This is a genomic window from Bacillus sp. ISL-35 (assembly GCF_018613355.1).
In the GTDB taxonomy this organism is placed as follows: Bacteria; Bacillota; Bacilli; order Bacillales; family Cytobacillaceae; genus Mesobacillus.
Genome location: NZ_JAGGQK010000004.1, coordinates 230,687 through 288,357, shown reverse-complemented (window position 1 = coordinate 288,357; position 57,671 = coordinate 230,687). Strand labels below are relative to the sequence as shown.

General features: G+C 37.0%; 40 protein-coding genes and 1 riboswitch (1 of these 41 cut by a window edge). Of the genes, 10 read left to right on the top strand and 30 right to left on the bottom strand.

Going from position 1 to position 57,671, the window contains the following annotated elements; genetic code table 11:
* Positions 1–75: 75 nt before the first annotated feature.
* The 15 genes from galE (J7E38_RS07390) to J7E38_RS07320 form a co-directional block, all read right to left on the bottom strand.
* A complete protein-coding gene (galE, locus tag J7E38_RS07390) occupies positions 76–1,068 on the bottom strand; it encodes a UDP-glucose 4-epimerase GalE (RefSeq protein WP_214706213.1) in 993 nt (330 codons plus the stop codon).
* Positions 1,069–1,197: 129 nt separating this feature from the next.
* On the bottom strand, positions 1,198–2,715 hold the full coding sequence (locus J7E38_RS07385; protein ID WP_214706212.1) for an oligosaccharide flippase family protein: 1,518 nt from the start codon (positions 2,713–2,715) through the stop codon (positions 1,198–1,200).
* A gap of 208 nt (positions 2,716–2,923) precedes the next feature.
* Complete coding sequence (locus tag J7E38_RS07380) at positions 2,924–3,895, bottom strand: glycosyltransferase family 2 protein (RefSeq protein WP_214706211.1); 972 nt, start codon at positions 3,893–3,895, stop codon at positions 2,924–2,926.
* Position 3,896: 1 nt separating this feature from the next.
* Positions 3,897–4,904 carry a glycosyltransferase family 2 protein gene (locus J7E38_RS07375; RefSeq protein ID WP_214706209.1) on the bottom strand — a complete coding sequence of 336 codons (1,008 nt, stop codon included), beginning with the start codon at positions 4,902–4,904 and terminating at the stop codon, positions 3,897–3,899.
* An 11-nt stretch (positions 4,905–4,915) separates the two neighbouring features.
* Positions 4,916–6,049, bottom strand: coding sequence for an EpsG family protein (locus J7E38_RS07370; protein ID WP_214706207.1), 1,134 nt, complete (start codon positions 6,047–6,049; stop codon positions 4,916–4,918).
* A gap of 335 nt (positions 6,050–6,384) precedes the next feature.
* Entirely contained in the window at positions 6,385–7,497 is a 1,113-nt protein-coding gene (locus tag J7E38_RS07365) for a glycosyltransferase family 1 protein (RefSeq protein WP_214706205.1), read from the bottom strand.
* Between the two features lie 85 nt (positions 7,498–7,582).
* The gene (locus J7E38_RS07360; RefSeq protein ID WP_215038288.1) at positions 7,583–8,596 is read right to left on the bottom strand and encodes a glycosyltransferase family 2 protein; all 1,014 of its coding nucleotides are present in this window, start codon (positions 8,594–8,596) and stop codon (positions 7,583–7,585) included.
* Between the two features lie 66 nt (positions 8,597–8,662).
* A complete protein-coding gene (locus J7E38_RS07355; protein WP_214706204.1) occupies positions 8,663–9,787 on the bottom strand; it encodes a glycosyltransferase in 1,125 nt (374 codons plus the stop codon).
* Positions 9,784–10,653, bottom strand: coding sequence for an NAD-dependent epimerase/dehydratase family protein (locus J7E38_RS07350; protein ID WP_214706203.1), 870 nt, complete (start codon positions 10,651–10,653; stop codon positions 9,784–9,786). The genes J7E38_RS07355 and J7E38_RS07350 overlap by 4 nt, the downstream gene beginning before the upstream one ends.
* A complete protein-coding gene (locus tag J7E38_RS07345; RefSeq protein WP_214706202.1) occupies positions 10,650–11,279 on the bottom strand; it encodes a sugar transferase in 630 nt (209 codons plus the stop codon). The genes J7E38_RS07350 and J7E38_RS07345 overlap by 4 nt, the downstream gene beginning before the upstream one ends.
* Before the next feature lie 407 nt (positions 11,280–11,686).
* Positions 11,687–12,565, bottom strand: coding sequence for a UTP--glucose-1-phosphate uridylyltransferase GalU (galU, locus tag J7E38_RS07340; RefSeq protein WP_214706201.1), 879 nt, complete (start codon positions 12,563–12,565; stop codon positions 11,687–11,689).
* A 16-nt stretch (positions 12,566–12,581) separates the two neighbouring features.
* Positions 12,582–14,402 carry a polysaccharide biosynthesis protein gene (locus J7E38_RS07335; RefSeq protein ID WP_214706200.1) on the bottom strand — a complete coding sequence of 607 codons (1,821 nt, stop codon included), beginning with the start codon at positions 14,400–14,402 and terminating at the stop codon, positions 12,582–12,584.
* Between the two features lie 370 nt (positions 14,403–14,772).
* A complete protein-coding gene (locus J7E38_RS07330) occupies positions 14,773–15,537 on the bottom strand; it encodes a tyrosine-protein phosphatase (protein ID WP_214706198.1) in 765 nt (254 codons plus the stop codon).
* Positions 15,538–15,635: 98 nt separating this feature from the next.
* Positions 15,636–16,343, bottom strand: a complete 708-nt coding sequence (locus J7E38_RS07325) for a CpsD/CapB family tyrosine-protein kinase (protein WP_215038286.1) — start codon at positions 16,341–16,343, stop codon at positions 15,636–15,638.
* Position 16,344: 1 nt separating this feature from the next.
* Positions 16,345–17,073 (bottom strand): YveK family protein, encoded by a 729-nt coding sequence (locus tag J7E38_RS07320; protein WP_214706196.1) that lies wholly within the window; start codon positions 17,071–17,073, stop codon positions 16,345–16,347.
* Between the two features lie 222 nt (positions 17,074–17,295).
* Here J7E38_RS07320 and J7E38_RS07315 point away from each other — a divergent pair, with 222 nt between their 5' ends.
* Both J7E38_RS07315 and J7E38_RS07310 read left to right on the top strand, forming a co-directional pair.
* Positions 17,296–18,099: an SGNH/GDSL hydrolase family protein gene (locus tag J7E38_RS07315; protein WP_214706194.1), complete on the top strand. Its 804-nt coding sequence runs from the start codon at positions 17,296–17,298 to the stop codon at positions 18,097–18,099.
* A 165-nt stretch (positions 18,100–18,264) separates the two neighbouring features.
* Positions 18,265–20,613 carry an SH3 domain-containing protein gene (locus J7E38_RS07310; protein ID WP_214706192.1) on the top strand — a complete coding sequence of 783 codons (2,349 nt, stop codon included), beginning with the start codon at positions 18,265–18,267 and terminating at the stop codon, positions 20,611–20,613.
* A gap of 149 nt (positions 20,614–20,762) precedes the next feature.
* Here the strand turns inward: J7E38_RS07310 and J7E38_RS07305 are convergent, their stop codons facing one another.
* A complete protein-coding gene (locus J7E38_RS07305) occupies positions 20,763–22,418 on the bottom strand; it encodes a C39 family peptidase (protein WP_214706190.1) in 1,656 nt (551 codons plus the stop codon).
* A 111-nt stretch (positions 22,419–22,529) separates the two neighbouring features.
* Here J7E38_RS07305 and J7E38_RS07300 point away from each other — a divergent pair, with 111 nt between their 5' ends.
* The gene (locus J7E38_RS07300) at positions 22,530–24,260 is read left to right on the top strand and encodes a M14 family zinc carboxypeptidase (protein WP_214706188.1); all 1,731 of its coding nucleotides are present in this window, start codon (positions 22,530–22,532) and stop codon (positions 24,258–24,260) included.
* A gap of 82 nt (positions 24,261–24,342) precedes the next feature.
* Here J7E38_RS07300 and J7E38_RS07295 read toward each other — a convergent pair whose 3' ends face one another.
* From J7E38_RS07295 to J7E38_RS07265, 7 genes are all read right to left on the bottom strand, one after another.
* Entirely contained in the window at positions 24,343–25,584 is a 1,242-nt protein-coding gene (locus tag J7E38_RS07295; protein ID WP_214706186.1) for an acyltransferase family protein, read from the bottom strand.
* A 239-nt stretch (positions 25,585–25,823) separates the two neighbouring features.
* Positions 25,824–27,140, bottom strand: coding sequence for a glycosyltransferase family 2 protein (locus J7E38_RS07290; RefSeq protein WP_214706182.1), 1,317 nt, complete (start codon positions 27,138–27,140; stop codon positions 25,824–25,826).
* 340 nt (positions 27,141–27,480) lie between these two features.
* Positions 27,481–29,172, bottom strand: a complete 1,692-nt coding sequence (locus J7E38_RS07285) for a serine hydrolase (protein WP_214706181.1) — start codon at positions 29,170–29,172, stop codon at positions 27,481–27,483.
* A gap of 120 nt (positions 29,173–29,292) precedes the next feature.
* Entirely contained in the window at positions 29,293–32,310 is a 3,018-nt protein-coding gene (locus tag J7E38_RS07280; protein ID WP_214706179.1) for a S8 family serine peptidase, read from the bottom strand.
* Between the two features lie 842 nt (positions 32,311–33,152).
* A complete protein-coding gene (locus tag J7E38_RS07275) occupies positions 33,153–34,331 on the bottom strand; it encodes a toxic anion resistance protein (protein WP_214706177.1) in 1,179 nt (392 codons plus the stop codon).
* Complete coding sequence (locus tag J7E38_RS07270; protein ID WP_214706175.1) at positions 34,331–34,981, bottom strand: 5-bromo-4-chloroindolyl phosphate hydrolysis family protein; 651 nt, start codon at positions 34,979–34,981, stop codon at positions 34,331–34,333. The genes J7E38_RS07275 and J7E38_RS07270 overlap by 1 nt, the downstream gene beginning before the upstream one ends.
* 729 nt (positions 34,982–35,710) lie before the next feature.
* Positions 35,711–41,821, bottom strand: coding sequence for a DUF4350 domain-containing protein (locus J7E38_RS07265; protein WP_214706173.1), 6,111 nt, complete (start codon positions 41,819–41,821; stop codon positions 35,711–35,713).
* A 265-nt stretch (positions 41,822–42,086) separates the two neighbouring features.
* Between J7E38_RS07265 and J7E38_RS07260 the strand changes: the two genes are divergently transcribed.
* From J7E38_RS07260 to J7E38_RS24060, 4 genes are all read left to right on the top strand, one after another.
* Positions 42,087–43,262, top strand: coding sequence for a HupE/UreJ family protein (locus J7E38_RS07260; RefSeq protein WP_214706169.1), 1,176 nt, complete (start codon positions 42,087–42,089; stop codon positions 43,260–43,262).
* Between the two features lie 178 nt (positions 43,263–43,440).
* A complete protein-coding gene (locus J7E38_RS07255) occupies positions 43,441–45,243 on the top strand; it encodes an LTA synthase family protein (protein ID WP_214706167.1) in 1,803 nt (600 codons plus the stop codon).
* 253 nt (positions 45,244–45,496) lie between these two features.
* Complete coding sequence (locus J7E38_RS07250; protein WP_214706165.1) at positions 45,497–46,192, top strand: C40 family peptidase; 696 nt, start codon at positions 45,497–45,499, stop codon at positions 46,190–46,192.
* Positions 46,193–46,544: 352 nt separating this feature from the next.
* A riboswitch (cyclic di-GMP riboswitch) is annotated at positions 46,545–46,632 on the top strand.
* 19 nt (positions 46,633–46,651) lie between these two features.
* Positions 46,652–46,786 carry a hypothetical protein gene (locus J7E38_RS24060; protein WP_285291713.1) on the top strand — a complete coding sequence of 45 codons (135 nt, stop codon included), beginning with the start codon at positions 46,652–46,654 and terminating at the stop codon, positions 46,784–46,786.
* A gap of 129 nt (positions 46,787–46,915) precedes the next feature.
* On the opposite strand, the gene galE (J7E38_RS07245) is transcribed toward J7E38_RS24060, so the two are convergent.
* The 5 genes from galE (J7E38_RS07245) to J7E38_RS07225 all read right to left on the bottom strand — a co-directional run bounded on the left by galE (J7E38_RS07245) (position 46,916) and on the right by J7E38_RS07225 (position 52,385).
* Positions 46,916–47,899 (bottom strand): UDP-glucose 4-epimerase GalE, encoded by a 984-nt coding sequence (gene galE, locus J7E38_RS07245; RefSeq protein WP_214706163.1) that lies wholly within the window; start codon positions 47,897–47,899, stop codon positions 46,916–46,918.
* A gap of 357 nt (positions 47,900–48,256) precedes the next feature.
* Complete coding sequence (gene glpK, locus J7E38_RS07240; RefSeq protein WP_214706162.1) at positions 48,257–49,747, bottom strand: glycerol kinase GlpK; 1,491 nt, start codon at positions 49,745–49,747, stop codon at positions 48,257–48,259.
* Positions 49,748–50,392: 645 nt separating this feature from the next.
* Positions 50,393–50,731: a hypothetical protein gene (locus J7E38_RS07235; protein WP_214706161.1), complete on the bottom strand. Its 339-nt coding sequence runs from the start codon at positions 50,729–50,731 to the stop codon at positions 50,393–50,395.
* A 588-nt stretch (positions 50,732–51,319) separates the two neighbouring features.
* Positions 51,320–51,673, bottom strand: coding sequence for a hypothetical protein (locus J7E38_RS07230; RefSeq protein ID WP_214706159.1), 354 nt, complete (start codon positions 51,671–51,673; stop codon positions 51,320–51,322).
* Positions 51,674–51,833: 160 nt separating this feature from the next.
* The gene (locus J7E38_RS07225; protein WP_214706157.1) at positions 51,834–52,385 is read right to left on the bottom strand and encodes a competence protein ComK; all 552 of its coding nucleotides are present in this window, start codon (positions 52,383–52,385) and stop codon (positions 51,834–51,836) included.
* Positions 52,386–53,046: 661 nt separating this feature from the next.
* Here J7E38_RS07225 and J7E38_RS07220 point away from each other — a divergent pair.
* On the top strand, positions 53,047–53,538 hold the full coding sequence (locus J7E38_RS07220; protein ID WP_214706154.1) for a sigma-70 family RNA polymerase sigma factor: 492 nt from the start codon (positions 53,047–53,049) through the stop codon (positions 53,536–53,538).
* 270 nt (positions 53,539–53,808) lie between these two features.
* Here the strand turns inward: J7E38_RS07220 and J7E38_RS07215 are convergent, their stop codons facing one another.
* Positions 53,809–54,075 carry an IDEAL domain-containing protein gene (locus J7E38_RS07215; RefSeq protein ID WP_215038283.1) on the bottom strand — a complete coding sequence of 89 codons (267 nt, stop codon included), beginning with the start codon at positions 54,073–54,075 and terminating at the stop codon, positions 53,809–53,811.
* Positions 54,076–54,239: 164 nt separating this feature from the next.
* On the bottom strand, positions 54,240–54,941 hold the full coding sequence (locus J7E38_RS07210; RefSeq protein WP_214706152.1) for an N-acetylmuramoyl-L-alanine amidase: 702 nt from the start codon (positions 54,939–54,941) through the stop codon (positions 54,240–54,242).
* A 335-nt stretch (positions 54,942–55,276) separates the two neighbouring features.
* On the opposite strand from J7E38_RS07210, the gene J7E38_RS07205 reads away from it, so the two are divergent.
* Together J7E38_RS07205 and pgaC are read left to right on the top strand one after the other, a co-directional pair.
* Positions 55,277–56,911, top strand: coding sequence for a bifunctional metallophosphatase/5'-nucleotidase (locus J7E38_RS07205; protein WP_214706151.1), 1,635 nt, complete (start codon positions 55,277–55,279; stop codon positions 56,909–56,911).
* Between the two features lie 235 nt (positions 56,912–57,146).
* A protein-coding gene (gene pgaC, locus J7E38_RS07200; protein WP_214706150.1) for a poly-beta-1,6-N-acetyl-D-glucosamine synthase crosses the window boundary here: on the top strand, positions 57,147–57,671 show its 5' end (the start). The gene runs 714 nt beyond the window's last position; the window shows 525 of its 1,239 coding nt (coding positions 1–525); it begins with the start codon at positions 57,147–57,149; its stop codon lies off the right edge, out of view.

Here is a 57,671-nt window from a genome sequence, read left to right as displayed (position 1 = left end):
TTATGATTGGCATCACGCTAGCCGAAAAACACTCTCGCTGGATAATTGTACCATAATCCTTGTGCTTTATAGTCATTACTTATAATTTTTCTCGAACTGCCAGGCATCCCGGCACATTGTAATAATGTCTCGTCTAGCTGTCCAGCCTAGTTCCCGCTTTGCTTTTAAAGCATCAGCATAGCACTCAGCAATATCCCCAGGTCTTCGTTCAACAATTTCATAAGGGATTTCAATCTCATTAGCTTCTTCAAACGCTTTCACTAATTCCAATACACTAGTCCCTTTTCCGGTTCCCAAATTATAAATATGAACCCCTGCAGTCAGATTTTCTAATGCCGCAACATGACCCTCAGCTAAATCCACTACATGAATATAATCTCGTACTCCTGTGCCATCTATCGTTCGATAATCGTTTCCAAACACACGCAACTTCTCAAGTTTACCTCTTGCCACTTGAGTTACATATGGCATAAGGTTATTTGGTATTCCATTAGGGGCTTCACCGATTAACCCACTCTCATGAGCTCCAACTGGATTAAAATATCTAAGTAGTGATATGGAGAAGGCAGGGTAAGCATTAGTTATATCAGTTAAAATACGCTCACTCATGGCCTTTGTTTCACCGTATGGATTACTCGTCGGCAGAAGCTCCATCGTCTCTTCAAAAGGCACTTTATTATCTCCATAGACCGTTGCTGATGAACTAAATATAAATTTATAAACATTATATTTAAGACAAGCCCTAGTAAGTACCATGGTACTTACTAGATTGTTGTAATAGTAATCTTGCGGCTTATCCACTGACTCTCCAACAGCTTTATGGCCGGCAAAGTGAATGACACCATCTATTATATGATTTTTAAAAATATCATCGACAGCCTTTAAATCGGTTACATCAATCTTGTAGAAAGTCACTTCTTTTTTGGCAATATGCATAATCCTTTCAATAGTTTCAACTTTACTATTACAAAGATTATCAGCAATTATTACGGAATGCCCTGCCTCTAATAAAGCAACACAGGTATGAGAGCCAATATAACCAGCTCCTCCAGTAACTAATATATTCACTAATTTAAAACTCCTTTCCGGTTATAATACTTTTCCTATTATCTCTGAAATAAGAAAGTATAGGGGGGGTAGTTGGTTATCAGATATATAAATAACAATTTCCTTACCATTAAGTTGCTATTATGAACTTTAAATTTTAATAACAATAGATATAATATTACTTAACGTTCTTTTAAGAGCTCGTTTTTCAGTTGTACTGAAACAAAAAAAGTAGATTACAGCGGTATATAAAACAGTATAAAGAACTATCCAAATAATTAGCTCCATTATTTGCATTCTTTGATTGAATATTATTATATAAATGAAAGTAACCAATAGTAATATAGGAACAGTGATAGAAATAATATTTTTCCAATATAATTTTATATTTAGACCAACTTTATAGTGATAGTAAACATTCAATAAAATTACATTGCCTATTGCCACAAATAGGGATGTCACAATGGCTGTACCTATACTTCCGTACAGATTAATAATTGGAATCGATATTACAATATTTAATATAGAACAAACAATTAACGAAATTGTTCTAAATAAATAGAGTCCTTTTGCCTGTAAAATAACAAGTCCTGTATTTTGGACTAAATCAAAGAAAAAAGGAATCATTAAAATAATCACAATAATATATGCTTGTTCAAAAGTTTGGCCAGCCCACAAAATTATAAAATCTTGACCAAATAGAAAAAAACCACTAAATACTAAGGCTAGGATAAAAAATTGATATTTACTAATTTTTATAAATAGTTCATCTAACCTTGATATGTGATTTTCCTCTGTAACTAATTTAGTTATTTGGGGTAAAAACAAAGTACTTAATGCTCCTGATAATGAAATAAAAATAAAAATAAATTGTATAGCAACTGCATATATTGCAACACTTTCGGGATTTTTTAATATCCCAAGTAAAATTTGATCAGTCTGCCAGTAAATTTTATCAGCAATAGCTGTTAAAAATATTAATAAGGCATATGAGTATATTTCTTTTTTATAATTCAGGTTAATTGGAGAGTATGTAACCTTTATACCAATTACCTTTTTACAATATAGGTACCCGATTATTAAGATAATAATATTCACAGAGGAAGATATTACCGTCATAGCAATTAAACGATAACCAATAGTAAGTGAAATTAATGTCACAATAGGAACTATCACTATTCTAATAATCGAAAATAATTTTAAAAATATAAAACGCTCATATGCTTGTAAAACAGAACTATAAACATTTAACGGAAAAGACAATGCGAAATTAATTGTTAAAATAATAATCATTATCTGCGCTGTCTTTATATCTGGTGTTTCTAAACTATTTTGAAAAAAGAAGGGAGCATTTATACAAATAAGCACCCCAACAACAATAGTAAATAAGCTGATTACTAGAAAGAACTTTAAAAAGTGTCCGATTAAATCTGATTCTTTATTTGAATCACCTAATACTCTATTCCGTGCAATATACCGTACAATTGCATTTCCTACACCCATATCCATTAAACTCAAATAAGAAGCAAATGCTAATATAAGGGAATAAATTCCATAATCAGTCTGTCCTAGTATTCTTATTAAAATTGGGGTATAAATAAAACCCACAATAAATGTCAAAAATATTGAAATATAAGATAGTAATGCACCAATGCGAATCTGATTCATGCTATAAGTTCCTTAGTATTTCTATTTTGTAAAACAACTAATTTCATTATTTATACTTCTTCCTTTGACTAAGTCATATATTATTACTCTACTGAAATTATTAAATGCCCTTTAAACTATTTATATTTTTTCCACAACCACAGCTTTTCTGTTTTAGAATATTACAACTACAAATAACTTTACCTAAAAGAACAAAGACGATTAAATTTTATAAATATCTTCTCAAGTTCTTATATATACATTTAAATAAATTTGCTGAGAAAGCAATAAACAATCCATATATTTTAATTTTAATATTACTTTTATTTCCTGATAATAGTGAATATATATTAACCATTATTATATTTTTATGAGACTTAAGCAAACCCTTATCATCTATATTACTTCGGCAAATTTCACAAACAGTTATTACTGAGTTCCTTGCAACAGCAAATTGTGCTAATTTTCGCAAGTGAAAATAATTATGGAGAATATCTTCATGAATTAATCTAAATACTTTCTCAGAACTTTTGTGATTTTTATAATTAAAATTATTGTTTGCATTAAAGGTTGCACTATCAGTATTCATTACATAAAAATATAGTGGAGTAGGATTTATACTAACACGCTTTGCTCTTTTCAGTACTTGGTAAACAGCCAAATAATCCTCACACATTGTAAGATCATGCTCAAACTTAACATTTGAGAATAATTCTTTTTTAAATAATTTATTACATAAAAAGCCTTTAAACGAGTCTTTTAATAGTTCCTCTATAGCTGATATATTATTTAAGACCTTATAGTCTTTTAACATTGTCTTATCTAGTCTAAGTTCTCCATCAATCTCGTAGTACCAATTACAAATTGACACATCACAATCGTTTTCTTTAATATCATTAAATAATACTTTAAACATTTCCTTATTTATATAGTCATCACTATCAACAAAACCAATAAAATCTCCAGTTGCCATTTTTAATCCAACGTTTCTTGCTGAAGACACTCCGCCATTTTCTTTGTGTATAACCTTAATTCTGGAATCCTTTTGTTTGTACTCATCGCAAATCTTACCACTCTCATCGGATGACCCATCATTAACTAAAATTATTTCAATGTCACTAAAAGATTGATTAATTACACTATCCAAACATTTATCAAGATATCGCTGCGAATTATATATTGGAATAATAATAGTGATCATATTAACTAGTTCTCCAATTAATATTTACGAATCTCTTTATTAATTTTCTATTTAGAAAATAAAATAGAATTAAATTATAAAATTTAAACTTTATTAATAAGCCACATACAAATTTTTTTTCGTAATTTCTATAAAATGACCCAACTGAATAAATTTCCTGTAAGAATTCATTGTTAAAGCAATCTGACAATAATCGTTTCTTTTTATTATAATTTCTCTCTCTTTCGGAAATATATTGTACAGTTGAAAAAAGACTGTCCATAAATTCCATATAAATGGGTTTTATTTCGTATTGCCGCACCGATTTATCACAAAAGTTTTTAATATTTCTATAAAAATCTTCAGTAATATTTATCGGTATATACCTTTTATTATTAGTAGCAGAATTTTGGTTGTTATAATAATTGTATAATGCGTCTTTTATTGAACAGATATACTCTACATTTTCAAGATAACTTAAGTTAAATACCAAATCTTCACCCATATCCATTTCAGTATCAAACTTTACTTTTATCAAACTTTTCCTTATAAGTTTATTCCAAGGAACATTCAATAGACTTTTTTCTAATAACTCACTAAATCTATGCCCCATTTCAATTAAATTACCTTTATATTCGATTCCTAAGTTGTAATCAAATTCGTGGTTGGCATCGACAGACTTATATCCACAAATTACAATATCACAATTAGTTTGTTCTTGATTATGCATTAAGACCTCACACATATTAAGATCTAAATAATCATCGCTATCAACAAACAAAATAAATTCTCCGGTTGCGGCCTCGATACCTGAGTTTCTTGCGGATGATACACCTCCATTCTTTTTATGAATAACCCGTATTCTGGCATCTTGTTTCTCATATTGATTGCAAATTTCAGCACAGTTATCAGGTGAACCATCGTTTACAAGTATTAATTCTAGATCATTATACGTTTGATTTAGAATACTTTCTATGCACCTTGGTAGAAATTTTTCCACATTATATACTGGAACAATAACACTTATCATCTTTTCTCTCCTTAATTCATTCTTAAGAAATCAAATGAAATATAGATATTATGTGAGGAAACTTGTATATATTGATAGGTTATATATCCTACTATAAACAAAGAAAATATTATTATAACCATTAATTTCAATCTTGTCCTTGAATTGTTTACAGATAAATAGATTATTGGGAATGCGAAAAATGCTATAAAGTATAATAGTCTTTCAGTTATACTAGGAATATAAAAACTTCCAATCGCAAATAATATTACTAACTCTATATATTCCATCAATTTATTAATATTTTCTGACCAATCTGCCTTTTTCCCTAAATTAATCCACCTAAATAATATAAACAAGAAAATAAAGAAACACATGTTAACAAAGTATAGTCTATGATCTCCATCAAATTTCAGAAAATAGATTTGTAACTTTTGAGCTGTATAACTTATATATGGTATTGATATAGATTCCAACAGGTCTATTAGTATATAACTAGAAAAACTCCAAAATAAAAGTAAATATTTTAATTTCGAAACGAATAAGTTTCTGTTAAAATATAGTATTCTCAAACCTACCAGAATACCGCTAGCTGGATGAATAAACAATGGAATAACATATAAAATAATTATTGTTAAATTCTTCTTTTTTAGTATTATATCTCTATATAAAGCTAATGCAAAAATTGCAAAGGCCATAGAAGTCCTTACCCCTGAATATGAAACTAAAAATGGCAAAATTGAAATATTAATTAACCACGAAAGAAGGAATAACTTATTACTTGTTTTATATTTATTAATAAAATTACGAGTGATATATATAAAGATACTATAAGTAATTGCTACGGATATAGCAGGTAAAAGTTCATTATATCGGGATAATGAAACTAGATAAAATATAACTTTAATAATTACTAAACTTTCATATCCAGTCTCATATTCATATCCATAATAACGCATATTATTAACTATTTCATAATGTCGTGACAAATCATATTCAATATCAGGTTTTATACTAATTGATATAATTACTATTGATATTACGACTAGTAAAGATAATGAAAAATCAAAAATTTTACTTGATTTAATTTCGTACATAGTTCCTACGATTAGTTTTGTGAAATAAAAACACAAATATGTTACTGAAATAACAAATAAAAAACCCATTTTGTCTCCTCTAATACATATCCTGTATTACATAATTAGATATTATTGAATTAGTGTATGATTTTTTTATCTCCTGGAATCTTGTTATGCCTAGGATAATCCACTTCACTTTTATTAAGAACTCACTAAATTGTTTAGCTATATCTAGATAAACATCTTTTAACTTGCTGTAGTTATAAGTTTATAATGCAGTTAGAACAAGAAATAATAAGCGGTTATAACAATAAATATCGTTTTGATAAGCATTATGATCGGTTAAATAAGTAAATACCAGAGGCAGCATACATTAACTTGAAGAAGATTCTTATAATGCATTTTTTGGGGATTTCCTTCACTCACTTAAGTAACAAATCTTCAATTTCTTTCACAACATTTTTAATATCAAAACCTGCATTTTCTATTTCTTTACTTGTATCACGTCTTTCATAAGACTTTGACTTTAGAATATTCTTTGCCCATGTTTCTGCTGATTGTTCTAATGTGCAATATTCAACCAAGTCGGTTATTTGAGCTTCTAATGGTACCACACTCGAAACAATACTTTTTAAACCCGAAGCTTGTGCTTCAATAGTTACCAAAGGTAATCCTTCACTTAATGATGGTAAAACAAAGATATCAGCAGCTTGTAATAAATTAGCGATGTCATCCCGTGGACCCATAAACATAATCTTGTCTTCCAAATTTAAGGTTTTAACTTTATTTCTTGTATTTTGTTCCAAGTCTCCATCCCCGACAATCATTAATAGACTGTTTGAATTCCTCTTGCTAATTTCATTAAATACTTCAATAAGAAAACTATGATTTTTTACCTTTGTTATTCTACCAACGTGAATAATAACAAATTTGTTTACTAAACCATATTCTTGCCTATATTTATTTCTCATGTCGGCATTATAAATATATTTCTTTGATTCAATGGCGTTTTTAATAATATGGACCTTTTGACCATTTGTTTTTTGTTTGCCAAATAGCCATGATGAAGCATCAATAGAACATGCAAATTTTAAATCAGTTAACTTTATAAATTTTTTATAGTTTAACTTGTGCAACATTAACAGAAGGTTTCTTTTAAAAAATCCTGCTGTTTCAAATGAAGTTCCATGAGAGTGAACTATAATTTTTGCATTAGTATATTTACTAGCTAACTTTTGTAATGCAATAATACTTGCACTACTAGTATTAACCCATATAAAATCATAATTACTATTATTACTAAATATTGATTTTAAATCGCGAGTATACTTTATTGGGTTTTTTCCCCAAGGTGTTACTCTGTAAATTTCCCCTCCATGTTCTTCTATTACATTTTCAAACTTACATTTATCCTCAGAAGAAAATACAAAGTCAAATTTATATTTTCTTTTGTCAATATGTTTTACAATATTTATAATAATAGATTCAATTCCTCCATATTGTGTAGATAGTCCAGATACTAATATTCTTTTCATTTTTATTCGATTCCACCCTATTTTAAGCTGCTGTACTCAACATTAAGTTGGATTATTTAAGGAAGCCGAAATTGTTACTCTACTTTTATACTCTATTTATCAATTGTTGGTAGATATTAAATGGTATTTTTATTATGTTTTTATTTATACATAATAATGTCATTATTATCTTTCTATTCAAAGGCATAGGAGATTTTAAAAGTAGAATATAATTTTCCCTTAAATTTTTTGTAAGCCACTTTGTAATTTCTTTACTATCTTCAACATTATCTTGGAAGCCATATACTACAATTTTGGAAAGCATCGAGAAGTATGCTCTAGCTTCTTTCATTCTTGCTATCTCAATTAAACGGTTATTAGCTTCTTCTTGTACAAGTGCAACTAATTCCTTACTCACTAATAATAGGTCATGATCTTGTTTTTTAAAACCATTTCTAGTAATACTACTGCTATCTTGGAAATAAAAATATGTTATTTTATCACTTTTAATAAATTTATTAGCAGATTTTATTAATTTGTAATTAGTAGCAACATCTTCATAAAATTGACCTTCCGGAAACTTTATACCTTGAAACAATCTAAGGTTATATATCTTATTGCATACTGAATAATCTGCAACTCTGTGTTTCATACCAGATTCAAGATAATATTTAAGTTTCTCTTCCCCTACAAAACATTTAATGGAATGGTTAATTTGATTTATATCAGTTGATCCCTTTGTTAATATATATGAAGATGCTACTATATCGGCATTATAAGTTTTGGCAATTTCAATTAAAAAGGTATACATATCAGGAGTAATCCAGTCATCACTATCAACAAAGCCTACATACATACCTTTGGCAACCTTTAGGCCTGCATTTCTAGCCGAACCCAGTCCACCATTTTTTTTGTGAATAACTCGTATTCTTTTATCTAACTTTGCATAACTATCGCAAATAATACCTGAGGAATCTGGTGAGCCATCGTTTACCAGTATAAGCTCAAAATCATCATAATCCTGGTTTATGATGGAATTGATACACCTTGACAGATATTTTTCTACTTGATAAACAGGGACTATAATACTTAAAAAGGGCATCTTATTTTCATTCAACATATTTAATCCATCTTTTCATCGTTAATTATTTTTTTCGTTATATTCATTGCGCTTTTCCAAACCCAATTATAATTGTTCAAGTAATAAATTTATTTTTCCTTCGAAAGCTCTCTTAGAAAATAATTCATCGAAGACTTTTGTAGCATTTCTCCTCATTTCATAATATTCTTCTAAATCCATATTTGAAACCTCATTGGCCAGTTCATTAAGATTTATTTCAGAGAGATTTACTCCAACTTTATGCTGTTTTACAATTTCTGTAGTATCCGCCTTTATATTATTAATAATAGGTAAACCATGTTGGAAATAATCTATAGATTTCATTGTAAGTCCAACACATACAGTATCTTTCATTATATTTAATCCAAAATGACATTTGTCGAAAATGTTCTGTTTCTGTTGAGGATCATAAATTTTCCCATGATATTCTACTTTAGCGCCTGCCTTCTTTACTTCCTCTATCAACGATCCTTTGCTTTCTCCATCACCAATTATGTGCAGGGTCGTTGACTTGTATTTACTAAATGACTCCACAATTTCTTTAATTTTTGGGATATCAATAATGTTATTTATAGACCCTAAATAACAAAGATTCATCTCATCTTTTGTGAGCGATGGAGAACTAACTACATTAATATCCCTTTTTGCTAAATAAACTGTTTTCGTTTTTGAACCCTTAAGGACATTTTCTAAGACTGCTTGATATAAATTACATTCAGTTATAATAATATCTGCAAATTTGATGCTTTTGTCTCTCATCATCCCCCAAAATGTAAACGGTGGCATACTTTTAACTTTTCCAAGCGGGATGGTTTCTGGCCAAAGATCGATTAAATCGAAGATTAATTTCACTTTTTTATTTTTTCTCTTATACTGAGATGCGAATTTAGCTAGTGAATTAGGAGGAATAATTACATATAATAAGTCCGGGTTTATATCCTCTACAATTTTAAAAGCCTGTTTTGCAAAAAAGTAATGTGAAGATAAACGTGCTATCGACAAATTTTTAAAATAGGGTTTAGATTTAACAAAAACAAAGTCCGTCTTTATATCAGTACGATGAATCTTTTTAAAATGCCTAAAATCTGATTGGATGACAGTTATATCGTGACCTGTATTTTTAAAGAATTCATATAATAAATTTATCCTATCTTCATAGGTATCAAAGCAATTTACAATAACCGCCTTCATTCCTCACTCTCCAATTCAGTGACATTAATAGATTGTTTAAGATTCCTAATTCTATAATCCACTATATAATTACTCATGTTTTTTTCGACTACTAGATTACCAAATATTTTGTTAATAATCCCTAACTTCAAACCGAGTAATTTCAAAAACGGATTGAACAACTCTGTGAGTAATATCCTCTTACCATGAGCTTCAGCTATCAACTTTACAAGCTCACTAGTCTTAACGTACTCACTATTTTGCGGGAAGAATATCCCGCTTTCATCATTAATAATCATTATTCTTATAAACTCACAAAGATTATCAATATGAAGAATACTTCTCTGATTATCGACTTTGGGAAATACCGGTAGTTTTTGAGCTACTTTTGCAAGTTTTGAATAATTGCCTTTAGAACCCCTTCCATAAATCATCGGTGGCCTTATAATAACTACTTTGAAAGTATCACTACTCATACTTATAATTGCCTCTTCTGCCTGTAACTTACTATTTCCATAAAAGTTACTCGGAGAAGGTACTGTATTTTTATCGATAACTTTATTATCTCTACTACTATCACCATATACAATAATGCTACTCATAAAAATAAACTGCTTAACACCATCCGCTCTAGCTTTTTTAGCAGTTTCTATTGCAAGATCACGATTTACTTTATAGTATAGATCCTCCATTTTCGGATCAGTTGAAACGTGTGCAATTCCAGCCACATGAAATACTACATCATATTTTGAAAAATCTTTTTCCTTCCACAAATCATTTCTTAGGCTTATTGAATCTATCATAAATTTGTTGGGATATTTTTCAAGCCAATTTTCAAGACTCCTACCCACATAGCTATTCTTGCCAGTAATCAATAATTTTTTCATTTAAAAGCTCTCTCCTTAATACCGGCATTTTCTTTCTTAACGCCAGTACCACCCTCAACAACCCCGTCACTTTTTGCAACACTTATAATAGTTTCAAGAAAGCACCTGACATCCATTCGAAAACTAATTTTCTCAACATAATACCCATCTAACTTTGCTTTAACTTCAATCGGAAGCTCATCACGCCCATTGATTTGTGCCCAACCTGTTAGTCCGGGAGGTATATTATTGGCACCATATTTATCTCGTTCAGCGATTAAATCGTACTGATTCCACAGTGCTGGCCTTGGCCCAATAATACTCATATGCCCAGCAAAGATATTCCAAATTTGCGGTAGTTCATCAAGTGAAGTTCTTCTCAAGAACTTACCCACTCTTGTAATGTACTGCTCCGGATCTGTTAATAGATGAGTAGGTGTGTCATTAGGAGTATCTACTGTCATAGTCCTGAATTTTAATATATTAAAATGCGTTTTGTTAATTCCTATCCGTTTCTGCTTAAACAGTACCGGGCCTCTTGAATCGATTTTGATGGCGATAACTAGCATTAAGAAAATAGGAGATAAAACTATAAGTCCTAATAAAGAAAGAATAATATCTAGCAGTCTTTTTATTTTAAAATACATAATGTCACACTCCCTAATAAATATTTAGTAATTTAGGACTTAAGTAGATAAATTGGACCCCGTTCTAACCAACTACTAAACTACTAAACATTGATACACAAAACTTCCCAATTAACAAATGTTAAGGCCACCGGAAACTCTTCGTGATTTTTATCAACTTGTCTCATTAATCTCACATTACGTTCTTTATAGCTCCATCGTAAAACGATCAAAGGAAGGAACAGCAACCATTAAACTTTCTGAATATGAGACAAAACAGCTAACAACTCTCACCGTAACCTCTTGTATCCCTCATAAACCTTTCTAACTATATTTCACTAATCACTTGTAAAGGATTTATCTCAGAAAGCACTCAAAAAACACCCCGGATCTCTTATATTCAAGAGAACCCGGGTTAATCAATAATATTAAACTTTTTCTTTTGCCAACACCTCAACCAGATAGGCAAGCAAATCAGATCGCAGCTCTTCATTCTGCAACGCAAAATCCACTGTAGTCTTCACGAACCCAATCTTCTCCCCAACATCATATCGCTTTCCTTCAAAATCATAAGCAAACACTCGTTGAGTCTGGTTCAACTTCTGAATCGCATCCGTCAGCTGAATCTCCCCACCAGCACCTGTTTCCATTGCGTCCAGGAACATGAAAATCTCAGGTGTAAGAATATACCTTCCCATAATTGCAAGATTTGAAGGAGCAGTTCCATGCGCAGGTTTCTCGACAAAGTTTTCAACCTGATATCTTCTTCCAATCTGAATAGAAGGTTCAACAATTCCATAACGATGCGTTTCCTCATTCGGCACAGTTTGAACACCAATCATAGAAGAATGTGTTTGTTCATACTGGTCTATTAACTGACGAAGACAAGGTGTATCACTTTTCACGATGTCATCACCTAGCAATACAGCAAATGGCTCATCTCCAATAAAGTTACGCGCACACCATACTGCATGACCTAGACCTTTAGGCTCTTTTTGCCGAATATAATGAATATCCGCAAGGTTAGTAGAATAACGAACCTTTTCAAGAATATCCAACTTACCCTTCTCCAAAAGGTTCTGTTCAAGCTCATGAGCAAAATCAAAATGATCCTCTATCGCGCGCTTTCCTTTCCCTGTAACAATGATAATATCCTCAATACCTGAAGCAACCGCCTCTTCAACTATGTATTGAATAGTGGGTTTATCAACTATCGGCAACATTTCTTTTGGCATTGCTTTCGTTGCTGGCAAAAACCTTGTTCCTAGCCCTGCCGCCGGAATAATTGCTTTTCTCACTTTCTTCACTAATTATGCCTCCTCATTACTTCGCTACCAAAAAAATCTTATTCTTTTTCCGATTAGCCAGATTAATAACATACTCTTTCAGTTGAGGAGATGTAAAATTCTCAAATTGCTCCAAAAGGTAAATAATTTCTTCTTCCTGATCCAATACAGCTTTCCCAATAAAAATCTTCGGAAAGATTGGCTCTGGATGAATCTCCTTCTCATTCAACAACTCCTCAAACATCTTCTCACCTGGTCGCAATCCTGAGTACTTGATGCCGATTTCTTCTATTGTATATCCAGACAATCTGATCAGATTTTTAGCAAGGTCTGTGATTTTCACAGGCTCACCCATGTCAAGCACAAAGATTTCACCTCCACGAGCAAGTGATCCCGCCTGGATGACGAGTCTTGAAGCTTCTGGAATTGTCATAAAGTATCTTGTCATATCAGGATGAGTAACCGTAACCGGTCCGCCAGCCTGAATTTGTTTTTTAAATAGTGGGATAACACTTCCACGGCTGCCAAGAACATTACCAAAACGGACAGCAACAAATTTCGTTTTACTGTGCTGAGCCAATTGCTGAATAATCATCTCAGCAATTCGCTTGGTTGATCCCATTACGTTCGTAGGATTTACCGCTTTGTCTGTCGATACTAGTACAAACGTTTCAACATTAAATGTGTCTGCTGCTTCAGCGACGTTTTTCGTTCCGAATACATTATTCTTTACTGCTTCTCTAGGATTGTACTCCATTAATGGCACATGCTTATGCGCAGCAGCATGGTAAACAACATTCGGTTGATATTCTTCCATAATTTCGAACATCCGGTCACGATCCTGGACATCCCCAATAACTGGGATTATCTCAATTGCTTGTCCATATTGGTTTCGCAGCTCCATATCAATTGTATAAATACTGTTTTCACCATGACCAACAAGCACTAATTTCCCAGGGCTGAAACTGCAAATCTGGCGGCAGATTTCAGAACCTATCGAACCCCCTGCGCCTGTAACAAGCACTGTTTTGCCTGAAACATATTCAGAAATACTGTCAATATCCAACTTTATTGGCTCACGTCCTAGCAAATCTTCGACCTCTACATCACGGAACTGACTGACTGCTACCTTTCCAAGCATTACGTCTTCAATCTTAGGCATGATCTGCGTTTTAACATTTGTTTTCGCGCATTCTTCAAATATACGATTCAGTTCCTCCCTATTTAAAGAAGGAATCGCAATGACGATTTTATCAATTTGATATTTTTCAACCGTAGCTGTAATATCCTTCGATGTTCCAGCTACAGGAATACCAAGAATATAAAGTTTGTATTTACGCAGGTCGTCATCGATAAAAGCAGCAGTTACCATTCCTAGTTCCGGGTTATTCTTTATTTGCCTCGCCAGTAATGACCCAGCCTGTCCGGCACCAACTATCAATACTCGTTTCATATCATGAGCTGGCTTGATATATCTGTCACGATAGATTCTCCAGATGAAGCGTGAGCCTCCAATCATTAAAACGAGAATTGACCACGCACTAAAGAGCACTCTACCATAAACCGGCAAACCGAATGCCAATTGGAATAATGTTACCGACAGGACTGCAAGTGATACTGCCCTAAAAATACCTACCAACTCTCCTATACTCGCATACTCCCATGCCTTGTTATAAAGCTGTAAAAGTGATGCGAATAAATGATAGCTGCTGACTAAGACTATCGTACTTATAAAAAGATCTTCGTAACTGAAGGTTTCAAGTGACGGATGAAGTGGTATGTAACTTAGGTAGATTGCAGACAAGACAATCAACGAATCAAGACCGGCTAAAAATAGCAAACGTTTATGGTAACTCATCGTATTCCCCCTTTTAATTTTTAACACTTTCCTTTATTAAAGACACACTGACAAAAATAAATATCTAATGGAAACCCATGTATTTTGACATGTACTTTCATTAGATATTTATTAAGGCTTATTTTAAAGATTTGATTCTTTGACATATTACTAAAATCTCCAAGTCTAAAAATGACTGGAGAAAATCACAAAATCTTAACAATGTTTTTTGGGCATTTAACCCACCCTCACACCACACTATTGACAACCGAAGTGTCTAAGGAGTACAGGTTTGTATCCCACAGCATGGTCGAGTGCCTCCATTGGTAACGGGCAGGAGGCATCGCCGGTCAATTCTTCTGACAATTAATATGTTAAATCTGGAAGTCGGTTAAAAAATTCCGAGGAACTTTTTCTTTTTGATGAGTTCGGGTGTCTCCTGATAAACATGGTTTCCTTGAAGTAGTAGTTCCGCATTATCTTGAAAGAAGTAGACTAGGTCTATTCCGTATTTTGATTCAATAACATCCATTGTTTCAGCCATCTTAAACCCTCTGCTGCTAACATTGTGGGCATCGGAAGCAATGAAATGGGTAAGGTTCGCTTCTATCAGTTGAAAGGAAAAGTTTCTGATTTTCTTGCCGAAGTGGCCACTGACACTTGAAGCAGTAACCTGGCTCAATGCTCCCTTTTTCACAAGGTTATATAGGACCTCAGGACGTTCGATGATCTCCTGATTTCTTTCTGGATGAACAATAATCGGTATAATTCCTTTAAGCTGAAGGTCGAACAACAAGGTCTCGGCATATCTCGGCACATGGTTTGAAGGGAATTCAACAAAAAGGTATTGAGTATGATTCAGGGTTAAAATCTCCTCTTTGTCGAGGTCTCCAATCACTTCACCGTAGATCCTTACTTCCTGTCCCGGTAGGATTTTCAAATCAATCCCTTCATTTGAAAGCGCCTTGTTTACTTGCTCTACTTTTTGAAGGATGATTCCTTGAGGATTATCATATTTATTATTTTTGTGGTGAGGCGTTGCGATGATAGTATGGATACCCTCATTCACCGCTTCACGTGCCATATCAAGTGTATCATCAAGACCCCTGGCACCGTCGTCAATCCCCGGCAATATGTGACAATGTATGTCAATCATCGCTAAACCCCTTCCTTTTAATTGTAAATTTTCTAAGACTTTTATAATGTTAGCACTCTATTAACATACCTACAAGGGGATAAATTTGTCGAATCTTGTCAATTCGCCCCGTAGTAATAATATTGTTCTTTTCCGTCCATTTTCTTATTGTTCAAGACTACACCTAAGAGCTTCCCCTGGGCTGCTGTAAGTAGTTCCTTCGCTTTGATTGCTTGTTCATTCTCGGTTTTCCCACTGCTCACTACCAGGATTGTGCCATCACATTGATTAGCAAGAATCTGGGCATCTGTCACCGCCAGAACAGGCGGAGTGTCAAAAATAACGACTGAAAAATTCTTTACAGCCTCCTCGATGAATTGTTGCATTGCACGTGATGACAATAATTCAGATGGGTTCGGAGGGATCGGACCACTAGGAAGCACCATCAAGTTCGCTACATCAGTGAGCTTGACCGCATCTATCAAAGGCATCTGATTCGTCAACACACTTGTGAGGCCTGTGGTGTTCGTCTGATTGAAGGTATAATGAACTGTCGGCTTCCTCATATCTGCATCGATGATCAGCGTTTGTTTTCCTTGTTGGGCAAATGTAACCGCAAGATTGGCTGCTGTCGTCGACTTTCCTTCCCCGGGACCAGTTGATGTTACCATCAGTGTATGGATTTCTTTATCAATAGAAGAAAAGTGGATATTCGTCCGGATTGTCCTGTACTGCTCTGATATCGGCGATTTCGGATCAAGTTTCGTAATCAGCTTTCTCTTGTTATCCATAAGTGTTTTCTTTATGCTTTTTTTATTTAGAGCCATACTACTCGCCCCTCTTTCTTGTATTGCTTTCCTGTCGGCTGCCTCGGTCTCTAACATCTTCAATGGTCGCAATTACCCCTAATACAGGCATTCCCAGTATTTTTTCGATATCCTGTTCTGTCTTGATGGTGTTATCTAGGTACTCAAGCAAGAACGCTAAACCGACTCCGGCCATTAACCCTACCACTAGAGCAATTGCAATATTCAATAATGGCTTTGGTTTGACTGGTGACTGCTTCTCACCAACTTTTGCTTTAGCAAGGATATTTACATTATCGATTTTGAATATTTTTATATTTTCTTCCTTGAATATTTCCGCTGTTTTGTTGGCAATGTCAGCAGCCCTTTTGGCATCAGGGTCTTGAACAATAATATTGATAACTTGTGAGTTTTGTTCACTTTGAACGGTGATTTTCCCTTTTAATTCTTCTGCCGACATATCTAAATCAAGTTCTTTGCTAACTAGTTCAAGTATGGCTGCATTCTTGATGATGACATTGTACGTATTGATCAACTGGAGGTTTGTCTGAACCTCGCCGACGTTATAACTAGATTGATCACTTTTTGTCTGGTTAACCAGCAACTGAGTGGACGCCTGGTATATAGGTGTAAGGAAAAAGAAACTGATGATTCCGCTGATTAATACGGAAATCAGAGTAATGACTAAAATAAGGTTCACTCTTTTCCTTAATGTTTGCATCAATTCTTTTAAACTAATAGTCTCTTCCATTTGCTCCTCCATCACTATGTATTAAAACATGAAGTATTATATCATAATTTGTTGTATTTTTTTGAATTTCTTGTCATAATTTTAATGATAATGTAATTTTTCATTTCTCTTCATTAAATTTAACAGGATATTACAGTTGCGTGAAGACATTTTTTTCATTTGGAATTATTTACAATGTTCATTAAAGATTTATCAAGGCGAATTCAATAGTTGGAGGTTTATATGAAAGCTTTTTTAACCACTTTATTAGCGATCCTATGCGGAGGGGTTCTCTTGTGGGGGAATATTCATTGGGATAATAAAACAACGATTTCCGCTTCTGAGCCGAAGGCGAATACTGTTCAAAAAGAACCCACCAAAAAGCGCGAGGTAAATAACCTAGAGAAAGAAAAGAATGAACCTGAAGTCATATCATATACTAAGAATTGGCCAACGGAAGCAGTTGAAACTTTCAAACAGGCCCAGGAAGAAGGCCGCCCTTATCGAATTCTGTTGACGGGTTCTAGTGCAATTGGTGAGGACCCAGAGGGATGGGCCTATCAAACAAAAGAAGAGTTAATCAAAACTTACGGTGAAAACAACGTTTCAATTGAAATATTAAAATACGAAAAAACTTCTCTTCAAGTTGTTCAGGAAGAGGATCAGGACGAAATTGCCGAAGCAAATGCAGATTTAGTCATTTTTGAGCCTTTCACATTAAATGATAACACCTTTGGAGTGGGAGCAGAGAATTCACACCTCAATATTGAAACTATAATGGAAACTATTAAAGAAATAAACCAGGATACCGTCGTTATCCTACAGCCACCGAATCCGATTTATAACGCAAAATATTACCCCGTTCAGGTAGAGGCCCTTAAAGAGTTTGCCGGACAAAATGATATTCCATATCTTGACCATTGGACAGCATGGCCTGATCCTGCAACGACAGAAATAAATGATTACCTTACAAACGGTGAACCAAACGAAAAAGGCCATCAGCTCTGGGCTGAATATATCATTGATTATTTAATTTCCAAAAACTAATCCGTAAACTGGTCAAAAGCATTTGCTATGGACCAGTTTTTTATTTCTAGCAAAATACCAAAATGTTCCTTATCTATCACTCTCTAAATCTTTTTCTATCTGCCGATAAGTATAGCAAATAGAAAATTACGGCAAACCGTATATGATCATTTAGGGAGTGGACACATGAAAAATTTTGGAAAAGCATTGGTTTTGTCGACAGGAATTTTAGTAGGAAGTGCTTCAGTACCCGCCTTGCCTTTCAACATTCTCCAGGCTGAAGCTGCGTCAGTAGTCAAATTAAACAACTCAAGCTATCAAACAACTTCAAATCTCAATCTCCGTTCTGGAGCGAGTACAAAGTATAAAGTTTTGTACACGATCCCAAAAGGGAAAAAGGTGACTGCAACACAGCGAAATGGCAATTGGTATAAAGTTACCTATAGCTATACTATAAAAGGAAAAAATACAACCAAGACCGGTTGGGTGACAGGATCTTTCCTAAAAGCCACCACTTCCTCTTCCAAGTCTAGTTCGGCCTTAAAAAGTACCTTATCAACGACCGTTAAAACACCTGCTACCTCTTATAAGACAACTGCTAATCTGAATATCCGTTCAGGTGCGGGAACAAAATATAAGGTGATTAAAACGATTTCAAAGAATTCGATTGTCTCGTCTGCTGAACGAAAAGGAAGTTGGTATAAGGTTTCCTACCAATATACTTCAAACAGAAAAAAAATCACTTTAACAGGCTGGGTGAGCGGTTCTTACTTAAAGGAACATCACCTGTACACTACGACCAAAAAGACTTATTATTTTACAATTAGGACCAGCGAGCTTTACAAAACTGCTGATACAAAGAAGAAGCCCATTCAAACTGCCAGGAGTAATCATGGCTTTGAATCAACAGAGAAAGTTGTGAATAGCCTTGGACAAACTTTATACAAAGTGAAGCATCAGAGGCAAACAGTCTATATTCCAGCAAAAAATGTTAAATCGATGGCAAGACAAGACTATGAAACTAAAGAGTATGTAACTACTAAAGAAGCGATTGTCTATTCTTCCTACGGTACAGGCTATAGCAATATAGGACGAATTCCAGAGAACACGATTATAACTTCCACAGTAAGAATCGGCGATTGGTTCGAAATTACCTATATGGGGAAGAAGGGCTTTGTTCAAGCTAGTTACCTTACTCAATATGTGCCTCCTGTGGAAGTTGAAATCCCTGAAGAGGAAAAACTCGATACTGGGTCCACCTCTGAAGAAGACACTGAACAGGTATTGACGGAAACAGCGATTTCAGGAAAAACCTATGTAACTACATCGGCTCTTAACCTTAGAAATGAGGCTGGCACTAATTCTAGCGTCATTGGAGTAATTCCTAACGCGACATTTGTGTTCCCAACTCATAAAGTGTCAAATGGATGGTATAAGCTCACCTTTAATGGAAAGTCAGGCTATGTCCACGGAGATTTTGTCAAGGATGTCGTCACCGGTGACCCTTTCCACCGGACTGGGTATCAATTCATAGACTTGAGAATGTCATCAAAGGTTACTGCGTCTCAAATAGATCAGTATATTGCTGGCTACTTAAAAGGCAGGCAAAGCGTCCTTACAGGAAAGGGACAAGCTTTTATCAATGCAGGCAATAAATACGGCATCAATTCACTTTACCTGGCAGCACATGCCATCCATGAAAGCGGATATGGAGCATCCAACATTTCGTTGGGAAAATTAAATTTATTTGGTTTTGGCGCCTATGATTCTTCTCCATTTATCGCAGCGGTACGTTTCAGTTCTATCGAACAAAATATCGATTATATCGCACAGGAAATGAAGGCTACTTATCTTAATCCTAACCATTGGAAATATAAAGGGGCTAATTTAGGATTTAGCACTAAGACCGTACTTTCAAATACTAGAATTGACGCAAACAGCACAGGAATGAATTTTTATTATGCTAGCGATCCGAAATGGGGGCAAAAAATTGCCGCACATATGCAGAAAATCTTCCCTTATAATCAAGCGGATTATCAAAATACTGTAAAAAGCACTGCCATGTTCCCACTTCCTTCAAGATCTGAGGGTAAGGATCTTTTCCCACAAGATATAGAAGCAATAGCAAGGAAGGATATCAAACTGGTGAGTCAAAAAGGAAGCACTACTCTTGCTTTGACTCTTAAAAAGGATACCGTTTTTGATGTAGTCGAGAAACATAATGATTACTGGGTAAAAGTTAGTTTGGGAGGAAAGGAATACTGGACAAACGATATTAAGTTTGATCGATATAAGGAGTTTATGTCAGTAAAGAATCTTGGAAGAGTGACTGCTGCCTCTTTAAATGTCCGTCCAACTCCTTCTATTGCCCTTTCGCCTATTGGAAGTTACAGATTAAATGACTATGTGCATATAGTGTTAGATGCAAACGGGAATATCAAAATGGATGGAACGAAAACTTGGTATAACGTTAAATTGCCCGATGGAAGAACTGGGTGGGTAAGTTCAACATTCGTTATTGCAGAACTAAGATAATAAAATGATTCATTAAGGCTGTTGGGAGATACTCTCCTGGCAGCCTTTTAAATTTAAAAGAAAAACCAGGGAATCCCTGGTTTTGAGTAGCTATAATTAAGCTGAATTTAAATAATTACCTTGAATCTTAATCTTATAGTTGCTTGTTATTAATAATAGCTTATTGCCTGCTTGCCATACTGTGTCCACCCCTCAATAAAATACTTTTTAAGCCGCTTTTTGTTCTTTTGGCCGTCAAGGGGATCATTAAAGTAAACATACTTGCTGTCATAACCTGTTACAAGTACGGAATGCTCTTTCATCGTAATTCTAACAGGGCCTTGTGGTGTATACCATGTTTGCCAGTACTTGCTTGGGACATAGCTAAACCAGCTTGTGTTTATGACCCATACAGGGCGTCCAGCAGCGAGATAATTCAGTACTGAATCAAATGATTGTCCAGATAGGTTTACAATTCTTCCTGGCATATAAGTATTGGCCAATTCGGCAATTGGCTTGTTGAACACGCCAAATCCTGGTTTACTGAAGGTATACATGTTTCCTACAAAACCATAATTCGGATTCCCAAAGTATTTTTTGCCTTTCGAGTATTTATATACAGTAGGGTCCTTCTTTACTTGCCTGGCCAATGTCATCTTATTCGACTTTACACCAGCGTGGTTCAACATCATGGCAAGGCTGGTAACCTCACACCCTCTTGGAAGCTCCGGCATCTGCCTAATTAAAGGGGCAGAAATCACCTTCTTCGATGGTCTCTTTTGGTTGGTTACAACTAATTTTGTTTTTGTTCCCGTATTCCCGGCAGGATCTTTTGAATAAAACTCTAATTTCGAGTTAGCAGCTAGCAAAGGGATTTTTATGGAGAATTTTCCTTTCGAATTCACTTTAACAGTTTTAAATTTTTTGCTGTTCCTCAAAACATACAAGGTCGAATTAGCTTCTGCACTGCCAGAAACAGAAAAGGATTTGTTAGTCAGTTTGTTTACCTTTGGTGCAGCCGGTGGTATTTTGTCCAATACCTTGAGAGTTACTGTTCCACTTTTACTGTTTTTACGATCCGCCGTTACAAATAACTTAACGACTGTACCTGCTGGCAACGCTTTTTTATGGGGAAGATTTAACCTGAAAGATCCATTTCCTGAAGCAGTAACCATATAGGTTGCCTTCCCGATTAAGATGTTCACCTTGGCCCCGGGTTCTGCATTCCCAGATATGTAGATATTTTTATTTGATAATGAATTTACTTTGGGTTTTGCTGGCGCAGGTCCAGCCATTACTGTTGTTGACACAACACTTTTTATATTGTCAATCATTGAAGTTACTTCGACAACGGCTCCATATTTTAGATGTGAAGAGTACTCGAACTCAAAATTCCCATTTGATTCGTTAAGGCCCTTTAGAGGAATAGCCTGGCTGTTCACCTTGGCAGTAACTGTTGCGCCAGGAACGGTTATTCCTGATATCAGCTTTGCCTTATCATCTACATTCTTGAGGACAGCCGGACGGTAGTCCACCACTTTAGAAAGCTCTGTACCATCTATCCTTAAGGTAAGTTGTGTACCATCTTGTAGAGGTTTGATAAACATTATATTGTATTTATTTAGTCCTGCTTCTCCTTTTCCTAACAGCATTTCTCCTTGATAAACATGAATGGTACCTTCCCCACTATACGTTCCTTTTACATAGTTAGATCCAACTTCTTCTACAACGATTTGGTCTATTTCTTCTGCACTTGCTATATGGCCAAAAAAAGCAATCAATAATGTAAAAATAAAAACCTTGTATTTATTTGTCAAATCTACCAACCTCCTACTCTAAATCTATGGTAAAATTTTCTCAAACACAAGATTTTTTTTAGCAATTCTATTACTCTTTGTAGGTAAATAGTATTGCATATTCTTCGGAGGGATCTAGAATTGCAGAAATTAAGAATGATCATTTTATTGATAGTAATCATCACAGCAAGCTTTTCTTTTAATATTAAGGCTGAGGCTGGAACTAGCATTGTAAACCCTAATAAAGTTTATTCTTATAATCAAATGGTTTCTGATATTAACAAACTAAAGAAGGCTTATCCCGATATAATTCAGGTTAAAGTCATTGGAAATTCAGAATATGGCCGAAAGTTATACGCCGTTTCAATTGGAAAAGGATCAGCAACATTGTTTGTAAACGGCTCTCATCATGCAAGAGAGTGGCTAACAACGAATTTAAATATGTATATGATTGAGCAATATGCGAAGACATATAAAAATAATCAAAAGATAAAAGGATATAATGCAAGGAACATTCTAAACTCAACGACCATTTGGTTTATCCCTATGGTTAATCCTGATGGAGTTACGCTCCAGCAGCAGGGTTTAAAGGCATTTCCTAAAAAAGTGCATAGCTCTTTGGTCAAAATGAATGGCGGCAGCAAAAATTTTAAGCGATGGAAAGCAAACGGAAAAGGAGTAGACTTAAACCGTCAATATAATACCGGTTGGAAAGCGATTAAAAGTCCTTCTTCTCCCTCATTCAAAAATTATAAAGGGAAAACACCTGAAAGCGCGGCAGAAACAAAAGCAGTTCTTGGTTTTGTTTCTGCCATAAATCCTGAGATGGCTTTGTCCTATCATAGCAGCGGAAAGATGCTTTTCTGGAATTACAAACAAGGAAAAGCAACCTACTCCCGGGATCTTACATACGCAAAAGCGATTGGAAGAATGACAGGATATCGCCTGATTTACCCTGGTAAAAATCCTTTAGGGGGCGGTTTTACTGATTGGTTCATCGAAGCGAAGAAAAGGCCTGCATTTACACCTGAAATTTCAAAATATTATTATGAAACCAGCCCGCCCCTCGCTGAGTTCAACGGTGCATGGAGAGAGAACCAAGGGGTCGGACTTTATACAGCCCAGGAAAGCTATAAATTATATGACCAAAGAATGAAAAAGGAAGCAGACAAACTGGCTGTTCAATTAAGTAAACTGCAGTCTAAAGCAAAAAGTTTAAGAACCTATTATTCTACTAACATCAAACATGAAAAGGATTTAAGAATTGATAAATCATTTAAGGGAATTTTTGACTCTGTAAATAAGGAGACTAGTGAAATTGAAAGGCAATCAGCTAAACTGCCTTCAAAGCATAAGGCTAGATTAGCTCTTTACTTTAAGAATATTAACACTTACAGAAGTGAAGCAAAATTCTTTATCGAGGGAGTAAATGCAGGAGAAAAAGCATTGAAAGCAAATCAGGAGTTCGAAAAGATTTTCGCGGAAGGTCATTTTGATGAAGTGACATTTAAAAAGCATACCGAACTTTCTAAAACAACCAAAGTGAATGAAAATGCGATTAAAAAAATGTATGGAGCGCATGTAAAATCGCTTGCTCTAAAAAAATATATAATGCCTGCAAAAAATACATTGGCGAATACTGTTTTAGAAATGGACCGTTATAAGCTGGTGAATTTAATACAGACGCAACTTGATAATGGTGACACTTTGGCTGCAACTGAGAATCTCCGCAAACTTGATGCACTGGAAGCGGAAAGCAAAAATTTGAAGCAGAATAATCCTTCAAAGTATAAAACGTATCCTAAGGTCGAAGGAAAGCTGAAGGATCTTAAACTTTCTATTATCTCTCAAATGGAGTCAGAAGGTTTATAAAAAACGGAGTACCCAAGGCTGTCGAGATATTCTCGGCAGCCTTTTAATAATATCCTATTAATTTATCATTAAAAGTACGTGATTACCAGGAAATTCCTTCCCTCATTTTGTAAATTAGTTTTCTTATCGTGTACTTTCTATTTTCCCGATACCCAACTAACCATTTACCTAGTTTCATGGACGGTTCTTCAATGAATTTATACATAATCATAGCCATTATTATTGAAATAACAGGGACGAGCATGAATATTGCTGTATATGGCAAGATATCCTTCAATAGATTGATAGAACTTAACAACACGATTGGATGAATCAAATACAGACTATAAGATACCTTACCTAAAATTAATAAAGGCTTTGCATGGAGTATTCTCTTGAGCCTAAAAGAATTCAGGGTATATACAAACAATATGATTACACTTAATCCAACCGCATAATCAACAATTGCTGTAGAAAATAACCTTTCATATAGATTCCCATTATATCTGTAATACCCTACCTTAGGCATCCACCATTCTATTGTATATAGAAAAGTGCCGATTATTATTAAAGACAATTTAAACGTTTTGCTAAAGTTATTAAAAACAGAGGATAATCGGTCTTTATTTTTGGCTACTAATGCTCCTATCAAAAAGAAGGAACTATAATAGAAAGTCATTGAGAACGAGTGTGCAACATAATTGAGCGATTCAATACTGTCTACTTGCTTTGGAAAGCCTATCTTCAAATAAAGCCATAAGGATGAAAACAACGAAACACCCGCTATTAATGATGTTTTCCAACTGTACTTATTAACAAGAAGCATTATTAAAGGAAAAAAGAGTGAAATTCTCATTTCATGGACTAAACTCCATATAACTGTATTGATGTTATGTGAACCTTCTCCATACATCAATATAAAAGAAAGAATGTCTTTCAGGGTTAAATCACGTGACCACATATGGTTAAACCAACTGCTCAAAGTTTCGTGAGTACCAGGCTGGATCAGTATGTACAGTGTATATGACAACGCAATAGAAAATATATAAGGCAAATAGATTCTAGTCACCCTTTTTATAACGTAATTTCCGTAATGAGGTTTCCTGTTTGTAAAAGGAATTGATAGGACAAAACCACTTAAAACAAAAAACAAGATTACAGCCTCATGCCCGGCCCAAAATAAATGTAAAGGAGAATAAGCAAATAACTTTAAAAGTGGATTACTTATTTCCTCGTGATAATGCGCAGCTAAAAACACCGAAGACGTCAATAGTGTATGATGAATGACTACCGAACTTGACGCCAGCCCTCTTAAAGAATCAAGCTCCTCATATCTTTTAGACAAAATAAATCCTCCTAAAAAGCTTTTATGTAGATTATTTGTTAGATAATATAAAAAAGCAAATATTCTTCGACAATTTTCTGCAAATTAAAACAAAATACCCACTAAATTTGTAAACTAAACCAGTCATCGGTACTCTTACCCTTATAAAAAAAGTTCAAACCACTAAAAAAATAACCTTCTTATTCCATAGGGAAAAAGAAGGTATCTTTTAGGGTAAAATATAGACAAACTCTCCAGGATTAAGGGTTTTCTCTTGCTGTCTTATTATGTTCTGTTTTCACCCAGGTGTGCTGCTGCTTCCATTTAATTAACCCCATTACCTGGGCGTATATAAATGTGTAAGCATAATAGAAAACAGATACGCTCATACGGAAGAATCTGAATTTATGATCTGTATCAACCCTTATGGCATAGTACATACAAATCAACAGCTGATAAGTGAATAATATTAATGAAATGATACTGGCACCAAAAATTAGAAATATGAAACGTTCTCCAGCACTAGATAGTAATTCTGTATTTTGTGTTGCGAGTCCGTATCCTGAAGCGACCAAAATTCCGATTAGAACAATGGTCATTTGGACAGCACGTGCCATGCCAAATAAATAAATCAATTGATCAATAATCTTCAGCTTTCCTTTGTCAGTAAAAAGCTTCTTCACCATTGGCTTAAGGTTTGTAAAAGCTACATACCAATGTCCTTGTGACCAGCGTGTCCTCTGCTTGATACTTATTTTGAAATTCTCTGGTTTTTCGTCATAAACACGGACAAAATGATTCCATAATACCCTGCCGTTGTCTTTCACTATTTCCATTTCTAATTCAAGATCTTCTGTGAGGGAATGGAAGCGGAAGCCACCATGCTTCATTAAATAATCCATCCTGACAATAAAACCGGTGCCACCAATAGCATTGGGCAATCCTGCACGATATTTTGCAAGCTGAAAAAAACGATTGGTGATGTAATAGCTCATGGCATAACCCAAAGACAGATTATTACCGGAGTTTTTGGAATCTAAATAGGTTTGAATCGCCTCTGGCCTACCCTTGGCGATAAACTGTGAGTTCAATTCGATAAGGATATCGGGATCGACATGATTATCCGCATCCAATATCATTAAACAATCATACTTCTCTTGAAGTTTTTCAAAACCTAAAAACCTTAAAGCATATTGCAATCCAGCAGGCTTCCCTACACCTTCTCTCGGGAAAAGCTTTTCACCAGTATTAATGTATTTCATACCTTTAGCTTCGCAAATTTCACCGGTTCTGTCTGTGCTATTATCATTTACGATGTAAATGTCATAAAGGTCACTATGATATCGTATGTTTTTCAAATTATCGATTGTGGATCCTATAACTTTTTCTTCATTATGAGCTGCAACCAGGATAAGAAATCTTGTTTGGTCTTCTATTATTTCATAATCTCTTTTAGCTGCTCCAAAGCCAAAGAAAGTAAGAAATACATAATATAGTGTATTGAGGCTAACATAAACAGAGAGTACAAAAAACAACCCCAGTAATATAGTTACAATCACTTCACCAATTTCGTCCATTCATACTCCTCCAGCTCTTTAGATTTTATTCTGGCCATTCACGATTACTATAAATTTCATTATTGGCTAGAATTGTCTTTGTTATTCCTGCAATAATCCTCCTCATTTTCGGCTTATTTATTGACTATAATATCCTAAGTTTCTTTGCAGAAAGCTTGTATGCATAATAAATAACGAAAACTATAAGTTATTTACAATTACGACAAAAGATTTACTATTCGTTAATAACTATGAAAAAATGGAGCTCCTCCACCTGAAGGCAATTGTTTGATGTGTTGTGCATTGACCCTTTTAATGCAAAAAAGGATTCCTATTTAAGGAACCCTTTTTTGCATTTGTCTTATTGGTGGTTTTCAATTTGTATATATCCTTTTCTCCCCAGAAAGTTTATTTCATACCAGCCATCAATCACTCTTAAAAAGCCCACCTTTTGGGAATAATTTAAACTTCCTATGATATCTGCTTCGATTGCAGAAGGTTTGCTGTATACCTTCTGGACAAGGTTAAAGTTAACTTCACCCGTTACATCATTGCTACTGATGGGATATACAATCGTAGCACTAAATAATGGATTGGTATCCGATTTGTGCACATAAGCTTTTATGTTGCCTATTTGTACCTCATTAAATGCCCCTGCATCCTTAGTCCGGGTAAATATCTGTCCTTTTTTCAACTCGCCCATATGAACATATATTCCGTTCCTAAGAAAATAAATCCTAGCATCCTCTTTGACAATTTCAAAATGCTTCACATTCGCTGTATATAACAATTGAACAGAATCCTTGGATACATATCCAACTCTGTTACCTATTATAGTCTTATAGTAATTGCCACTTATTGATTCCGCGTAAATGGAGGTCTTTTTATATAATGACATTAATACTTTTCCGGAAGGATCAGGTTTATCTAAAACTTGAGTATAATATTTAGCGCTTATCCATCCATTATTTTTTATAGAACGATTTACAAACCCAGAAGCAGGCGGTCTTGTGTATGCGGTTAAAGTGTTTTTACGAACATATCCTTTTTTTCCCCCATAAAGGATTTCATACCACTCTCCCTTAACAGATATTATTTTAAATACCTGACCTCTTGCCAGTGATCCAATATTTTTTGTTGTGGATACTGGTATTAAATGAACAGGAGTAGCCTTCTTCGTTTTAAAGTAATGAACGTTATTCTTTTCTTTATGATGCTTATAAACAATTGAAGAAATATCCGCAATCACCTTTTGTGACTTAGTATAGGAGAGATTATTCGTCATCACGGCAAGGGCAAAAGGATTTTTATCATATACGATTCCAACATCATTATAAATTCTCGAAGCCGGAATCATCCCAACCTTATGAGCAGTCGAAACGCCTTTAATTCCTTTAGGGATTGTAGTATTGTAATCCGTTTTTTTTAAATAACTTACTAATTCTTTCCCTAATGCATTTGTTGTCGAGAAGTTATATAAGCGATTGGTATACACAATCAAGTCAGAAGCAGATGTAAGATTCTGCCCTTTAGGATAAGCATTCTTCCCTCCTATTCTTTTCATGTAAGCAATAAAATTCTTCTTGCCTACTCTTTCGCGGAGCATAATAAAGGCAATATTATCGCTATGGATCATTGCTTTTTTCACTAAATCTCTAATAGTATATTTTGAACCAAACTTTTTCTTCTGGATGACACCACTGCCACCATAATAATGATGCCGTTTATATGTAAGCTTTTCGTTTAAGTTGATTTTCTTTTCAGCAGCAAGTTCCATTACATATAAAGCCAAAGGCAGCTTTATCGTACTCGCCGCTTTCTTGGCACTGGTGCTATTCATCTTAAACTCATCACCTGTCGAGAATTCTCGATAATGAAGAGTGATTGTGCCTCCAGATTTTTTTATGTATTTTTTTAGTTCTTTTGATAAATTTTGATTAAAAGATTGATAGGAACTTAAAGTTGCTCCCTGTACCTGATGTGATGGCAAGATGCCGGGAATAAGCAAACCCCAAACAATAGTTGTTAATAACACTCTTCGTAAAAATTGCACGTATTATCCTCCCAATGATTAATTCATAATAAATAATTTTAATATATTTTAAGTAGTAAATATATAGAAATTTTACCAAAAACAAGGCATACCCGAGTATCAGGTATGCCTTAATAAATGTTAATCTCTCAAATAGTAACTGTAAACAATGTTTCCTAAATGGTCTTTGAAATCCAGGAGATAGTACTGGTCAGTGCTTTGCAATTTAATATATTCTATAGTATTCATCCCCTGGGTTAATGTAAATTCTTTTTGCTCTAATAGAGTTTCACTATAATAATCAAAAACTTTCATAGAGAGTTTTGTTGGCTGATTTAGCGAGATATGAAGATTAAGCTGCTTGTTCCTCCCAATGTATTCATCATCAGGAAGGAATGTATGTGTAATTGACTCTACCCAAGCCGAATTCTCTTCGTTAATCAATTTCCCTTTTACTACCGTTTCATTTCCAACATTATTTACTGCTCTGATGCTATAAAAGTATAAGCTACCGTGCTCATTATAGTTAGGATCTATACCATCCCAACTGAATGAATTGTCGATCTGCGCTTGCGTATTCGTAGTAATAGTTTTTACTTTATCGTTATACTCGTTAAAGATTTCAATCGTAACTTTTGCTGGTTCGGACAATTTGTAGAAGACATCAATCTTTCGCTCTTCCAAAGGATCATAGAAAATCACCGGCGAATATTCTATTTCCACTCTTGTTAAAGCAATCTTAATACCGCCTATAAACTGGTTGACCAATTTATATTTATCTGTCATAACAATCTTAAATTGGTAAGCTCCATCTGCTAAATAATTTCCTGACTGGTCTTTTCCATCAAAAATAAATGTATGGGATCCCTTTGTTTTAAAGGTACTTGTTTGTACCGTACGAAGAAGGGTGTTTTCCTTTATAAGCTGGACAGTCACATATCCAGGTTTACTGATGGAATAAGAAACTGGAACATTTGTTTTTGAGCGATATTCAAGGTTTGGTAACGATTTAACAGTAGGCTTTAGCCAATCCTGGAGAGCAAATAAAGAGCTTTTTAAGGTTGCTTTATTTCCAGCACTATCTCTGTACTCTAGGTAAATTTGATATTTCCCTTCAGATGCGAACTGGCCCTTGTCATTTTTTCCATCCCAATGAATATTTGAAACACCCTTTTTATAGTACTTTCCATAAGCCAGCTTCTTTATCTTTGTGCCCTTATCTGTCGTTACATAAGCATTTAAATGTACCGCTTCTTTAAAATCCATTTTAAGGACAGGTTTTGATTTTCCATCCATCTTCAAGGTTGATGAGTACAATGTCGCTTTACCTGCAGGCTTGATAGAATCTACATTTATTGCTGTCCTTCTAGTAGTTCCTTTGACCTTTCTCGAGTCAATAACAGACATAATAAGTGTATATTTTCCATCGCTGACTTTTTTGCCTTTACTCGTTTTCCCATCCCATACTAATGATCTTTTGCCCGAAGAAATTGAACTATTGTTTAATATTTTCTTAACTAGTTTATTGTTACGATCATAAATAGTGGCGGTCACTTTTGCACTTTTATTTAAATGGTAAGGTACAACGAGCTTTCCTCTGACAGGAGGAGAATAGAAAATACTGCTCGCCACCTGTATTGATGGAGTGACTTTATCAATCGTTTTTAAAGTTGTACTCTTGTAAACCGTTTTTTTTCCATTTGTGGCTTTTGCTAAGACCTTATAGGTTCCACTAGTTACATATGCTCCGTTATCCATCCTGCCATCCCAAGAAACTGTTACTTTTCCTCCCGACCACTTTTTATTTACTAAAAGCTTTTTTAGAGTTGTTCCCTTTGAATTCTGGATATAAAGTGAGACAGCCGTGCCATTCTGTGCATAAAATGAGATGTTATTCTTGTTACTACCCTTCATAGTAAATGTGCTTGATGATAACTTGAGACTATGAAGCGGTGTTGGTGTATTCGTCATAGCTTTATACGCATCAACCCGTCCATAACCATAGAGATAGTCCCATCCCTTACTACCCAGGTCAGAAGATGATTTGATTAAAATGTTCTGGACTTGAGACGGCGATAGAAAGGGATTTTTAGATAAGACCAAGGCCGAAACACCTGAAACAACCGGAGAAGCCATGGATGTCCCGTCTAAACTTGCATATTTGCTACCCGAAATCGTTGAATATATATCCATTCCTGGTGCTGCAAAATCAATATAGTCCCCATAGTTTGAAAATTGAGTTATACGATCAAGACTGTCAGTAGCACTAACTCCCAAAACAGACGGCAATGCGGCTGGATATGTGTATTCTGAAGAATCATCATTTCCTGCAGCAGCGACTACAAGTACTCCTTTGGATTTGGCGTAACTGACTGCATATTCCAATGGATAACTATAATAGTAGCTTCCGAGACTTAAGTTTAAAATATCAGCTTTATGGTCGACTGCATACATAATACCTTCAGCTACATCGTAGACATTTGCTCCATCTCCAGCAAAAACGTCTACCGGCATTATTTTCACATTGGGGGCAATTCCAGAAATTCCGGACTTATTGATTGTTGCCGCAATGATACCAGCGACATGTGTACCATGATCATCAGGTGATACACTTGTGCTTCCCCTAGTTACATCATAAGGCGATACTATTTTCCCTTTCAATTCAGGATGGTTCGTTTGAACACCGGCATCAATGACCGCTACCGTAATATTAGAAGCACCTTTGGTTGTATCCCACGCTTTGGGCATTTGTATTTTTTTAAGATACCATTGCTTGCTGTAACCCGGATCCCCAGGAGTGAAGTGAGGTTCAATCTGATAGTTCGGCTCAACATATTCTATTTGTTTATACTTTAAAAGATTTTCAGCAATCGATTTTAAATCGTCGCCTTTTGCAGCCGATCCTAATGTGAAATTATCTAGATTAGAAAGTTCTTTCACCTTCACGGATTGAAGTATTCTCCCCTTTTCTTCAGTAGATACTCCAGGCTTAAACTTTATTATAAGTTCTCTGCTATCAAATTCTTTCTCTTCATCAAAAATGACATCCGTGTTAAACTTCGAAATTTGCGGTTCAACTTTCACTTCATCAGCAGCTACTCCTGTGACAAACAGAAACAAAAAAGAAAATAAAAATAACACCGTGCCGCGAATCCCCATCCCTAATCCCCTTAAAATAAAATTATTCTATATACATAATATCGACCATGCAAGGTACTAGTTGAGAAGGGATTAAGCGCCTTCCAATTATTACCTATATCTTTACATCATACCATTACGAGATTGAAAAGTATGTAGAATGGTGTCTCTTGATTAATATTTATTCTGCTTTTTTTGTGAGATATAAAAAGAGATTATGCGTAGTACTTTGAGGGAACTTTACAGAAGGATGTAAGAGAATAAAGAAAAAACTTGGCAGTTACCAAGCTTGATTAAGTATGATATAAATCCAATAAGAAGGGATAATAACAGTCATCAAAACCACTATTCTAGTCTTTTTAACGGTTTTGTAATAAAGAAATAATGTTATCTACCTGAGTTAAAAATGGTAGTTACCATTCTTTGATAGAAGTGAAATTGCTTTTTCTTCATGGTATTTTGCTTTTCGAATCAAGCTATCTTTCAATTTATCACATAGGGCATCTTTTATAAGCGCCTGGTTATAATACTGTAAAGCCAAATGAAATCTGTACTTTAAGTTATACATCCATTTGAACACCATGATTCCTCCCTTATCAACATATTTGCAATATCCTCAGACACTTAAAATTTTTATTAAATTACTTAAAATAAGTTGCATAATTATTAGTACCATTTCTAACGCAACTTTAAACTTTTTTATAATACTTGTTAAGGTAATAGCTAATCTATTAATCATAAAGCACGAAAGATATCTGAACTTTTTACGGGTATGATTTAAGGCTTCTTTTTACCAATTTTAAAAAGATGCCTGCCCATAAGACTTTCTTTATGAGCAGGCATCTCTTCATTATGTTCAGTTATTATTTATCCTTTATTTCTAACAGCTTCAGCCTCAACTCATTCTCCATCGTGGCCAAATCCTGTTCAGCCTGACGTCGCTTCGTACGACCTTCTTCTTGGATTCTCAAAGTTTCTTCTAATGTTGTAATCAAGTTTTCCTGTGTCTTCTTCAATGTTTCGATATCGACAATGCCGCGTTCATTTTCTTTCGCGGTTTCGATTGTGTTTGTTTTCAACATTTCGGCGTTTTTCAGAAGCAGTTCGTTTGTCGTTTTCGATACCTGCTTTTGCGCTTCCACTGCATGACGCTGCCTGATTAATGTCAGGGCAATCGCAACCTGGTTTTTCCAAAGAGGGATAGCTGTCACGATTGAGGACTGGATTTTTTCCACAAGGGCCTGGTTGGTATTCTGGATCAGGCGGATTTGCGGTGCACTCTGAATCGTGATTTCCCTGCTTAGCTTCAGGTCATACAAGCGCTTATCCAGGCGGTCGGCAAATTGGATCATGTCATTGACTTCCTGGAACTTCATTTGGTCCTGGGAAGCTTCCGCCGCTTTTTTCAGTTCAGGGATTGTTTTTTCGTGCAGCTCTTCCAGCTTAAGTTCGCCTGCAGCGATATAGATGTTTAGTGCGTTGAAATACTCTTTATTTGTTTCGTATAACTTCTCGAGCATTCCGATATCGGATAGAAGTACATTTTTGCTTCGGTCCAGTTTCACGCTGATCCGGTCAATTTGGGCGCCTGTCTTCTGATACTTCGAGAGGATCTCCTGGACAGAACCCGAAATCTTGCCAAACATCCGGGCAAAGAATGATTGCTTTTCAGCACTGAGTTCCTCTGGGTTAATATCATTGAGATGTTTCATCAAATCATTGATGATCTCCCCTACTTCACCGACATCCTTTTTCTGGACATGCTCAAGCATCGCATGAGAAAAAGTCAGCAGCTTCCCTTGTGCCTGGGTACCATATTGGATCATGGCCTGATGGTTTTTCGGGTCGATTTGCTCTGCCAATTGGTAAACTCTCTGGCGATTTTCCTCAGGGATAACATCAATCAGCTTGACCGGTTTGCTTTCGTGCTGTTGTGGACTAGGCTGCAGCTGCAATTCCGGTGAATCGCCAAACGGATTTGTTAATATATCATCCATGATATTGCCAGTATTTTTTAAAAGTTCTGGGTTTTTTTCTGTCATTATTTTAACCTCCTGGTCTCGTCAGGAATTTCATTTAGTTTTTTGATCGAATGCTTGGCTACGTCGATTTCAAAATTCAGATGGTCAATATCGTCAGCCAGCATATAGCTCAAATCTTTCTCAACGATTTTGGTAAGCTCCTTCAATGTATCCTGTGTATCATATAATGAGCGCTCCAGCTCACGGTTTTTACCCGGCTGGGAGGAAAGGAAGGCATACTTTTCGCTCAGTTCCATGATGGAATCAAGATGGGAAAAATAAAACTGTTCTGCCTTGAAAAACCTCCTTGGCTCACGAGTGTTTAGCCGCTGAATGTTTTTCACAAGCCTTAGCAGCTCCATTCTTTGTTTCAACGAACGGATATGGCGGATCGAAAAGAGCGATTTCTGGACCTTTTTAATCTTCACATTCGCTTCTTTAAGATTTCTCTGTATATATTTGTATTCCTTCTTTGTCAGTCGGTTTTTTTCAAGGACTCTTCTTTCAAGATAATACCCTACTCCAAAAAACATGACACCCCCGCCGATGAACCCATATAGCGAAGACATCCAGAACGTCTGATCAAAACCGGCATACGCCAGCAGCCAGATAAATGCCGAAAAAGGGATTGCCGAACCGGTTTGCATGAATCGTAAAAGGAATTTATTCATTAGTCATCGACTCCTGTATTGAATCTTCCTATTTATACGAATAGGAGGCGCAGAATGTTTCAAATGCTGTTAAAAAATGTTTTCTTCCTTATACAATACTTCAAAACAACCTCTTTTTCTACAGACTTGGTTAGTAATGTCATCTAGGTCCTGGGACCGAGTGGATATACTCGTAAAAATAGCAGGGTCTCTTTGTCGCATGTGGATAATTGCACCGTTAAGCGACTTAATTGCACGGTCAGGTGTAGTAATTGCACCGTTCTTCACGATTATTGCGCGTTTAAGAGTATTATTTGCACGCAAAAATAAAATAATTGCACTTTCATCCAAATTTTGGTGTAAATCCCCCATACTTCTCGCTACCTTGATCTCCTTCGACAAAAGAGCCGGGACATGCATGTAGAACCAACTGGTAATTTGTAGAAACTTTTGTTGTTTGATTTTTTAAAAAAGGCGGTATATAAGGATTACAGAAGCAAAAGTAAAAAAAATACAGTTAATAAGGAGTGTTTTACATGAGAGTAAAAGCAGGAAGCTGGAGCATGTTGAGCCCGGAAGAAAAATTATTATTGTTAACTGTCATTAGCAATCAAACAAAAAAGCAGCGTGAACATGAATAATGAAAGTGGTGTGGATGCAACTGGTATGAGCATAAATAAAAGATTGGCGCTAATAAAAAAGACTGCTATGAAGAAACATAAGGTTTCTCATATGCAGTCTTTTTTATTTTTATCTTCCTTTTAACACCGTAACAGTAGCTTGAGCCTCTGTTGTATTTCCGGCCTGATCAGTAGCTAGATATGTGATGGTGTAGATGCGTCCATTGCCTTTTCCGTTTCTTTCGGAACGAAGGGCAAAATCCGTATCTAACGTTTTATATAACGCTCCACTTATATCACTGATGTCTGCGTTTACTTCATTAACCGTGATTGATTCCAATACTACCGAACTTATTCCTGATCTGGCATCACTGTAGTCTAGCAATGCCTTGATATCGACTAGCTTGTGATTTGGCACAAGGAGGGTTGGCTTATCTACTGAAACAGATAATTCAGGAGCTGTTTGGTCGATCTTAATCTCCTTCATTTTCGTTTCTTCCACATTTCCTGCCCCATCTACACTTTGGTATTCAATCTTGTAGATTCCATCGGACGTTAATTGCAATGCATCTGAGTACGCTGTCCACTCTCCACCATTAATACGATATTGTGTCGTCTTAACATCCGTCATCGAGTCTGTGGCAGATAGAGAAACAGTCACATCAGAGGTATACCAGCCGTTTGTACCTGTTGCGTTTTCAGGGTTTACCGTAACGGATGTTTCTGGAGCAGTCTTATCCACTTTGATTTCAATGGACTTGATCTCTTCAACATTTCCGCTAACGTCTGAACCATGGAATTCGAGAGTGAAAACACCATCCTTATTAAATTGGATAGCTTCTGTATATTCCAACCATTCTCCACCATTAATCCTGTATTCTGGTGAATTCACACCTGATTCTTCATCTACTGAAGTCAGTGTGACAGTGACATCGGTTGTGTACCAGCCGTTATTGCCAGTAGGACTTTCAGGATTTACTGTTGCTGTAGTGACAGGTGCTGTTTTATCTACCTTTACAAGTTCTTTCGTATCACGTACACGAATCCTTGTACCTTCCGCGAAAGAGCCTGATAAACCGACTGCCTCTAAAGTATCCCCTACTTTCAGAACTGGAACTGGTCCACTCTGGTTAGTGATATAGCCATCTGTAAATACCAATACATCGCCTGACCCGTCGTTGATGATATAAGAGTTGGCGTCAAATTGGGAAACAACTTTACCTGTTACTTTCACAAGAAGCCCCTGGTTAGCATTAGAAGTAGCTTCGCCAGTAGCTACATCTTTTGGTTGGATTGGGTCTCCCTCACTAATTTTGATTACGTCTTGATCAAACTTCGCAAACTCGATTTCCTTGTTGTTATCGAATGTGATGATATGTCCATAGATACGGACCTTATCACCAGGCTTCAATGATCCTGCAGGAACTTCCTGGAAAGCCATGATTCCGCCAGTTTCATCCTGTACATAGAATGCGTCAAAGAAAACTCCGGCTCCGGTTGTGACTGTTCCTTCAATCACTACAGGTGTATCTTCAGCAAGGTCTCTTGCATCACCAATTGAAGAAACTGTTGTTCCGCGATGAGCAAGCCAGTTTACCGCGTTCAGCGCAAATTCATCATTGCCTTTTGGCTCATATGATTCATCGAGCTGCTTATCGTTAAAGATATTCATTCCTGATACGATAACCCTGCCATTTTCGCCGATTTCCTCGGAGGCAATTAACGGAATAGCTGAGCCACCGGTTTCATCTGAAACATCATCGTAAGTATAACCGCCTTTTACGCTTCCCTGATAAGTAGTTTCGTTTCCTCTTGCAAGGATTGTAACCTTATCACTATCTGTCAACGGCTTGTTATCAGCTCCTGATAAGCTTCCACCGCTATAGTAGTCCAGGAAGGATACCCGGTCTGTGATGTAATTGGAGACAGGCTCAGGGAATACCCTTACCGCAAACGGACTCTTACTTGGATCGCTCCAGAAGTTTCCGTCTTCACTTACATCAAAAACTCCGTCATTGCCCATTCTGATTTCGGTACCAATCTCACTCAACATTGCATTATTAATCGTAGGATCTGTACCATAGTTACTCTTGCTCGCCATTAGGACTGATCCGCCGTTTTTAACGAACTTCGCGATTGCTGCGCTTTCGTCCGCCGTATAAGCATATTTTGGATGCGTAATGACCAGAACATTTACATCACTGAGTAAAGCATCCGTGAAAGTTGCTTTATTTTCGGCAACTGTATATCCCTCTTTTTGCATCATTGTTGTGAAGGATTTCAGGTTATCCTTATAGGATCCGCTGTCACCACTTGTGTTCTCATTGCCATGCTTGGCATCGATCATTACTTTTATGCCTAGCGGTTCTTTAATTTTCACTTGTAAAACAAAGGTTGAATCACCAAGGTCCAGTCCATCCAATGAGGTAACAACCGCGATGATTTCGTGGTCTCCCTTCATCGGGCTCTCCCAGACCGCAGAAGCCGTTCCCACACCTTTTGGAATGATGGAAGAAATCGTTTGTGAACCGATCAGGTTTGCTTCTTTAACCTCATCATAATAAAGCTCCACTTTTATATTCTTAACTTCTTGTGTTCCATTATTGCTTACGTTGGATTTTAACGTCGCTGGATTTCCTTCGATGATGACATCTCCCTCGACATCAATTCCATTTACTTTCACATCCACAGCTTCTTCTTTTGACCAGATTGGAGCGGAGTACATCTGCTCGCCATCCTTTTGGGTTACTTTTACGACAAACCATTGCTGTCCGCCAGTAACTGTATAGGATGGATCCCAGGTAAACTCTTTTTCCATAGGGGTAATAGAATCTACAACTTTTCCGCCATTCGTGATCAGTTCTACTTTTTCAATTCGGTCGTCGGATTGATAATCAGCTGCCAGGTAGTCATATTCTGGTATGCTCCTCGACTCTGCGACAAAGTCACTGCCCGAAATATCGAACTTCAATGATTTGCTGTCAACTGTTGAACCCATGTAGAATCCATTTGCTTTCACATTGAGTGTGAAGTTTGGATCTTCAACCATGTAGACTCGCATATTTCTCATTGAGTGAAGAAGGGATTCTTGAGTAAGGTCCTCAGCGACGATTACCGTACGGGCTCTTGTTTGTCCCCAAGTACCTTCATGGTTGTCCTCACCATAAGTCGGTGCCACATGCCAGCCTAAATCAAGTACTGAGAAAAACTTCTTTTCCGCATTAGCGTAACCGTAGTGACCTGAACCGTTACCAACTTCCAACATTGTAAAGAGCTTGTCTGCTCCTTTATCGTAAGGTTTAAAGTTGTTAAACGCATTTTTTGACATATCCGGATGGTTGAACTGCCCGACTATGTCATCGTATTTCATGACCCATGCGTAATAATTGTTTAAATCCTGATATGTTTTTCCATTAATATTGCGATCGATGAAGTTCTCTGTCCCAAAGATATTTGAGTGTCCCCAGGTAGTGGCAGTCATTTCAAACGCAGGGAATACCACGAACTCATCATTTTTGGTGTAGTCGGCAGCAAGTTTTTTTGTTAACTGCCAGTCTGCACCGCCTTTTCTTTCCTGCATTCCGTCACGATCAACTGTATCCTGTCCAAGCAAAGACGGATCGATGTCATGTGAGTGATCGGAGAATGCAAACCAGTCGTAGCCGTACTTCTTGCCTGCTTTTAAAGCATCCTCAGGTGAACCCGCACCATCATGTGAAATATTTGTATGGTTATGGGTTGTACCACGGAAATGCTGTCCGCCTTCAAAGCGTGGCACTACTTCGAATGTCCATTCATACGTACTGTTGTTTTTTCTTGAATCGCTTGCTGTTACCTTAACGGTATGAACACCAAGAGATAGATCTTCAGCAGGAACGAATTTCACCTGGCTCTTTGAGATGGTTGCCGAAGTAAGTTCGCTGCCATCAAGCGAAACTTTCACACTTGTTTCATCCACACCGCTTGGATCCTCGAGCAATACCGAGATTTCAGGGCGTGGACTTTCAACTTTCGATCCTCCTACAGGAGTTTCGCTGTAAATTCTTGGCCCTTCTTCATCCAAAACCACTTTCACCTGAAACGGAGCATCCTTTGTACCAGATGTCTTAACACTTTCTCCTGCTTTAACTTCAATAAAATAATCGAATCCATCCGCAGGAACTTGAGATGCTTCCAAAACCGCAGTATATCGGCCATCGCTGCCGGCAGTCATAGGGAGAACTGTATACTCAGCGGTATTTTTTGCCTTGTAGTATACGGCAGCTGACTCTGCGCCGCTGGCATTTGCTACAAACTCAATATGAGTATTTTTATAGACTTCTGTTAATGGTGTATGTTCTACACCCAGTTCACCTGCAATATCTTTCTTATCCCGAGGGAATACTTGATATCCGTTTGTATGTGATGTAGTAGAAGATGTATATTGGCCAACAATTCCGGTTACTGAATAGCTTTTACCGATTACAAGGTCAGTATCCGTATTGATTCCTGTTGCTGACATGACCCTGACAGTTGTTGATTTATTATTTTCATCCACTAAAGTAACATTTACATTACCTGAACCAGAAACAGCGGAAACTTTACCAGTTACCTTTACCAGGCTGCCTTCCAAAAGCTCCGCTACAGTAAACGTGTTTAATTCCTGAATCGTCGTTTCCTTTGCTGCTGGAAGAGTTTTACCTTCGCCAACTCTAGTAATGGCAGTAGCTTCTAATTCAGTTAGTCCCTTATACTCAATGACTTTACCTGTGATTCGCAGCTTATCCCCGCGTTTAATTGTCAACTCTGAATCATAGTTGCCAAATATATTGATGCCGCCTGTCGCATCCTGGATATAGAAGTTATTCTTCTGTGTCCCCATTATTCCATTATCAACAGTGACAACACCTTCGACAGTGAAATATTGATTAAGATTTGTCAAAAGCCCTTTGGAATCTGTTTGTTTTACAACGTTCAAAGGAGTGACAGCGTCTGTATCTGCCTTTTCAACAGAGACAGGCGAACTTTCAAGCATAATCCCATTCGCACTGCTTGATTGCTGGGTCACATAAACTGTTTCAGGTGCGTTGCTAAAGGTGATTGCACTGAATCCGCCATTTGACATGGCTTCGGTGACCTCAGAATTAAGGCGCTCCGCTTTATTTGCTGATGAATCAGGGTATACATTGATCAGGGAATTACTAACAGCTGCTCCCTCATTTCCGATCAATGTCCCATTTCCGTTTTCATCAACACTGTAGCTAAGATTTTCAGCATTAACGCCCTCACTGGCAGTGGCCAGATTTATTTCGACCGCATTACTTTCTTTTTTTCCAGCCTGTGTTGCAGTGATAAAGATTGAAGATAAATTCTTATCTGTTATGAGGCTTACTTCAAAAGAACCGTCTGCTTCTGCTTTATTAGAGCCTAGGACAGTACCTTTTGAGGAAGTTTCATAGATTTTAATATCTGAATCTGCCAAAACAGCTCCAGGGTTTCCGATTACTTTTCCGTTAGAACTATCAAGTGTAAATTGAACATTGTTTCCTACCGGCTGCAAACTCTTATCAGATTGCATAGGCGGCTCTACAGGACTTACACTGTTCTTTGGAACTGGAGTTGCATTAACAATATCAGACACATTATCATCTGTATCCCATGCATTCCCTTTACCGGTTGCCGGATCCACATTGGCATATGGTCTCCGTTGGGCACTCGTTTGATTCGTTAGTGTCGCAGATGGTCCCGTCCCTTCAAAACCAACCGTTCCTTCACCGAAGCCAATAAAATCAACAATGTTTTCAGGATATTGACCGGAAACAAGATCCGTATTATTGACCAAAACCACTTTCCCTTTTGTACTGCTTAAATCAAAGGATGAATCGTTTGCATCGTACTGAGGAAGTGGTTTATCAGTGACCGAAGTCCCTGCTTTTCCTTGTATTAAGTAATAACCATAAGGTTTGATTACTCCGTTCAAATCAATTTTTTGCCAAGAGGTCCCTGTACTGCTGGCTTTTTGAATTGACCAGCCTTCTAGAGAAATCTCCTTTTCTGTCGGGTTGTACAATTCTACAAAATCGTTTGAGTAGACTGCATCCTTATTCCCACCCCCGCCATAAACTTGGCTGATTACAAGATGTTCAGCAATGGAAGCGCTTGCTTTTAGTGCGAGGCCACCTGGAAAGAAGGTGCTGACAAGCAATAGTACAGCCAGAAACAAGCTCGTCCGCTGCCTGTAGATTCTCTTTTTTCTCTTCATTGATTTACCATCCTTTCTTCTATGATTTTTCCCCAAACTCTTAAAATAAGAAAGATATAATTCAGAAGATCATCGACAACCTTTCTATTATGTAAGTTTAATAGCAATTTAATTTTACAGAATTTTTAAGGCTAATGATATAACTGGAAATAAATAATTTTCAAAAATCTCTTGTTAAAAGTTCCGCAACCTTCTATACACCTATAGGAATTTATGATTATATTAAGTTGTTTGTACTATTTGATCATTTAAGGGAGGATATAAATTGAAAGCAGCAAGCGGCAAGAAAAAGATGAAAGTATTTTTTTATTTTCTATTATTATTTATTTTTACTATCAACTCCTTCCCATCCTTGGCGTCTGCCCATCCATACAGTGCAAGCTTTACAACGATTGAGTTTAATGAACAGGAAACGAAATTCGCATTCTCGGTTGACACTTTATCCATCCTTGAACTTCAGGAGGATATCGATCAAAACAAGGATCAAATTCTACAAGAAAAGGAAATTGCAGATAATCAAGACCACATTGTAGAGTTCCTGACCCATAGCGTAATACTCGACAAAAATAATGAACAGCAAGAGCCAGAACTAATTGATATAAAAATCGCTAAGAAAGACAATAAAGAATTTCTGACGTTATCCTTAAAATATCCATCATTTCAAGCCGGTGATACCATCACGGTCAATGATGGACTTTATGGAAACGATCCAAATACAAACTATGTTAATTTACTCTCCGCTTCAGTTAATGGAGAATCAAGTCAAGCAGCACTACAAGGGGAAAATCGTTCCTGGACCATTCTGCTTACAGAGGTACAGCAAGAACAACAAGCAGCAGGAGAACAGAATAATCAATCTACACCTACACAAGAAACAAAACCTGAAGTACAAGCTTCATCATCCTGGTTATCATTTTTTCAGCTGGGTATGTCTCATATTTTAACCGGCTATGATCATCTTTTGTTCCTATTCGCATTACTGCTAAGAAAACAGACGTTCAAACAATATGCTTTAATCGTTACATCCTTTACGGTGGCTCACAGTATTACTTTGAGTTTAGCAGTATTGGGAATCATGGATCTGCCATCAAGAATTGTAGAATCCTTCATTGCATTGAGCATTATTTATGTAGCGGTTGAAAATATTCTTAAAAAAGAAGTAAATCACCGCTGGGGATTAACATTTTTGTTTGGGCTGATTCATGGGCTAGGATTTGCCAACATCCTGCAGGAAATGAACCTGTCTAAAGCAAACCTTGCTTCAGCATTAATAAGTTTCAATATCGGAATTGAAGTGGTTCAGCTTGTAATTGTTCTGCTTTTACTTCCATTGCTTAGCTATCTTCACCGTCTGAAAGCTTCCTCCAAAATAATCAAATACGGATCCATCGTTATTATTCTTTTTGGAACATATTGGCTCGTTCAGAGACTATTTTCTTAAATAATTGAAATTAAGCCCTGCAGATTGGCTGCAGGGCTTTTATTATTAGCTAAGAATTTTTATAATGTAGATTCTTCAGATTCCTAAACAGAACCAAATAACATTCATCGTTTAACTAAACAATTCCTGGTCTACACTGATTGCCATAAAGTAATTTTCCGAATATGGAGGTGATAAGGTGAAAAAGTTCTCTTTTCTAGCACTCCTGACTATATTTTCTCTTGGGATTAAATCACTCTATACCCGCTTCGAGATTCTGGGCACCCTGGATGCAAGCGGAGCAGCAATGGAAGTCTCCTTCTTAGTAATATTCTTTTTGTTAACCAATTTATTAAATAAAAAATTATTAGTTTATTTGATTCTAAACATAATCGGCTCTTTCTTTTTTTTAACAGCTGTTATGTACTTTGACTACTACAATTCACTCGTTACATATAAATCCCTGGCACAAGCTGGTCAGCTTGGTGATATCCGGACCAGCATCTACGCATTATTCAAAGCAAAATATTTATGGTTTTTCTTAGATATTCTGTTCATGTCCTTACTATGGAAGTATACAAAAGAACTTTCAGAAAAAATAATACGAATCCAAAGTAAACTGATTGTTATACTCGCAGCAATCAATATCATATTTCTTTCCATTAGTTTTTACAGAGCCTCACAGCAAATCAGCGAAATAAACCAATACAATACAATAGGGTTCTTTGCTTATCAATTAATGGAAATCTCTTCTGAAACCAGTACTTTATTCAGGGGAGAGAGGGATATAACTCCTGAGTTGGTTGCCAGCAAAAAACCATCACACTTGAACACAAATTCAAAGTTAAAAGGAATCGCAAAGGGTAGAAACCTGATTATCGTGCAATTGGAGTCCGTCCAAAACTTTCTGCTCAACAAACGTATTGAAGGAGCCGAGATCACCCCAAACTTGAACCGGCTGATCAAGGAGTCATATTATTTTCCGAACTTCTACACTCAGGTAGGCAAGGGTAATACATCAGATGCTGAATTCCTGGTTAACAGCTCCATATATGCACTTGGCAATGAACCAATGTCCACTGCCATTGCAGGCAAGGTTGTACCGAGTTTACCCAGACAATTGAAACAGGCTGGTTACTATACAGCGACTTTCCATGCTAATGAGGTTTCCTTTTGGAGCAGAAAAGAGATGTATGAAGCACTGGGTTTTGAAAAATATTTCGATCAAGACTACTTTGGAAAAGAAGATTTTATAGCTTATGGTGTATCCGATGAAATTTTATATAAAAAGACGGTCGAAAAATTGGCGGAAATAAAAGATAAGAAATTCTACGCTCACATTATCGCTTTATCAAGCCATTATCCTTACGATCTACCTGAAATCAAAAGCCAATATACAGTAGCTTTACCTGAAGAGTATAATGAGTCAATTGTCGGATCATATATCAAATCTGTCAGTTATGCTGACTATGCATTTGGAATTCTCGTTGAAGCACTTAAAACCTCTGGCCTGTATGACGATTCAATGATCGTAGTTTACGGTGACCACCAAGGTGTCCAGACCCAAAACAAAAAAGATACCACACTTGTTAATGAACTTCTTGGCCATGAATATCATCCCATATTAGATCATTTAAATGTCCCATTCATTGTAAAGATACCAAATCAAAAAGGAAAAACCGTTAACTCGGTTGGCGGCTTGATTGACGTCAATCCTACTATCGCAAATTTATTGGGACTTGATCTGGGCAAAGACGTTATATTTGGCACGGATTTGATCAATGCTACCTCCAATACAATCGGTATTCGCTTTTATGCTCCAACCGGAACATTTGTGACAGATGAATATGCTTTTACTCCGGGTAAAACGAATGACAGCGGTCTGCTGACATCCATATCGGATAGACTTGAAAGTGGAGTTACCGAAGAAGCGAAAGATGAATTAAAGAAAATTATCCATTACATGAAATTATCAGATGATTATGTACGTTCTTTTAAATAAAATGCTTTATGCGAAACTGGCCAGGTCGATGGTATCCTGGCCAACTCTATTAACTATATTAAATAAATGAGCTTCCGTAACGGTTCATTTTATCCAAAATCTTTATCATTCGATATAATTTTCATCAATCGTTATATTCTTACATGGAATTACTGTCGGAATTTGTAATATAAATGTAATTTTCCCGTTATTTGTTTGTAACCCCTTTCGCTATATACTAGGTTTAACTTAAAACAAACGGGGGTAAAACTACTTGTTAAAGAGAATTCTTGCATCCATGTTACTCTTCACTTTAGTAGCCACTGTCGCACCGTCTATGGATAAAGCATCTGCTGCTGGAACAACTTATTATGTGAAAATCAATTCCGGCACATTGAATATGCGCAATAAACCTTCTACTTCTGGAAAAATCGTTACCAAACTATCTAAAAATCAACTTGTAACAGTTGCTTCCCAATCAAAAGGATGGGCAAAAATCTCATCAAAAGGGAAAACTGGTTTCGTAAGCTCAAAATATATTGCACCTAAAACCACTAAAGCAGTAGTAAAGAAAACAGCTGTAAAAAAATCGGCTGTCACTCCTGTTGATAATTATAAAGCAAATGCTATCTCAGTTGCCAAAAGCAATATGGGAGTGAAGTATAAATGGGCAGGAAACAATCCGAGCGGATTTGACTGTTCAGGTCTAGTAAACTATTCATTCGGCAAGGCTGGAGTAGATTTACCACGCACAGCTGGGGAAATGTATAATGTCGGAACCAAAGTCACATCATACCAACCTGGCGACCTACTATTCTATGCAACTAGCGGTGGAAGAAAAGTTACCCATGTAGCTATTTACATTGGAAACGGCCAAATGATACACTCAGCAACCTCAAAAGGTGTATCAATCGCAAGCATCAATAATCCATATTGGAAGCCAAGATTCATTGGCGCTAAAAGATTATAACAAAAAAACGCGGCTGAATTAGCCACGTTTTTTTTTATGTAAAAGGCCTTTTAATCCTTCTACCCAGATCAATAGATATCAATCCGTATTTATCGGCATATCGATGTCCTTTTCAAGTGCTGTAAATCCTTTTCTTTAAGTAGAGGCCGAAAATTGTTGATAATCCTATCAGTCCAAGAATGACTGTTTTGTCCGTATTCACTTCTGGTTCGGACAGTTACATTGAAGATGGTGATGAGATGGCCTTACTAAAACAATTTTTTTGTCAATGAATTAAAGATAGCGATGATTGTATTCAAAAGAGAAATTCGTGACAAAAGACCTATTGATTGTTTTTTTACAATTAAGATATTTTTAGATAGGGCAAAATCATTGAAAAATGATGACGCAAAGCTACAGGGACCTCTTCCACTACAAGGAAAAGTCAGCCAGCTACCCTCAAACAGAAGGAGAAATAGGATGTCAAACAATTGGCTTACACCAGAGGAAATGCAAAGGAAAAAAGCAAGACAAAGAAATCTCTTATATGCTGGATTATTATTAGCCACTGTGCTGATCAGCGCGGCTTTAACGATACTTGCTAATCAGATTTAAACCTTTGCAAAAAAGCTCCTTACTTTATTTGGAGCTTTTTTTCTTAGGGCTTTTTTCACGGATCTTTTTTCATAGAGATCTTTTCGCCTGATTTGAACCCTACGCTGACTGATCCGTTGTTATTTGAATTCAATAGCCCTTAGGATTCTTTTGAAACCATTTCCAGGCACTCTCAATCATCGTTTCAAGTGCAGAATATTTCGGCTCCCAACCGAGTTCTCTCGCTGCTTTTTCCGATGAGGCAACTAGCCTACCCGGGTCTCCCTCACGTCTAGGTGCAACCTCAGCTGGAATCGCCTTGCCTGTGACCTTCCGCGATACCTCTATTACTTCTTTTACAGAGAAGCCGTTCCCATTCCCCAGATTATAAACAGTGCTGGATTCGCCCTCACGCAATCTTTGGATAGCGAGTATATGGGCATTCGCAAGGTCTGTTACATGAATATAATCACGAATACAGGTGCCATCCGAGGTATCGTAGTTGTCGCCGAATATCATAATTTTTTCACGTTTGCCCTGTGCAACCTGCAAAATAATTGGAATTAGGTGGGTCTCAGGCTGGTGATCTTCGCCAAGCTTACAGTCGAGATCTGCCCCGGCAACATTAAAATATCTAAGTACAACATGCTGGATACCATAGGCTTGCTCAGCCCATTTAAGCATTTTTTCGATTGCCAGTTTCGTTTCCCCATAAGGATTGGTTGGGTTTGCCGGGATAGTTTCCTTTATTGGTACCAAGTCTGGCTCCCCATAAACCGCTGCCGTGGAAGAGAAAACTATTTTTTTCACATTGTGTTTTGTCATTGCCCTCAAAAGTGAAATTGCTCCTCCGACATTGTTATCATAGTACTTAAGCGGCTCTTTCACACTTTCGCCAACAAGAGAATCTGCAGCAAAATGAACAACTGCCTCAATTTGATTTTTCATGAAGATCTGATTCAGGAATTCAGAATCCCTTATATCCCCTTCAAAAAACTTAGCTTCACTTAATACGGCTTTTTTATGCCCTTTTAGCAGATTATCGATGACTACAACTTCTTCTCCGCGTTTCAAAAGCTCCAATACAGTATGACTGCCAATATAACCCGCACCGCCAGTAACCAAGACTGCCATAAATAATCCCTCCCAGTAAGATATTTATTTATCTTTACTGGGAGTCATACAATTTTTTATAAAATTATGCAGTATGATAGCGTCTTATTTAACGTTTTTATGTAGAAACAATTCCTACTCCTTCATGCCTTGGGTTAGACATATACCGAATATGTGTAGGGTATCATCACCTCAGTTTTTTAAAATTCCACATTTTTATAGCACTTATAAAATAAGAAATTTTTTACCACAGATAAAAAGGTAGTAAACGCACTGTGCCTATCCGAAAAAAACAAAAGAGACCAGGAGACAATACCTCAAATCGGGGTACCTGGACTCTTTTTATGCTCTCTTTTCTCTTAGAAAACTTTTGCAACATTATTTAAACGCCATCGCTGCATTAACTGCCTTTTTCCAGCCGCTGTATAGATGCTCCCGATTTTCTTCAGACATCTTTGATTCAAACTTCCGGTCAATCGCCCACTGAGAAGCAATTTCCTGCTGGCCGCTCCAATATCCAACCGCAAGACCTGCCAGATATGCGGCTCCAAGGGCAGTCGTCTCGTTGACAACCGGCCTTTCGACAGGCACATTGAGGATGTCGCTCTGGAAGTTCATCAGGAAGTTGTTCTTCACCGCGCCACCATCGACGCGCAGTGTTTTCAGCTCGATACCCGAATCGGCTTCCATTGCGGACAAGACATCCTTTGTCTGATAGGCCAGTGACTCAAGGGTGGCACGGACGAAGTGTTCCTTGCTCGTTCCGCGGGTCAAGCCGAATACCGCACCTCTGACATCGCTGTCCCAGTATGGAGTTCCCAGGCCAACGAATGCAGGCACCACATAAACTCCATCTGTGGATTGAACCTTTTCAGCATACGTCTCGCTATCACTGGCGTTTTTAAGCATCCTCATTCCATCACGCAGCCATTGGAGTGCCGATCCGGCGACAAAAATACTGCCTTCAAGCGCGTATTCCACCTTGCCATTCAAGCCCCAGGCGATGGTCGTCAACAAACCGTGTTCGGACTTCACCGCTTTCTCGCCTGTATTCATCAGCATGAAGCAGCCGGTGCCGTACGTATTTTTGCCCATGCCTTCCTCGAAGCATGCCTGCCCGAACAAGGCAGCCTGCTGGTCACCCGCTGCCCCTGCTATCGGGATTTCCTTGCCGAAGAAATGGAATGGCGCTGTTTTGGCATATACCTCAGAAGATGGCCGAACCTCCGGCAGCATTGACGCTGGAACGCCGAGGACATTGAGAATTTCTTCGTCCCACTTCAATTCATGGATATTGAACATAAGTGTTCGTGAGGCATTGCTGTAGTCTGTCACGTGAGCCTTCCCGCCTGAAAGCTTCCAAATCAGCCATGTGTCTATCGTGCCGAACATCAGCTTGCCTTCATCAGCTTTCTCACGCGCACCATCCACATTATCTAGAATCCATTTGACTTTTGTTCCTGAAAAATATGCGTCGATCAGGAGACCGGTTTTTTCACGGAAAAGGTCATTATGGCCGGCAGCCTTCAACTCATCACAAATCCGGCTCGTCTGCCGGGATTGCCAGACAATTGCGTTATAGACAGGCACCCCAGTTTCTTTATCCCAGACAACTGTCGTTTCCCGCTGGTTCGTAATCCCGATTCCAGCAATTTGTTCAGGTTTTACATTCGATTCCGAAAGAACACTCGCAATCACAGCCAAGATAGAACCCCAGATTTCGTTGGCGTTATGTTCAACCCAGCCTGGTTTCGGAAAGAATTGAGTAAATTCCTTTTGCGCTACATGTACGATTTTACCTTTTTTGTTGAAAAGAATCGCCCTTGAACTCGTCGTCCCTTGGTCCAATGATAATATAAACTTTTCCATCCCTGATTCCTCCTCTATAATTGAAAAAGGAGAACCCATACAGAAGCTGCCCCGGCAAAAGGATTTGTCTGTGTGATTCTCCCCGACTCCATCACGATGATTAACTTACTTGCAGTATACATGACACAGAAATCGCTTTCAATCTTTTTGGTGAATTTCAGATTTTACATAAGGCAATCTCTCAAGCCCGACCAATCCACGAGATTAATCAAACGGTTGATTAGCTTTCATTCGTTAAAAGTCGATATAACAAATCTTTTTAAAATTCAACCACGATGATCGGTTTTTTCTTAGAATCTAGCCATTTAAGAGTTTAGATGAGGTTTGTTTCGCTTGTTGCTACGCACCCAAGAGTATACTTGGTTTTATTTGTTTTCACATGCAGGAAGATTGTTCCACATGAACAGATTGATTTTGAGACTAAGTATAATCTATAATCCAAATGCCATGCATCGATGGCAAAAAGAACATTATATTCGTAAGCGAAGGGTCAGCTTCTAAGTCCGGCAGGTTAAACACACAAATGTTATTCAGTGACCAGTCCTGGCTTTCCAACAACACCTGGATAGCCACCGAAGGAAACTAGTAATGCCAATTCTTCTGTAGTGTATGCTAAAAGAGGTTTAGTTTAATGATGTCCTTTCATTACAAAAATAAAGTCTTAAGAATGAAGATAATAAACTTGTAAACATAAATACTTACAATCATGAATAAAAACAAAAAAATGATCATTAGTAACTTTCTTGAAAACCAATTGTATCTGGATATTCTTTTATAAATATATGGACCGATCCCGAGCAGGGAAGCAAAAAAGACATTTATCGATTTCTGATATAAGGTTTCAGGTTTTTCATAAATGCTCCAGTCGTAATATTCAATCATCACACTTCCTAAAAGCAAGATTGTCAAAGCATACGCACCTTGGATCCCGGCCCATGCTGCCAGAGTATAACCAATATTAGTTATCATTACTTCAGCGTTCATTCATATTTCACACCTCTATTTTTTCTATTCTATTTAAATCAACTTCCAATTAACTTGCCTGCTTTCCCTCCAAAATCTTTCACTTCATCTCCATATTTCACACTGACCACCAATAAACCCTCCTGCCGCAGCTCCAATAACTGTTCCGACAGGTCCACCCAAACTGCCGATTACTGCTCCTGCTTTTTGCACCGCCCCCGATTGCTCCAAAATCTAATGTTAAATTCCTATCATTCTACCAAGACTCTCTCCCATCCCCTTATCAGAAGAAAGGGGACCTGCAAATTCTGATAGTCCTGATACAACTGAGATGGTATTACCAACTACAGGGATTCCTTATCCCATTTTAGTAAAACCCTTGTCTTCCATTATGTTACGTGCCACCTCTTTTGAATCCAGTTCGATTCGACCAGTAATGGAGTCAAAAAGTGTAGAGCCTTTCATGAAATTAGCATTCTTCGGGAAGCCAGGAGCATGCTTCAAAATTGCAGACGGGTTATAATAAGTGGCAACAACTTTATGCAAATTTTTCATAGTAATTTAATCAAACGTTTGTTTAATATTTGCCTTATAGGCCTCATTTATTTTTCACCTATAATACTCATTTGGTATTTCAATAAACAGCCCAATAATCAACACGAGCAGTTGATAAAATATGATACTCCCAATGATCATTACTATAACAGTCCCCGTCATATACAGCTTTCTTTTCCACCAAGGATATTTCAGGAGTTTTTTATAAATGTAAGGTCCTGCACCGATTAAAACCGCCATGATGAAATTAACTGTTTTCTGATATGTTGTTACTGGTTGTTCATATGTTCCCCATTCATAGTAATCCATCATGACACTACCAAGGACAAGAACTGTAAAGCCAAATGTGATTTGAGTAACAAACCACATCACAATAGCAGAGTCCAAATAAAATAATAGTTCATCCAATTCGGTCGTTTCCTTTCATTTCTGTTTTCCCACTTCAACTTATAAACTAGCATTTATTGTAAGTAATTTTAATATCCTATATCCATCTCTTAACAGTCAAACGAAACCACTGACTGCATAGAAAAACATCCACCCCTAAAGAATGGATGCTTTTACAATCTTACTTGTTTATTCTATACCGGTTAATCCCTTCTCCTTCACAAATCACCAGACCCTTCTTAGTCTCGACACAAAAGGTTAGCATGCCCTGGGAATTTTTCACCATTTCTTCTCTCAGGTCCTTCGCTTTCTGTTTTCGATCATTGAAAGTGGATTGCTTCATATTAACCACGAATGTATGATTATAGCTTAGATATACTTCAGTTTTTCGGATTCCAATGGGTTTCGTTTTGCGGACATGTTCTAGTGAAAACCAGATGCAGAAATCATGATTGTAAGACTTGGTTGGAAATAACCAGATTCCAAGGTTGCAGTTGACCTTTATCGGGCACATATTGATATCTCCAAGTATCTCCCTGGCACTTTTCCGTCCAGCATGGAAATCAGACCCGAGCCCAAGCATCGTTTTGTTGATCACTTCGATCGGCTTCATATTGACGAGAAATGTGTTCTCTCCTTCAATTACTCTTGTACATAACTTTCCGTATTCGTTATACTCTCCTGTCAGCAACACTGTTTCCTGATTAATCTTATAATCATCCAATAGGCTCACTCTTTAGCCCTCCTATGTATTGCGTTCTCCGACAAAAAAGGTATACTAACAGAGTTGGCATACCCAACACCCTGTCCTCAGGACGTCCGCACGACTTTTCCTGGGGACTTTTATATTATATTGATCACATGAAAACCTCCTGTCCAGTTAACAGGGTCACGTGGGTTTATGTCTTGATGTTGGATAGAACCCCTATAGGTATTATTATATTAATCTTGGCATTTAAATGTAAATCTGTATTTTTGTGTGTCATTAAGTCTAGTACTTATGAAATATTGCTAATTTTTTATTTTATTAGTATAATAAAATATTCAACGGACCTGTAATCAGGTCCGTTTTTTTCGTTTCTCTGCCAAAAAACAGGAGGATCAGCATCCTTATTACTATAGATGTGTTGATAACATAACACTAAAATTTTTTTCTGCAATTGACTAAAAAGTTTCACAATTCAACCTGAACTGTTTCTCCTAATTGCACTTAACTGACCCATACTTCAGGAAATGACTTTGAAAATTCAATTTTGAAGCATTTTTTCATCAATTTATGCCTTTTTGCCTTCCAAAACTCATTTTTCGCGATTGGTGTACGAGCCATCTCCAGGAGTATCGTAAAGCTACCCGGGAATACCATGGAACGCGCGCGATCCCGAAAGGATTGCAAAATGGAAGGCTTTGAACAATTGGCTAAACAATATGAACCAATGATCCATAAAATTATCCGCTCGCTGAATATCTACAAAAATAAAGAAGATTACTTTCATATTGGCCTTGTCGGTCTCTGGGAAGCAGCAGAAGCCTTTGATCCTGAAAAAGGCGAGTTCACCAATTATGCTTATTCGTATATAAAAGGACAAATCCTGAATGAAATGAACCGAAACATCCTATTTGAAGAACGGAGCATTCATCCAAAAGAGGAATACTGGGATTCAGTCGAAGAAACGCAGCCAGACCAGCCGCTGGAACTTGAGTTTTTGCTCAGCTACTGTCAGGAACTCACTGAAAAAGAAACAAAGTGGGTCATCTACACCTGTCTCGATTTCCTATCTGTCAGAGAAATCGCTGAAAAGGAAAATGTGTCTATTTCAGCGATCAAACAGTGGCGAAGCGGTGCTAAAAAGAAACTTAAGGAGCAATTATTGGAGGTTGTTGAATAATCGAGGCTAGTAACCTGGAGAAAAAAGCTTTTCTTCTAAATTAAATTTATGTTATTGGCGAAGTTCACAAATTTATTGGCGAAAATCAATTTTTATTGGCGAACTGGAAATTCGGAGCACTTTTTTCCAGTTGGTTCAACAACTTATTCAGCTCAATCGAACTTGACCATTATTGCAAGCTATCCTTCTCGACATTCAAAAAGCCTGAAACCATTTATATTCCTTAGGTTCCAGGCTTTCTATATAATCCAAATACTATTCCATTTCACCTTACAAAGCATCCTTCCAGTTTTCAGAAGTCAATTCCATGAATCTCTTTTTATCCTTTTTAGCTAGAGCTTGGTCGATTTCCACTTCTCTTCTTTTCTTCAGAAACTCATTCTGAACCTTTCGAATGACTTTGTTTGCTCCATCGGTATACCTTGTCTTTTCACGAAGCAGAATCAGCTCAGTATTGTCAGTATCATGAACGGCATCCATATACATATTCAAGTTCATTTCCTGTTTATAAGAGTTCGAATTCTTATCATTATTCATCATCAATCCCTGCTTTCTGTTTGGGTTTGGTTGTTACATACTATTTACCCAAATTTCAAGAAAAATAACGTGTTTGTGAAGTTATCTCGTAGTTCCGAAATTTTTCATAGTAACCATTCATAATGTCCCACTTGCTATATATCAAAAAAGAGCAGCCATAAAAGCTACTCTCCACTCGACATTATTTTTTCCCATTCAAACAAACTGCCAGGGTCTGTTTTTCGTTCAGGCGCGTATTCGTCATGACCGATAATATGGTTTCTATCTCTTTTTATCATTGAATTCCTCGCCATTATATCATCTATCAGGAGATTAAGAGCTTGATATTGTGCTTCTGTGTAGCCGATAAGTTCTGAAGGGATTTTTCTGTAATACTCTGAAGACATCATCTGTTGCATTTCTTCTTCCGTTCCAATGGCCATTAACTCAATACCGATTGAGTATTTATTTAATAGATCCTCGTATTCCGTGTATCCCTCTATATTCCCTTTGCCTGCATGACGGGCAGCCCGGTTTTCCGGCAATAAGTGATATATTTCTCCATTACGGTCGATCATGTAATGAGGAGATACATTGTAATCAATAAAAATCTTTCTGATGTCTTCATATACATAAGGATTATCAGGATTGTTCGCAGCATTGCTAATGAAATGCAATACGATATGGGTAGGTATATTGCTCCGCGGCACAAAGTTCATGTTTGGCATAAAGTCTTTATTGACGGCAATTCTAGTTTCAGTACGTATTGCAGTTGTCACTTTGCTCTCGGCCTTGACCACCGTTTCCTCTTGAATTCCATCAGAGCATCCGCTCAGAATTAAAGACAGCAGCAGCCCTAACTTTATTAGCTTCCCCTTCTTTTTCATCGTTTTCCCCCAATAATCTATCTATATTTCAAAATAATTCGCCATGATATTTGAATCCCCTTTATCAAATCTTTCAATTTTTTTATCGGTGTAATATATAACAAGGTTAACTCCATATTGAGTATTATTGAAATACTTATCTATCAATGAAAGTTATTAATTCCTTTTGATATAAATTCTTAAATCAATCCTTTTCAGTTAGGTCTTTAGTACTAAATTAATGAATTTTCACTTAATTCACTCTATAAGAAAATAAATTTGGTAGAATTAAGATGTTTGGCATGGTAACTAGTTTAGTAGCAAGATCACTTTTGATTACGAGGAGGAAACTGTTAATGAATCACCGTAACAAGTTCTACCGCAAACTTTTATCAGTAGCTGCATCCGCTGCTCTTTTGACATCCATTGCTGTTCCTGCAGCGTCGGCGAACATGAAGGGCAAAAAGCCTGGCAAACCTTACGAGTTAACAGTCATGCATACCAATGATACGCATGCGCATTTAGACTCAGTTGCAAAAAGAATTTCGGCGATTAATCAAGTGCGCGAAGAGAACGCCAATACTTTATTATTAGATGCCGGTGATGTCTTCTCAGGTACCCTCTATTTTAACGAGTTTCAGGGACTGGCAGATTTGGAGTTCATGAATCTGGCAGGATATGACGCCATGACCTTTGGAAACCATGAGTTTGATAAAGGAACATCCACTCTTGCTAACTTTGTAAAAGAAGCGGAATTCCCATTTGTTGATGCAAACGTAAACTTTGATAATGACGAAAATATGAATATGCTAACAAATAATGAATTCTCTACTAAAGCAAATGACGGCGAAGTCTACAAAGGCATCGTAAAAGAGGTAAATGGTGAGAAAATCGGTATTTTTGGTCTTACGACTGCTGAAACAGTAGATATCTCAAGCCCTGGAGAGGGTGTCGAATTCACTGACTACATCAATGAGGCAAAAGCTGCAGTTAAATCATTCGAGAAGCAAGGAGTCAATAAGATTATTGCCCTGACTCATATCGGTCTGAATGATGGCGGCGGGGACAATGACCTGACACTGGCTGAGGAAGTAGAAGGTATCGATGTCATCGTCGGCGGTCATACTCATGTTCAGTTGGACGAGCCAATTTTAGTAGAAGCCGGCAAAGAACCGACTGTCATCGTCCAGGCAAATGAGTATGGAAAGTTCCTTGGTACCCTGGATGTTAAGTTTAATAAAAATGGCCGTGTTATCGAATATGCCGGCGAATTGTTGGATGTGAAAAATTTCGAAGATGATCTAAAAGCAGCTAAAATCCTGAACGAAAAGTATAAACCTGCTGTTGATGAAATGAAAAACACAGTAATCGGTACAACCACTGTCGATTTAATTGGTGGAAATCCTCCTGCGAGAACAGTTGAAACGAATCTTGGAAATCTGATTACCGATGGAATGCTCGCAAAAGCCAAAACAATCAACCCTAATACAGTTATCGCAGTCCAAAACGGCGGCGGGATCCGTACTTCCGTCAACGCGGGAGATATTACAATGGCAAAAGTACTTGAAGTCATGCCATTCGGAAACTCTTTAGGAATCATGCAGCTGACAGGTGCTGAAATCAAAGAAGCACTGGAGCACAGTGTCAAGGATGCCCCCACAGCGTTCGGTGGATTCCTGCAAGTGTCAGGCTTGAAATTCACCTACGACAGCTCGCTTCCAGCTGGCCAGCGTGTCCAGTCAGTTGAAGTGAAGGAAGACGGCGTCAACTACGTAAGTCTGGACCTTACTAAAACATATGCAGTGGCAACAAACACTTTTACTGCTAAAGGCGGAGACGGATACGACGTATTTGGAAAAGCTTATAGCGAAGGACGTGTGAGCGAACCTGGTTTCGTCGACTGGGAAATCTTCACTGAATATGTGAATCAGCAAGAAAACAAGACAGTAAGTCCTTCGGTTGAAGGTCGTATTATCGACGTAGCAAACTAATCAAGCAGTGCCCAGCAAACCGTGATGGTTGCTGGGCATTTTTATCGTGATGCCAATATATGTCCAGCCTTTTCCTACTTCACCTACCTTCTTCTAGTTTTTGACCCTAAGTTTAACTCTATTCCGCTCCATAATTTGGCAGCACATTCACCGCCAAAATTAGATTGCTATTCTAACATCCACAAAGTAATATTCTCTTATTACAACTCACATTTTTAATAGGACGGGTGCAAATTTGATCAACTTCTTAGTATTGTTTCTATTTTATTATCCTCTGGTCATGGGAATTGTTTGGATTACGGGAAGTTTAATTTATTACGTAAAAAAAGAGAAACAGGATATTCCCACCCAACACAAGATGGAGGACCTTCCCTTTGTTTCCCTGCTGATACCGGCCTCCAATGAGGAACAGACAATCGAGGAGACAGTGAAATTTGCATCAGAGTTCAATTATCCCAATTACGAAATCATTGTCATTAATGATGGAAGCAAAGACCGTACGATGGAAATACTCAAGTCGTTGCTGGTTTTGTATCCGAAACTGCGCATCGTCAATGTCGTGAATAATAAAGGCAAAGCGAATGCCCTGAAGCAGGGGGTCCTGGCTTCCAAAGGCGAACTCATCGCGACGATTGACAGTGACGCCATCCTCGATAAGGATGCGTTAAACTATATTGTCCCTCATTTCATTACACCGAATAACGGGGAAAGAGTTGGCGCGGTGACAGGCAATCCCAGGATCCGCAATCGGACAAGCCTG

Coding starts and splice junctions, on each gene's coding strand:
- J7E38_RS07385 (WP_214706212.1), bottom strand. CDS start 2,715: ATGAATCAGATTCGCATTGGTGCATTACTATCTTATATTTCAATATTT.
- J7E38_RS07380 (WP_214706211.1), bottom strand. CDS start 3,895: ATGATCACTATTATTATTCCAATATATAATTCGCAGCGATATCTTGAT.
- J7E38_RS07375 (WP_214706209.1), bottom strand. CDS start 4,904: ATGATAAGTGTTATTGTTCCAGTATATAATGTGGAAAAATTTCTACCA.
- J7E38_RS07370 (WP_214706207.1), bottom strand. CDS start 6,049: ATGGGTTTTTTATTTGTTATTTCAGTAACATATTTGTGTTTTTATTTC.
- J7E38_RS07365 (WP_214706205.1), bottom strand. CDS start 7,497: ATGAAAAGAATATTAGTATCTGGACTATCTACACAATATGGAGGAATT.
- J7E38_RS07360 (WP_215038288.1), bottom strand. CDS start 8,596: ATGTTGAATGAAAATAAGATGCCCTTTTTAAGTATTATAGTCCCTGTT.
- J7E38_RS07355 (WP_214706204.1), bottom strand. CDS start 9,787: ATGAAGGCGGTTATTGTAAATTGCTTTGATACCTATGAAGATAGGATA.
- J7E38_RS07350 (WP_214706203.1), bottom strand. CDS start 10,653: ATGAAAAAATTATTGATTACTGGCAAGAATAGCTATGTGGGTAGGAGT.
- J7E38_RS07345 (WP_214706202.1), bottom strand. CDS start 11,279: ATGTATTTTAAAATAAAAAGACTGCTAGATATTATTCTTTCTTTATTA.
- J7E38_RS07335 (WP_214706200.1), bottom strand. CDS start 14,402: ATGAGTTACCATAAACGTTTGCTATTTTTAGCCGGTCTTGATTCGTTG.
- J7E38_RS07330 (WP_214706198.1), bottom strand. CDS start 15,537: ATGATTGACATACATTGTCACATATTGCCGGGGATTGACGACGGTGCC.
- J7E38_RS07325 (WP_215038286.1), bottom strand. CDS start 16,343: ATGGCTCTAAATAAAAAAAGCATAAAGAAAACACTTATGGATAACAAG.
- J7E38_RS07320 (WP_214706196.1), bottom strand. CDS start 17,073: ATGGAAGAGACTATTAGTTTAAAAGAATTGATGCAAACATTAAGGAAA.
- J7E38_RS07315 (WP_214706194.1), top strand. CDS start 17,296: ATGAAAGCTTTTTTAACCACTTTATTAGCGATCCTATGCGGAGGGGTT.
- J7E38_RS07310 (WP_214706192.1), top strand. CDS start 18,265: ATGAAAAATTTTGGAAAAGCATTGGTTTTGTCGACAGGAATTTTAGTA.
- J7E38_RS07290 (WP_214706182.1), bottom strand. CDS start 27,140: ATGGACGAAATTGGTGAAGTGATTGTAACTATATTACTGGGGTTGTTT.
- J7E38_RS07280 (WP_214706179.1), bottom strand. CDS start 32,310: ATGGGGATTCGCGGCACGGTGTTATTTTTATTTTCTTTTTTGTTTCTG.
- J7E38_RS07275 (WP_214706177.1), bottom strand. CDS start 34,331: ATGACAGAAAAAAACCCAGAACTTTTAAAAAATACTGGCAATATCATG.
- J7E38_RS07270 (WP_214706175.1), bottom strand. CDS start 34,981: ATGAATAAATTCCTTTTACGATTCATGCAAACCGGTTCGGCAATCCCT.
- J7E38_RS07265 (WP_214706173.1), bottom strand. CDS start 41,821: ATGAAGAGAAAAAAGAGAATCTACAGGCAGCGGACGAGCTTGTTTCTG.
- J7E38_RS24060 (WP_285291713.1), top strand. CDS start 46,652: ATGTCAAACAATTGGCTTACACCAGAGGAAATGCAAAGGAAAAAAGCA.
- galE (WP_214706163.1), bottom strand. CDS start 47,899: ATGGCAGTCTTGGTTACTGGCGGTGCGGGTTATATTGGCAGTCATACT.
- glpK (WP_214706162.1), bottom strand. CDS start 49,747: ATGGAAAAGTTTATATTATCATTGGACCAAGGGACGACGAGTTCAAGG.
- J7E38_RS07235 (WP_214706161.1), bottom strand. CDS start 50,731: ATGAACGCTGAAGTAATGATAACTAATATTGGTTATACTCTGGCAGCA.
- J7E38_RS07220 (WP_214706154.1), top strand. CDS start 53,047: ATGGAAGGCTTTGAACAATTGGCTAAACAATATGAACCAATGATCCAT.
- J7E38_RS07215 (WP_215038283.1), bottom strand. CDS start 54,075: ATGAATAATGATAAGAATTCGAACTCTTATAAACAGGAAATGAACTTG.
- J7E38_RS07210 (WP_214706152.1), bottom strand. CDS start 54,941: ATGAAAAAGAAGGGGAAGCTAATAAAGTTAGGGCTGCTGCTGTCTTTA.
- J7E38_RS07205 (WP_214706151.1), top strand. CDS start 55,277: ATGAATCACCGTAACAAGTTCTACCGCAAACTTTTATCAGTAGCTGCA.